Origin of the sequence: Tannerella forsythia (assembly GCF_003860135.1) — a bacterium.
GTDB classification, from domain to species: Bacteria; Bacteroidota; Bacteroidia; order Bacteroidales; family Tannerellaceae; genus Tannerella; species Tannerella forsythia_A.
In genome coordinates this window covers 1-43,400 of the sequence record NZ_RQYN01000024.1, presented here as the reverse complement: position 1 = coordinate 43,400, position 43,400 = coordinate 1, and the positions used below count along the sequence as shown (strand labels likewise).

Annotated in this window: 35 protein-coding genes; 22 read left to right on the top strand and 13 right to left on the bottom strand. The window is 49.1% G+C overall.

Annotated features, from left to right (window positions below):
- The 5 genes from EII41_RS14300 to EII41_RS07555 form a co-directional block, all read left to right on the top strand.
- Window positions 1-205 (top strand): hypothetical protein (locus EII41_RS14300; protein WP_221620705.1); only part of this gene is annotated, 205 nt, incomplete at its 5' end.
- 130 nt (window positions 206-335) lie between these two features.
- Window positions 336-1,145, top strand: coding sequence for a hypothetical protein (locus EII41_RS07570; protein WP_124790089.1), 810 nt, complete (start codon window positions 336-338; stop codon window positions 1,143-1,145).
- 90 nt (window positions 1,146-1,235) lie between these two features.
- On the top strand, window positions 1,236-1,817 hold the full coding sequence (locus tag EII41_RS07565) for a hypothetical protein (RefSeq protein ID WP_124790088.1): 582 nt from the start codon (window positions 1,236-1,238) through the stop codon (window positions 1,815-1,817).
- Window positions 1,818-1,847: 30 nt separating this feature from the next.
- Window positions 1,848-2,075, top strand: a complete 228-nt coding sequence (locus EII41_RS07560) for a hypothetical protein (protein WP_046825006.1) — start codon at window positions 1,848-1,850, stop codon at window positions 2,073-2,075.
- Window positions 2,075-2,515: a nucleoside deaminase gene (locus EII41_RS07555; RefSeq protein WP_124750761.1), complete on the top strand. Its 441-nt coding sequence runs from the start codon at window positions 2,075-2,077 to the stop codon at window positions 2,513-2,515. The genes EII41_RS07560 and EII41_RS07555 overlap by 1 nt, the downstream gene beginning before the upstream one ends.
- Before the next feature lie 10 nt (window positions 2,516-2,525).
- On the opposite strand, the gene EII41_RS07550 is transcribed toward EII41_RS07555, so the two are convergent.
- The 3 genes from EII41_RS07550 to trmD form a co-directional block, all read right to left on the bottom strand.
- Entirely contained in the window at window positions 2,526-4,127 is a 1,602-nt protein-coding gene (locus EII41_RS07550) for a DUF6377 domain-containing protein (RefSeq protein ID WP_260425519.1), read from the bottom strand.
- A gap of 93 nt (window positions 4,128-4,220) precedes the next feature.
- Window positions 4,221-5,126, bottom strand: coding sequence for a CPBP family intramembrane glutamic endopeptidase (locus EII41_RS07545; protein ID WP_124790086.1), 906 nt, complete (start codon window positions 5,124-5,126; stop codon window positions 4,221-4,223).
- A gap of 33 nt (window positions 5,127-5,159) precedes the next feature.
- Window positions 5,160-5,834, bottom strand: coding sequence for a tRNA (guanosine(37)-N1)-methyltransferase TrmD (trmD, locus tag EII41_RS07540; protein ID WP_124790085.1), 675 nt, complete (start codon window positions 5,832-5,834; stop codon window positions 5,160-5,162).
- Between the two features lie 162 nt (window positions 5,835-5,996).
- Here trmD and pheT point away from each other — a divergent pair, with 162 nt between their 5' ends.
- The 5 genes from pheT (at window position 5,997) to EII41_RS07515 (ending at window position 11,932) form a co-directional block, all read left to right on the top strand.
- On the top strand, window positions 5,997-8,459 hold the full coding sequence (pheT, locus tag EII41_RS07535) for a phenylalanine--tRNA ligase subunit beta (protein ID WP_124790084.1): 2,463 nt from the start codon (window positions 5,997-5,999) through the stop codon (window positions 8,457-8,459).
- A gap of 28 nt (window positions 8,460-8,487) precedes the next feature.
- On the top strand, window positions 8,488-9,210 hold the full coding sequence (locus EII41_RS07530) for a YebC/PmpR family DNA-binding transcriptional regulator (protein WP_124750713.1): 723 nt from the start codon (window positions 8,488-8,490) through the stop codon (window positions 9,208-9,210).
- A 469-nt stretch (window positions 9,211-9,679) separates the two neighbouring features.
- Window positions 9,680-10,585 carry a nucleotidyltransferase gene (locus EII41_RS07525; RefSeq protein WP_124750714.1) on the top strand — a complete coding sequence of 302 codons (906 nt, stop codon included), beginning with the start codon at window positions 9,680-9,682 and terminating at the stop codon, window positions 10,583-10,585.
- 53 nt (window positions 10,586-10,638) lie between these two features.
- Entirely contained in the window at window positions 10,639-11,313 is a 675-nt protein-coding gene (locus EII41_RS07520; protein WP_124750715.1) for a peptidylprolyl isomerase, read from the top strand.
- 4 nt (window positions 11,314-11,317) lie between these two features.
- Entirely contained in the window at window positions 11,318-11,932 is a 615-nt protein-coding gene (locus EII41_RS07515) for a DUF4294 domain-containing protein (RefSeq protein WP_124790083.1), read from the top strand.
- Here EII41_RS07515 and EII41_RS07510 read toward each other — a convergent pair.
- Entirely contained in the window at window positions 11,909-12,451 is a 543-nt protein-coding gene (locus EII41_RS07510; RefSeq protein ID WP_124790082.1) for an RNA methyltransferase, read from the bottom strand. The two genes, EII41_RS07515 and EII41_RS07510, sit on opposite strands and share 24 nt — an antisense overlap.
- Before the next feature lie 128 nt (window positions 12,452-12,579).
- Complete coding sequence (glmM, locus tag EII41_RS07505; protein ID WP_124790081.1) at window positions 12,580-13,968, bottom strand: phosphoglucosamine mutase; 1,389 nt, start codon at window positions 13,966-13,968, stop codon at window positions 12,580-12,582.
- Between the two features lie 279 nt (window positions 13,969-14,247).
- Between glmM and rplU the strand changes: the two genes are divergently transcribed.
- The 4 genes from rplU to serS all read left to right on the top strand — a co-directional run bounded on the left by rplU (window position 14,248) and on the right by serS (window position 16,898).
- Window positions 14,248-14,565 (top strand): 50S ribosomal protein L21, encoded by a 318-nt coding sequence (gene rplU / locus EII41_RS07500; RefSeq protein ID WP_124790080.1) that lies wholly within the window; start codon window positions 14,248-14,250, stop codon window positions 14,563-14,565.
- 20 nt (window positions 14,566-14,585) lie between these two features.
- Window positions 14,586-14,864, top strand: coding sequence for a 50S ribosomal protein L27 (gene rpmA / locus EII41_RS07495; RefSeq protein WP_124750720.1), 279 nt, complete (start codon window positions 14,586-14,588; stop codon window positions 14,862-14,864).
- Between the two features lie 149 nt (window positions 14,865-15,013).
- The gene (locus EII41_RS07490; protein ID WP_124790079.1) at window positions 15,014-15,553 is read left to right on the top strand and encodes a C40 family peptidase; all 540 of its coding nucleotides are present in this window, start codon (window positions 15,014-15,016) and stop codon (window positions 15,551-15,553) included.
- Window positions 15,554-15,626: 73 nt separating this feature from the next.
- On the top strand, window positions 15,627-16,898 hold the full coding sequence (gene serS / locus EII41_RS07485; RefSeq protein WP_124790078.1) for a serine--tRNA ligase: 1,272 nt from the start codon (window positions 15,627-15,629) through the stop codon (window positions 16,896-16,898).
- 116 nt (window positions 16,899-17,014) lie between these two features.
- On the opposite strand, the gene EII41_RS07480 is transcribed toward serS, so the two are convergent.
- From EII41_RS07480 to EII41_RS14145, 3 genes are all read right to left on the bottom strand, one after another.
- Entirely contained in the window at window positions 17,015-18,142 is a 1,128-nt protein-coding gene (locus tag EII41_RS07480) for a metallophosphoesterase (protein WP_124790077.1), read from the bottom strand.
- Window positions 18,139-19,239 (bottom strand): metallophosphoesterase, encoded by a 1,101-nt coding sequence (locus tag EII41_RS07475; protein WP_124790091.1) that lies wholly within the window; start codon window positions 19,237-19,239, stop codon window positions 18,139-18,141. Before EII41_RS07475 ends, EII41_RS07480 begins: the two co-directional genes overlap by 4 nt.
- A gap of 77 nt (window positions 19,240-19,316) precedes the next feature.
- On the bottom strand, window positions 19,317-19,898 hold the full coding sequence (locus tag EII41_RS14145) for a hypothetical protein (RefSeq protein ID WP_185711865.1): 582 nt from the start codon (window positions 19,896-19,898) through the stop codon (window positions 19,317-19,319).
- Between the two features lie 617 nt (window positions 19,899-20,515).
- Between EII41_RS14145 and EII41_RS07465 the strand changes: the two genes are divergently transcribed.
- The gene (locus tag EII41_RS07465) at window positions 20,516-21,550 is read left to right on the top strand and encodes a FecCD family ABC transporter permease (RefSeq protein ID WP_124790076.1); all 1,035 of its coding nucleotides are present in this window, start codon (window positions 20,516-20,518) and stop codon (window positions 21,548-21,550) included.
- Window positions 21,551-21,588: 38 nt separating this feature from the next.
- On the opposite strand, the gene EII41_RS07460 is transcribed toward EII41_RS07465, so the two are convergent.
- From EII41_RS07460 to ruvA, 4 genes are all read right to left on the bottom strand, one after another.
- Window positions 21,589-22,797 carry a hypothetical protein gene (locus EII41_RS07460; RefSeq protein WP_124790075.1) on the bottom strand — a complete coding sequence of 403 codons (1,209 nt, stop codon included), beginning with the start codon at window positions 22,795-22,797 and terminating at the stop codon, window positions 21,589-21,591.
- The gene (locus tag EII41_RS07455) at window positions 22,781-24,757 is read right to left on the bottom strand and encodes a DUF349 domain-containing protein (protein ID WP_260425518.1); all 1,977 of its coding nucleotides are present in this window, start codon (window positions 24,755-24,757) and stop codon (window positions 22,781-22,783) included. The genes EII41_RS07460 and EII41_RS07455 overlap by 17 nt, the downstream gene beginning before the upstream one ends.
- 133 nt (window positions 24,758-24,890) lie before the next feature.
- The gene (gene sprA, locus EII41_RS07450; RefSeq protein WP_124790074.1) at window positions 24,891-32,339 is read right to left on the bottom strand and encodes a cell surface protein SprA; all 7,449 of its coding nucleotides are present in this window, start codon (window positions 32,337-32,339) and stop codon (window positions 24,891-24,893) included.
- Window positions 32,339-32,929: a Holliday junction branch migration protein RuvA gene (gene ruvA, locus EII41_RS07445; protein WP_124750728.1), complete on the bottom strand. Its 591-nt coding sequence runs from the start codon at window positions 32,927-32,929 to the stop codon at window positions 32,339-32,341. The genes sprA and ruvA overlap by 1 nt, the downstream gene beginning before the upstream one ends.
- A gap of 329 nt (window positions 32,930-33,258) precedes the next feature.
- On the opposite strand from ruvA, the gene EII41_RS07440 reads away from it, so the two are divergent.
- The 7 genes from EII41_RS07440 to EII41_RS07410 all read left to right on the top strand — a co-directional run bounded on the left by EII41_RS07440 (window position 33,259) and on the right by EII41_RS07410 (window position 42,594).
- Window positions 33,259-33,594, top strand: a complete 336-nt coding sequence (locus EII41_RS07440; protein WP_124750764.1) for a translation initiation factor — start codon at window positions 33,259-33,261, stop codon at window positions 33,592-33,594.
- Window positions 33,588-36,812: a UvrD-helicase domain-containing protein gene (locus tag EII41_RS07435; protein WP_124790073.1), complete on the top strand. Its 3,225-nt coding sequence runs from the start codon at window positions 33,588-33,590 to the stop codon at window positions 36,810-36,812. Before EII41_RS07440 ends, EII41_RS07435 begins: the two co-directional genes overlap by 7 nt.
- Window positions 36,813-36,866: 54 nt before the next feature.
- Window positions 36,867-37,541 carry a phosphatidylserine decarboxylase family protein gene (locus tag EII41_RS07430; protein ID WP_124750730.1) on the top strand — a complete coding sequence of 225 codons (675 nt, stop codon included), beginning with the start codon at window positions 36,867-36,869 and terminating at the stop codon, window positions 37,539-37,541.
- 4 nt (window positions 37,542-37,545) lie between these two features.
- The gene (locus tag EII41_RS07425) at window positions 37,546-38,289 is read left to right on the top strand and encodes a CDP-alcohol phosphatidyltransferase family protein (protein ID WP_124790072.1); all 744 of its coding nucleotides are present in this window, start codon (window positions 37,546-37,548) and stop codon (window positions 38,287-38,289) included.
- A 112-nt stretch (window positions 38,290-38,401) separates the two neighbouring features.
- Window positions 38,402-39,283: a helix-turn-helix domain-containing protein gene (locus tag EII41_RS07420; protein ID WP_124790071.1), complete on the top strand. Its 882-nt coding sequence runs from the start codon at window positions 38,402-38,404 to the stop codon at window positions 39,281-39,283.
- A gap of 42 nt (window positions 39,284-39,325) precedes the next feature.
- Window positions 39,326-40,552 (top strand): GTPase HflX, encoded by a 1,227-nt coding sequence (hflX, locus tag EII41_RS07415; RefSeq protein WP_124790070.1) that lies wholly within the window; start codon window positions 39,326-39,328, stop codon window positions 40,550-40,552.
- Window positions 40,553-40,812: 260 nt separating this feature from the next.
- Entirely contained in the window at window positions 40,813-42,594 is a 1,782-nt protein-coding gene (locus EII41_RS07410; protein WP_124790069.1) for a S41 family peptidase, read from the top strand.
- Between the two features lie 334 nt (window positions 42,595-42,928).
- On the opposite strand, the gene EII41_RS07405 is transcribed toward EII41_RS07410, so the two are convergent.
- The coding region (locus tag EII41_RS07405; RefSeq protein ID WP_148091743.1) for a T9SS type A sorting domain-containing protein at window positions 42,929-43,400 on the bottom strand (472 nt) is incomplete at its 5' end.

Here is a 43,400-nt window from a genome sequence, read left to right as displayed (position 1 = left end):
TGTAGTAACAAAGATGCTTCGATATTCAAAAAGAGAAGACGGTAATATCTTGACTGAAAGAAATGCGTTTTTATGCTATAACAGTGAGAATTTTATCCGTAGGGGAAAACAAATACCAGACTATATTTATAAAATGATTTCCTCGTCTTTTTTGGAAATGACTAATAAGGAACGATTGAATGTGTTAAATGAACTTTCAATGTAAAATAGCAGGTGTAGACTCTGAAAATTTATACCTTTGTAGTCTCAACTAATGAATGCAACTTTTTTTAAATTTGCATTCAAGTATTGCATTTGTGCGTTGAAACGATACATTTTTATTTATCCGTTTTAATATGAAAGCGATAAGATTATATATTGGTTTGTGCATGTTTTTAGGCTTTAATGCACTTGTATCATCACAGAGTGTAAGTATTGAATTATCGGCAAAATGGGTCAAAGGATACGATATTTTCAAAAAAGATTCGATCATATACTTTCCTGAACTAATGATCACGTATAGAAATATATCGGATACGAGTTTTTATTTTCAGAAAGTCTCAGATGGTCGTTATGGATTACCCTTTTTGCCCGCAGCTGGGTTATTACAATACCCAATTGAAGAATTTTTGAATCCTAATTATTTCAAAAGGGTAAAAATGCATGGTGATTATACAGGTAAACATTACAAAGTAGCAATTGGAGATAATTTATTTTCTAAAGGTTGGATTGCTATAAATGACACATGTAATATAGAAGTTGAACACGAAATTGACATGATAAACTCTGCATTGCAGAATATTTATGAATATATCTATCGAGAGAATTACAAGCCAATGGATACTCGCGACGAGTTCAAATTGTATTACACGATATCGGATATGGTACCGGAGGTCATATTAACTAAGTACAAAGACAAATTTGTTTTTTTAAAACCGGGAGAGAGCTGTACGGATACGTATAACCTTATCGGATTTAAATTGTTAAAAGGCTCCTTTACTTTCTATATACGTCCACATTTGCTGCCTTATGTCTATACTGCTCCGATTTGGGACAGTCATCAATCTCAATACGCTGAAAGAAAGGTTTTATTACCTCAAATCGTGGGAGGGTATACATTATATTCCGGCAATTTTTACTCTAATAAAATAACAATGACCTTTTAAACATAGTCGATTGATAAAGATTGTTTTGTACTCAGTATCCGTTTGAGCAATTTATTCCTATTTTTGTATCATCAAAAAAAGACGGATAAGATGTATTTGCTTGTATTGATTCAGAATAACGACGAGACGCCGTTGGCATTGTTTGAACGGATAGATGACGGGCGAAAATTTGTGCAATCCATCCCCGGTTATCGGAGGTGGGAAGAAGTTTCGGACGATGCGCGATGGGAATACGAGACTTTTAGTCCCGCGGGATTGCCTGATTATATGGAACTTTCGTATAACGGAAACCGTGTGCCGATTACAAAGTTTATGTTCCGCGACGAAGACGATGTGGAAATTATCTGGCGCGAGATTCCTTCTCTCGATCAACCCGGTCAGGGACTTGTAGACAGTCAGACGCTTGTCGACGCGTACGTCGTAGGAAATCATGAGCTGAAAGCGTATATCACCAAAAGGGAAGACACGTACCGGCGGGTGAAAACGCTTCTTGAAAAGCGAGGCTATCGGGTAGACCGTTCGTTTCATGGCTCGCAAGACGGCGAAGCGATCGTCTACCAAAATAACGAAGGCGGCGACTGGCATTTCCTGATGCACATGGACCCGTCTTTTGTCGATGAGGCTCCTGCTGAGGAAGAAGCCTTCGAGAAATGGCTCGACGCCTCTTTGTGATAATGCCCGATTCTTCCTATCTTTGCCCGAATGAAAACGCGTCGTAAAGAAACAGAAACGCACGAAAAGAATCATCGGACACACCGTATTTCGTTTTTACTCAACGAAGACGAGTATAAGGCCGTGGAGCGTCATCTGTCGAAATACAAGATCACGAACAAATCGAACTGGTATCGGAAGACGATTCTGAGCCATGTCCTCCGTGTGATGGAAGAAGATTATCCGACGCTCTTCAACGAAAACGAAATGCGCCGGTGATGAATCCGTTCGATGACGTATATTTCATGAAGCAGGCGTTGCTCGAAGCGCGCGAGGCGGCCTCGGAAGGAGAGGTGCCCGTGGGAGCCGTGATTGTTTGCGGCGACCGGATCATCGCGCGTGCCCACAATCAGACGGAACGACTGAATGATCCGACGGCGCATGCCGAGATGCTTGCCGTAACGTCGGCAACGTCGGCGTTAGGCGCGAAGTACCTGACGGATTGCCGGCTGTATGTAACCGTCGAGCCGTGTGTGATGTGCGCGGGAGCCATCGGGTGGGCGCAACTGGCCGTAGTCGTTTACGGTGCGCCGGACGAGAAACGCGGTTTCTCACGTTATGCTCCGCAGGCTTTCCATCCCAAAACGGAAGTGCGCGGCGGGATTCTTCAAGAAGAGTGCGCGGCCGAGATGCAAGCTTTCTTCCGTAAACGCCGATAACGTTCCTTCTTCAACCGATCCGCATCACGGCGGCTTCGAACTCGTTTTTATCTCCGACGGCTTTGTTGCGTACCTTACTGCGATAATTGTAAATCGTTGTCACCGAGTATTGCAGAAACTCGGCGATGCGCGTGCTGTCCGTAATGCCGAGGCGGATCAGGGCGAAAATACGCAGCTCGGTATTGAGCAGCTCGCCCGGTTTGGGAGTGATGCGGTCTTTCTCGTTCAGCAGCTTGTTGAAGTCGTTCACGAAATGCGGGAAGAGACCAAGGAACGTATGATCGAATTCGTTGTAAAACTCTTTGCGCTCGGCTTCGATAAACTCGTCCGATTTGATGGCTCTGAAAAGTTCTTCGAGCTTCGAGGTCGAAGCCAGCTTCGTCAGCCGGCGGCGGTATTGGTCGAGCTTGTCGATATACGCCGAGCAGCGGTTGATGTATTGCGCGATATACTCTTCCTTAATCAGGTTGGTTTCTTTGAGGGTGTCGTTGATGGCTTGCAGTTGCCGGTTCGCATCGGCCAGCGCCTGCCGCGCCACGGCGAGTTTCTTCATCTGCCGATAGACGTAGATAATGGCGGCGATCAGACAGAGAGCCAGCAGGCTGACACTGATAAGCAACAGAGTGATGGTGCGTTGTTTGCGTTCGCTTCTGAGGCGGTACGCCTTGTCGATGACGGGGAAGATTTCGGCCACTTCGATGGTGCGCGAGCGGGCGTTGCACGACTGCGCGTCTTCGAGCGAACATTTCATGTACTCGTAAGCGCGGTCGATGTCGCCGTCCTCATACAGCAGGAAAGCGAGTTTGCGCAGCGAGATGTATTCTTTCACCGACGATTGCAGATCGGCAATGGCCGAGCGTGTCAGGTAATATTTCTGGTTCTCGCGGTCGCCTTTCTGAGCGTACGCTTCGGAGAGCGTGTAAGCCAAAAAGCGTAGTTTTTGTTTGTCGTCGCATTCATCGGCCGGAGTTTTCAGCAGTTCGATGGCGGCGTCGTACTGTCCGTGAGCGTTAAGGCGGTCGGCCTCGACGATCAGGTAGTTGATATCGCTTCGTGGCATGATAGCCAGCAACGAGTCCCGATAACGGTCGACCGTCCGGAGATAGTCGTTCTTCTCTTCGTTCGTCAGCGCATAGTCTGCCATGTGTCCGTAGAGTGTGCGGCAATGGTGAAAATATCCTTGCCGCAGACTGTCGGGAACTCCCCGATGCGGAAGATGTGCCAATACATCGAGCGCCTCTTTATACATCCCCGTGACGGTCATGACTCCGATGAGATTCATCTGGGTGTCGTATCGAAACCGGCTGTCGGCCAGTAGCGGGAGAAGTTTTTCTTTTTCACGGATGTATTTCAATGCCGAATCCGTCTGATAGGCGATGTACATTTCGTACAGCCGACTGCACAGCCCGAATCGTTCTTCGTCCGAAACGGCTTGACGAAGCCTGTGTTTCAGACTGTCGATTTCTTTTTCCTTCGCGATATGATAGCGACCTCGATGGCTGATGATGCGGTCTAAATGTTTCAACCGACCGCTATGCTCGGCCAAAGAACCTGCTGCTTGCAGAGAGATCAGGCAGCATAAGGACAGGATGAGTTGTAAAAAACGTCTCATGTGAATCAGGATCAGTCTAATTTACCCGTAAAAATAAGCGTTTTTTTTGATATATGCCCGAAAGGCAGTGAAAAAAGAGCGTTCGTCCTTTTCCTATCCTTCGGAAGAATGTCCTCCGAGCAGCAGAGTCAGCATGATGGCCACAATGGTGACGGCGCTTGTGATCACGCCCCCTTCCGGCCCGAACGATCCGCCGCTAAGCAGTTCTTTCCCTTCGACGAGGCTCGAAGAGAAGAGACTTGTTTCCATGATGTTCATTCCGCTCACCGACATGCCGTACAGATTGCCCTGACTAAAGTTCCAAATCGAATGGATGGCGCATGCGCCCCATATATTGCCGGTTCTGAGCATATATACGGCAAGGAAAATACCATATAGCGTGAGATTGACGAAAGCTAAAAGATCAAAGCCCCCGTTAAAGATATGCAGCACGGAGAAGGTGAAGGAGCTGATCACGATCGCGGCGATGACAGGCAGCCGTGTCGACAGGCTCATCATAAAGTAACCGCGTGTGAGGATTTCTTCCTGAGCCCCTTGAATCACAAATCCGAAGAAGAAAAGAAGAAGCATGGCGATGCTTGCTGTGCTGTTCAGTCCGTCGAACGTGACGGAGCCGGTGGCGACAAGCGCGAAGTAGACCGTGCTGAAAAATACGAATCCGACGGCCATTCCTTTCACATAATGCATCCACGCGTCTTTACGGACAAACCCCATCGAGTACAAACTGCGTCCTTCGGCAAAACGACAGTAGAGCACAACGACAAGCGCGCTAAGGGCACAACTGAACAGGATGACCAATTTTTCGGCATCCATCGCCGAATCGCCGAGAACGTTGGCATCTTTCAGCAGGAAGAAAAGAACGTATGGGAAAATCGTAGGGAGCAGTGAGCCGATGTAAATACCGATAAAAATAAGGATCTGCAACAACGGGTGCGGTTTGAACCGGCTTTCCCGGGCTGCCGCGACGAGCGAATGATGGTTTAGATGGAATCGAATCATGCTATGCTTATGAGTTGTACGTAACACTTTTGTTTATTTGAGGAGGTCGGGGCGCAGCTGTTCCGTGCGTTCCTGAGCTTGTTGGAGACGCCATTCGGCGATTTTGCGTTCGTGTCCTGAGAGTAAGATGTCGGGCACCTTCCAGCCTTTGTATTCCGCCGGCCGTGTATAGACGGGGGGCGCAAGCAACCCGTCCTGAAACGAATCGGAGAGCGCGCTCTGTTCGTCGCCGATGACTCCCGGGATGAGCCGGATCGTCGCGTCGGCGATGATGGCTGCCGCCAGCTCGCCCCCTGTCAGCACGTAGTCTCCGACCGAGATTTCCAGGGTGATCAGGTGTTCGCGGATGCGGTAATCGATCCCCTTGTAATGCCCGCAAAGAATGATGATGTTTTGCAGTAGCGACAAGCGGTTGGCCATCGGCTGATCAAACATTTGTCCGTCGGGCGAAGTATAAATCACTTCGTCGTAATCGCGCTCGGCTTTGAGGGCTGTGATCGCACGGTCGACCGGTTCGATCTGCATCACCATGCCGGCCTCGCCGCCGAAAGGGTAATCGTCTACCCGTCGCCATTTGTTCGTCGTGTAGTCGCGCAGGTTATGCAGGTGTATCTCTGCGAGCCGCTTATCCTGCGCCCTTTTCAGAATGGAGCAGTTCACGCATCCGTCAATCATCTCGGGAAGTACGGTCAGAATATCTATTCGCATCGTAAAAACAAGTTTTAGTACAGGCGTTTCCTGAAGCCGGCGAGCATGTTCGGCTACCGGCGTGAAAGCGGCAAAGGTAGGAAAAAATGGCGGTTGGCGGTTGGCGGTTGCCTATTAATTTTTATCTTTGCACATCTTTTTTGAGAAAAACTCATACGTAGAATGAATATATCATATAATTGGTTAAAAGAATATTTGCCGTTTGATCTGACACCCGACGAGGTGTCGGAGGCATTGACCTCGATCGGTCTTGAGACAGGCAGTGTGGAAGAGGTACAGTCGATCAAAGGAGGACTGGCCGGATTGGTGATCGGTGAAGTGCTGACATGTACGGAGCATCCCAACTCGGATCATCTGCATCTGACGACCGTCGATGTCGGTGCCGGTGAGCCTTTGCCCATCGTCTGCGGCGCTCCGAATGTGGCCGCAGGGCAGAAGGTGGTGGTAGCCACTGTCGGTACGAAGCTGTATCACGGCGACGAAGAGTTTGTCATCAAAAAAAGTAAAATACGCGGTGAGGTTTCGTTGGGTATGATTTGTGCCGAGGACGAGATCGGCATCGGTAACGATCATGCGGGAATCATTGTCCTTCCGCCCGACGCCCGGGTAGGGATGCCTGCCGCAGAGTATTATCACGTCGAGAGCGATTACGTGCTCGAGGTGGATATTACTCCCAACCGCGTAGATGCGACGTCGCATTACGGCGTGGCACGCGACCTCGCGGCTTATCTCAAGCATCAGGGACAGGCTGCCGAATTAAGACTCCCTTCGGTCGAAGCGTTTCAGGTTGACGATCCGTCGCCGGCTATTACTGTCGAGGTGGCTAATACGGAGGCCTGCCCGCGTTATTCGGGACTGACGATCCGCGGGGTGACCGTCGGAGAAAGTCCGGACTGGTTGAAGAACCGTCTGTCCGCCATCGGTCTGCGTCCGATCAATAATGTGGTAGACGTAACGAATTACGTGCTGCACGAAACGGGGCAGCCGCTTCATTCGTTCGACGCCTCTAAAATCAAAGGTAATAAAATCGTTGTGCGTACGGAACCGGAAGGCACCAAATTCGTGACGCTCGATGGCATAGAACGTACGTTGACCGGAGAAGATTTGATGATCTGTGACACGGAAAAGGCGATGTGTATCGGCGGCGTATTCGGGGGGCTGGACTCCGGAGTGACGGAGCAAACGACCGATGTGTTCCTTGAATCAGCATGTTTTCATCCGACATGGATCCGCAGAACGGCGCGGCGTTTCGGCCTGAATACGGACGCTTCGTTCCGTTTCGAACGCGGTTTAGACCCGAACCGGACGCTCTATGTGCTTAAACGTGCCGCATTGCTGATTCAGGAAGTGGCCGGCGGAAAAATCGTCGGAGAGGTACAGGACGTCTATCCGACGAAAGCAGAACCGTATCCGGTCGATATTACGTACCGGAAGATCAACACGGTAATCGGGAAGGAAATTCCCGTGGAAACGGTGAAAAGTATTTTGTCGTCGCTCGAAATGGAGATTGTCTCCGAGACGGCTGAAGGATTGTCGTTGCGTGTGCCGGTATACCGTATTGATGTACGCCGCGATGTCGATGTGATCGAAGATATTCTTCGTATTTACGGATATAATCATGTGGGATTCAGTGAACATCTGCAATCGACGTTGAGCTATCAGGCTCCGGCCGATCGCAGCTATCGCATGGAGACGTTGATTTCGGAGCAGCTCTGCGGGGCCGGTTTCCATGAGATCATGAATAACTCCCTGACGCGACGCGGGTATTATGAAGAACTGACCTCGTTGCCCGCCGACGGATGTGTGGCCTTGATGAATCCGCTCAGCGTCGACCTGAACGTGATGCGCCGGACACTGTTGTTCGGTGGTTTGCAAAGTATCGCGTACAATTTGAATCACAAACAAAAGCAGATTCGCTTTTTCGAGTTCGGCAATTGTTATGCGTATCAGCCCGCCGAGAAAAAAGAAGGCGAGGCATTGTCGGGATTGAGTGAAGAATACCGGTTGGGTTTATGGCTGAGCGGTCTCAGAGTGGAAAACAGCTGGATGCATGCAGACGAGAAGACTTCGGTCTACGAGTTGAAGGCGCATGTCGAGAATATCTTGCGACGTCTGGGCGTGAACATGAAAAAGCTCACGTGGAGCACTTTCTCGAATGATATCTACACGTCAGGTATGACCATCGGTTCGGCTTCGGGACGCACGCTCGGTACGTTCGGCGTAATCGGCCGGAAGATATTGAAAAAGATGGACATCGACGAAGAGGTGTATTTCGCGGAGTTGTCGTGGTCGACTCTGATGAAGGAAACACGCAAGGCCGAAACGACGTTTGCCGAGATTCCTAAATTCCCGGAAGTAAAGCGTGATCTGGCTCTGCTCGTCGATCGGTCGGTGACGTTTGCCGATGTAGAACGGATAGCCGTCGAAACGGAGCGCAAGTTGCTGAAAAAAGTTACCTTGTTCGATGTGTACGAAGGGTCGAACTTGTTGCCGGGAAAAAAATCGTATGCCGTCAGTTTCTATTTGCAGGACGCGGAAAAAACGCTTAACGACAAGCAAATCGACAACATCATGACGCGGTTGCAAAAGAATCTGGAAGAGAAATTGGGAGCGCAGTTAAGATAAAAACAAGTCAAAAAAAAGAATATAACCTATGGGAAGAGCATTTGAGTTCCGCAAGGCGCGGAAATTTAAACGTTGGGGAAATATGGCCCGCGTGTTCACGAAGCTGGGAAAAGAAATCACCATCGCTGTTAAGGCCGGTGGCCCTGAGCCGGAAAATAACCCGCGTCTTCGTGTGCTGATACAGACGGCGAAGAAGGAAAATATGCCGAAAGAAAATGTCGATCGTGCCATTAAAAAAGCCAGCTCGAAAGACTATACCGATTATAAGGAGATGAACTATGAAGGCTACGGCCCTTTCGGAATCGCGATATTCGTAGAAACGGCAACTGACAATACGACGCGAACCGTGGCCAATGTCCGCAGCTATTTCAACAAGGCCGGTGGTTCGCTCGGTACAAGCGGATCGTTGGAGTTTCTGTTCGATCACAAATGTGTGTTTCATATCACCAAGAAGGAAGGAATGTCGCTGGATGAGTTGGAATTGGAACTGATCGATTTTGGAGTGGACGAAGTCTATGAAGAGGAAGACGAAATTGTGCTTTACGGCGACTTTTCGCAAAATTCGGCTATTCAGAAATACCTCGAAGAGAATGGCTACGAGATTACAACGAGCGAATTCCTTCGTATTCCGAACGACGTGAAAGAAGTCACCCCCGAACAGCGTGAGAGTATCGAAAAGCTGATCGAGAGACTGGAAGAAGACGAAGACGTCCAGAATGTTTTTCATAACATGAAAGAAAGCGACGAATAAGCACATTGAGTCCACACGCAGACAGCCCGTGATATGATGCGGGAGACAAATCTTCGTGCAGATTTATTACAAACAATTTGCGGGAGACAAATCTGTTTAGGAATTTTAATCAATCAATTTGTGGGAAACAAATCTGTTCAGGAATTTTAATCAATCAATTTGCGGGAGATAAATCTGTTCAGGAATTTTAATCAATCAATTTGTGGGAAACAAATCTGTTTAGGAATTTTAATCAATCAATTTGTGGGAGACAAATCTGTTCAGGAATTTTAATCAATCAATTTGTGGGAGATAAATCTGTTCAGGAATTTTAACCAAACAACGATGCGGGAGATAAATCTTCACGCAGATTGATTATAAACCTTGATGCGGGAGACGAATCAAGTCCGCAGGGCTTGATTTTTTATTGCGCCGGCATAAAAAATGAAGTTTTTTATGTAAGTTTGCCACTAAAAAACAAAAGAATAATATGAAACCAACTTTATTTGTGCTGGCGGCCGGCATGGGAAGCCGCTACGGAGGATTGAAACAGTTAGACGGTGTAGGGCCTCATGGCGAAACGATTATGGATTATTCGATATTCGATGCGATTCGTGGCGGATTCGGCAAAGTGGTCTTCGTGATACGGAAAGATTTTGAGGCCGATTTCCGCTCGAAAATTTTGTCCAAATACGAAAATCATATTCCGGTGGAAGTTGTTTTCCAGTCGTCCGACAAATTGCCGGAAGGTTTCACCTGCCCTCCGGAACGTACCAAGCCGTGGGGTACGAATCACGCCGTCATGATGGGCAAGGAGGTTATTCACGAGCCGTTTGCGGTGATTAATGCCGACGATTTTTACGGACGCGACAGTTTTGCGGTCATCGGTGAGGAATTGTCGAAATCGGAAGGAAAAGAGAATACGTATTGCATGGTTGGTTTTCGTGTAGGCAACACCCTGAGCGAGAGTGGTTCGGTGGCGCGTGGCGTTTGCGAAACGAACGAGGAAGGCTATCTCACGTCGGTCGTGGAACGCACAGCGATCGAGCGCATTGACGGTAAGATTCAGTTCACGGACGAGCACGGGCAGATCATCACGTTGGAAGAAAACACCCCGGTATCGATGAATATGTGGGGCTTTACCCCCGATTATTTTGCGTATTCGGAAGCGTTCTTCAAAGAATTTCTGAAAGAAAATATTAATAACCCGAAAGCCGAATATTTTATTCCGTTGATGGTTAACGAGCTGATCACAAATGGAAAGGCGCGTGTAAAAGTGTTGGATACGACATCGAAATGGTTTGGTGTGACGTATGCGGCCGATCGTCAGGGGGTGGTTGATAAGATTCAAGCGCTCATCGATGCGGGCGAATATCCCGCTCCGCTTTTCGGTTGAACCGGATGCATTCCGGAATGGTTATATCAGTGGAATATCGTAGAAGAATCGGAATGAAAAAAATAATCCATATCGCTTGGGTATGCGGCTTGTGCTTGCTTGGCTCGACGCGCCTTCAGGCACAGGAAAAGGAAACCATGGTGTTGATTGACACCGATAAGGGTAAAATCACCGTCAGATTATACAACGAGACGCCGCAACATCGCGACAATTTTATCAAGCTGGTAAACGAACATCAGTACGACGGTCTGTTGTTCCATCGGGTGATTAAGCAGTTTATGATTCAGGCGGGGGATGTAACTTCGAAAGATGCGCCGCCGGAGAAGAAACTTGGCGACGGCGATCTGGGATATACCATTCCGGCCGAGATCGTCTATCCGAAATATTTTCACAAACGCGGCCAACTGGCGGCAGCACGTACGGCCGACGATGTCAATCCCGAACGTGCCTCGTCGGCCTCGCAGTTTTATATCGTGACGGGTAAGTTCTTTACATCGATGGAGCTGGATAAGATGGAGCGCGAAAAAAACATCCGGCTCACCCCCGAACAGCGCGAGGCTTACATGACGGAAGGAGGCGCTCCGCATCTCGATGGGGCCTATACCGTTTTCGGCGAGGTCGTAAAAGGCATGAAAGTGGTCGATAAGATTCAGTTCGTACCGACTGACACGAACGACCGTCCGCTGAAAAACATCGCCATACGGTCTATGAAAATTCTGGAGAAATAAGACGATGAAACGGTACGGATGTCTGATTGCCGGTTTGCTTCTTTGGAATTGTGCGAGCGGGCTCGCGCAAGCTCCGGCCACGTCCGATATCCGTCTGACTGTTCCCGATGGGTATGTGAGAGGAGTCTTAGACGGCAAAGATACGATTCCGTTTGTTCGCCTGCCGCATGTGTATGTCTTCCCCGAACTGAAATTCCGCAACGAAAAGGAGCGGCAGAAATACAATAAACTTGTGCGCGACGTCAAACGCACGCTGCCTTACGCCAAACTGATCTACGAGACGTTAATCGAAACGTACGAATACATCGAAACCCTTCCGGACGAGAAGACCAAGAAGGCGCATCTCAAGCGGATGGAAAAAGAATTATTCAACGAGTACAAACCCGAACTGAAAAAGATGAGCCTCTCGCAGGGCAAGCTGTTGATCCGGCTTGTCGACCGCGAGTGCAATCAGACGAGCTATGAGTTGGCCAAGGCTTTTCTCGGCGGTTTTCGTGCCGGCTTTTGGAATATTTTTGCCGGTATGTTTGGGGCCAGCCTGAAATCGGAGTACGATCCCCAAGGCAAAGACGCCATGACCGAACGTGTGGTTTTGTTAGTGGAGTGCGGGGCGATCTAACTGCTTGAAAACTTCCCAAAGCACTATCCCCGTCGCGACGGACACATTCAGCGAGTGCTTCGTGCCGCATTGAGGAATTTCGATACACATATCGCAGGCGTCGACCACCGCTTGCCGCACGCCTTTCACTTCATGCCCTACGATAATCGCATATTTCCGTCCGGAGTCGAGCGAGAGCTTTTCGAGTGAAACGCTTCCTTCCGCCTGTTCCACGGCGCAGAGCACATATCCTTGTCGCTTAAGCTCGGCAACGGCATCGGCCGTATCCTTATAGTAACGCCACTCGACGGTTTCTTCAGCACCCAGCGCCGTCTTATGAATCTCCGCATTCGGTGGCGTTGCCGTGATGCCGCATAGGTAAACGGCCTCCATACGAAATGCGTCGGCTGTGCGGAATACCGAGCCTACATTGTTCAGGCTCCTTACTTCATCGAGTACTACCACTACCGGGAGTTTGGCGACGGTTTTATATTCGTCGGCCGTCAGACGGTTCAGTTCGGTTATTTTTAATTTGCGCATACGTCGAATATTTGAAAGACAAAGAAAATCGCTGTTTTAGGAACGAAAAAGAGAGGCTGTTTCCCAATGATCTTGTGTCCAGCCTCTCCGGTATATTCAGAAACGGATGAGATGCAAGTGTCTCCCGTTTATGACGCACATTCTTTGATAATGTTTATCAGCTCACGGCCTAACGCATCGGCTTCCTCCATCGTGTGTGCCTCGGCATAGATACGGATAATCGGCTCCGTATTGCTCTTGCGCAGATGTACCCATTTATCGGGGAAGTCGATCTTTACTCCGTCGATATCGGTAAGGTCGTGCTGCGAGAATTTTTCTTTTACCTTAGCCAGTATGGTATCTACATCGATCGAAGGATTCAGGTCGACACGTTGCTTCGAAATGAAATAGTTGGGGTATGTAGCTCGCAATTCGCTTGCTTTCATCTTTTTCTTGGCCAGATGAGTAAGGAACAAGGCAATCCCGACGAGCGCGTCGCGCCCGTAATGACTGGCAGGATAAATTACGCCGCCGTTGCCCTCTCCGCCGATCACGGCGTTTGTCTCTTTCATTTTCGATACGACATTCACTTCGCCAACGGCTGCCGCATGATACTCCATGCCGTGTTTGCGGGTGACATCGCGCAGCGCTCGGCTCGAGCTCAGGTTGCTCACCGTATTGCCGGGCGTGTGTGAAAGCACATAGTCGCTGACGGCGACCAGCGTGTATTCTTCGCCAAACATCTCGCCGTTTTCGCAGACAATCGCCAGACGATCTACATCGGGGTCGACGGCGAAGCCGACATCGGCCTTAGCCTGCTTCGTCAGTTGCGAAAGTTCGGTGAGATGTTCCGGGATCGGTTCGGGATTATGTGAAAAGTTCCCGTGCGGGTTGCAGTGCAATTTGCAAATTTCCTTGATCCCCAACGCATACAGCAGTTCGGGGATTACAATGCCGCCGACCGAATTGACACAGTCGATGGCAACGCGGAAATTGGCTGCACGGATCGCTTCGACATCGACTAATTCAAGTCCGAGTACATGCTTAATGTGGCGTTCCTTGTAGCGATTGTCCGTAATTACTTTACCCAACGTATCGACCGGAACGAATGTAAAATCTTCGGTTTCGGCGATCCGCAGAATCTCCCCGCCTTCTTCGGCATTGAGAAATTCTCCTCTTTCATTCAGCAGTTTCAAGGCGTTCCATTGCTTGGGATTATGACTGGCTGTCAGGATGATCCCGCCACAAGCCTGTTCCATGGGTACAGCCAGTTCGGTGGTCGGTGTCGTAGCCAGATCGATATCGACCACATCGAAGCCCATTCCCGTCAAAGTTCCAATCACGATGTTTTTTACCATCAGCCCCGACATACGGGCATCCCGTCCTACGACGATCCGGTTCGTCGTTACCGATGTGTTTCTACGAATAAACGTGGCATAAGCTGCTACAAATTTTACGATAGCCAACGGATTAAGTCCGTCGTCCGGTGCACCGCCGATCGTCCCGCGGATGCCGGAAATCGATTTAATCAATGTCATTGTGTTCAAATTTTTATTAAGTCGCAAAGGTAGCATAAAATCAGCAATTATGCATATCCGAATCAAATTATCGAGATCGAAATCCGCATCGTTTCTACCTGTTTTTATCCGTGAGTTGTGCGTACCATTCGGAAAATACAGCAGTTGAAAAAGCAGATAATTTGTCCGGTTCGAAAAAAATGCGTATTTTTGCACCCTAAAAATCCGCAGAGGGTAGAACAAGCGGCGTAAAAAGGCGTCCACCCCCGGGAAATAACCTGTTAATAATTAAGAAAACAGATGTACGTAATTGTAGAAATTAACGGTCAGCAATTTAAGGCTGAGGAAGGAAAAAAATTATTTGTTCACCACCTGCGTCATGCGGAAAGTGGGGCAACGGTAGAGTTCGACAAGGTATTATTGGTCGATACCGACGGTCAAGTTCAGGTAGGTACGCCTACGATTGAAGGAGCCAAGGTTGTATGCGAAGTTGTTTCTCCGTTGGTAAAAGGAGATAAAGTCTTGGTATTCCACAAGAAGAGAAGAAAAGGGTATCGCAAGTTGAACGGTCATCGTCAACAGTTTACCGAGTTGAATATCAAACAAATTATTGCTTAACGTTTAAAAAGTAGAAGAAAATGGCACATAAAAAAGGAGTCGGAAGTTCGAAGAACGGTCGCGAATCGGAAAGCAAACGATTAGGTATTAAGCTGTTCGGTGGCGAGATGGCGAAAGCCGGAAATATTATCGCACGCCAACGCGGTACGGAGTTTCATCCGGGTAAGAACGTAGGCATGGGCAAAGATCATACGATCTACGCGTTAATCGACGGCATCGTCGTTTTCAGTAAAGGCAAGGAAAATCGTTCGTATATCTCTGTCAAGAGCGCATCGGAAGCCGTAGCCGGAAATTCGTAAGTAGCGAAAAGAGGCTGATGAATTGCAGTAAGCCAGAAGAATAAACAAATTCTTCCGGATAAAAATGAAAACATCGGGGCTGCCCAGAAGAGTCATCGACTCAGAAGGACAGCCTCTGCTGTTTATGGATGTTTCAAACAGATCGTTCAATGAATTGCAGGTATATTGGAAAGAAGAGGGGCGTATGGCTTGTCGTGTGCATGATGAGTTTGATGGTTTTGTCGTGCGCGGCACATAAAGGTACGGGAGCGCTTCCTGTATCGGAGGCGACCGAAACGCTTTCGCATCGGCTGGGAATACCTTTAACGGACGAGGATAATCTGGAGCTTTACCGGATGGTTGCGCAATGGATCGGTACTCCGCATCGCATGGGAAGAAGCACGAAGAAAGGAACCGACTGTTCGGGTTTCGTTACGAATGTTTACAAGAAAATCTACGGCAAAACTTTGGCGCGGTCTTCGGCCGCTATGTTGGCTACGAATTGTGATCGCATCGATAAAAAGAGCTTGCGTGAGGGGGATTTGGTTTTTTTCTATACCCGCCGAAAATCGAAACGTCCGTCGCATGTCGGTATTTATTTGAAAGACGGTAAATTTGCTCATTCAAGTACTTCAAAAGGGGTTATCATTAGCCGTCTGGAGGAACCTTATTACAAGAAACGCTGGATTACCGGAGGAGTGGTGCGGTAGTTTTTTCGGTCAGGCGGATCAACATTCCGCAAACTTATGTATCTTTGTTGTCTCTAAAAAAACGAGAAGGAACATGTTGACAGTAAAAGTTATCACAGAAAATCAGGAGGAAGTCATTCGCCGATTGGCCGTCAAGCATTACGATGCCAAGGAAATCACCGATAAGATCATCGCTACGGATAAAGTGCGGCGCAATGCACAAACAACTTTAGACGCGAACCTGACCGAGGTCAACCGGATTTCGAAAACGATCGGTTTGCTGATGAAGGAAGGAAAAAAGGCTGAGGCCGAAGAAGCTAAGAGTGAAGTGTCTCGGTTGAAGGAGGCCAATAAAGAGCTGGAAGCAACGAAGAAACGGGCCGAGGATGACATCCATGAATATTTAGTTTCGATTCCCAACATGCCGCATGAATCTGTGCCCGAGGGTAAAGGCGCCGAAGACAACGTATGCGAAAAGCAGGGAGGCATGATTCCCGAACTTCCTGCCGATGCTCTCCCTCACTGGGAATTGGCAAAAAAATACGATATCATTGATTTCGAACTTGGCGTTAAAATTACCGGTTCGGGCTTTCCAGTGTATAAGGGAAAGGGAGCACGGTTGCAGCGTTCACTCATTAATTTCTTCTTAGACAATGCGCGTGATGCCGGTTATCTTGAAATTGAACCGCCTTACGTCGTAAATACGGAATCAGGCTACGGAACGGGTCAATTGCCAGACAAAGAAGGTCAGATGTATCATGTCGGTTTGGACGATTTATATCTGATCCCGACCGCAGAGGTTCCGGTTACGAACATCTACAGAGATGTGATTTTGAATGAAGCGGATCTTCCCGTCAAAAATACGGCTTACTCCGCTTGTTTCCGTCGCGAGGCCGGTTCGTACGGAAAAGACGTGCGAGGATTGAATCGCCTGCATCAATTCGACAAGGTCGAAATCATCCGTATCGATAAGCCCGAACATTCGTATCAATCTTTGCAAGAGATGCTCGATTATGTTCAGACGCTCGTTGAGAAGTTAGCACTCCCGTGGCGCATCCTTCGGTTGTGTGGTGGTGATCTCAGTTTCACGTCATCGCTGACGTTTGATTTCGAAGTGTATTCCGCCGCGCAGAAACGTTGGCTCGAAGTCAGCTCGGTGTCTAACTTCGAGAGCTATCAGGCCAACCGTCTGAAATGTCGCTATCGCGGTGCCGACAAAAAGGTGCAGCTCTGTCATACGCTCAACGGAAGCGCTTTGGCTTTACCTCGTATTGTCGCGGCTCTGCTCGAAAATAATCAGACACCGAACGGCATCCGAATCCCTCAAGCTCTTGTTCCTTATACGGGGTTTGAACTGATTGACTGATACGGGTTCGACCGTGTTTTTCCACGAAGAGTTTTTAGAAAGAGACGATTTTAATCCCGATCTAAATAGAAGAGACGGTGTGTCAAAACGCAATGTTTGGCACACCGTTTTCATGTTTAGTTGCGATGAAAGGTTACGCGAATCATCGCCAATTCTGATTTTGTGCCAATGCGGTAGGGAGGGCCGGCAAATCCGATGCCGGACGAGATATAAAACTGTGATCCCCCTTCTTTGTAATACCCGTACGAGCAACGGTAGACCAGTTTGATAATCCAACTGTAAGGCCAGAACTGTCCGTTGTGTGTATGACCATGAAGCCCAAGGTCGCAACGGTTCATTACGATCTCGTTGAAACGGGGCTGATGATCGGCTACAATCACAGGCTTCCTCTTGTCGACGCCATCGAGTAGACGGCTTAACGGCTTTCGTCCTTTATTCGTGGCATCGTCGCGGCCGACGAGGTAGAACGTGCTGTCGGGCATGACGACCGAATCGACGAGCAGTACCCCGCCCGTTTTCTGCAACCAGCGCAGTTTGGCAAAGCGGTTCGCCCGGTATTCGTGATTGCCTAACGTGATATAAACGCCCAACGGCGCATGGAGCTTTCGCAGGTCGTCTTCGATATGTGCACGTTCGGCAAAACGCGATTCGTAATCCATGATATCTCCGTTAATGATTATGATGTCAGGTTGTTGCGCGTTGCAGAGGGCCACGAAGCGCTCGGCACTCTTTTTACCGATCATTTCGCCGAAATGAGTATCGCTTATCAGAGCGATGGTCAGGCTGTCGCGTCCTTCCACGTTTTTCGGGATGTGTATGTCCTGATAGGTCACTACGGGATGCGTTACATGATAATATCCGCGTATCATCAATCCGGCGGTGACGAGAAGCAGGAACACGTAGTAAAAGCGCTTCAGACGAAGGCTTCGGGCGGTGATAGATGCGGGAATCCAGGGTCTGATCCGGTTCGTCAGCCGGAGGAGGTCGGCGGCCAGCAGTCCGAGCATCAGGTAGATGGATGCAACGTACCATGTACCGCAGAAGTACAGGATCGGAATCATGACATGATCCGGCAGATCTTTGTGAAAGAAGAATCCGTAAAAATACGTCGTCCATTCGATCAGGAAAAAGAGCACGAAAGGTACACGCCACTTTTTTTGTGGCGGCAGAGCCTGTTTACCCCGGTAAAAAAGATAGAGGTTGAAGAGGATCTGTCCGACGATGGCTTGCAGAAACACTTTCATGGCCGATGGAATGAAAGGTGAAAGACTACCAGCTCACCGCGTGTTCCGATACGGAAAGGCGGGCCCCAGAGCGAGAGGCCGGACGAGACGTAGAGGTGCATCGTTCCGCGCTGCTCGTAGCCGTAACTGCGTTCGAACAGTCGATCGGTAAACCAAGTGAGCGGCCATACTTGTCCGCGGTGCGTATGTCCGCAGAAGAGCAGGTCGGCGCCGGCCTGCTGCGCTTGCAGCAGCTCGACAGGCTGATGATCCAGCACGATGACCGGTCGGCGCGGGTCGATAGAGCGCATCAGCTCTCCGGCGGGAAGGCGTTGTCGGTTGCTGCGGTCGTCACGCCCGACGAGCTGTATCCCATTAGAGAGAGTCGCTACCGAGTCGCGCAGCAAACGTATGGGCGTCTGCCTGATATATTTGATACATGCGTCGATACCGCTGATGTATTCGTGATTGCCCGGCGCCAGATAAACACCAAGGGGGGCTTTGATTTGTTTCAACTCCTCCTCCATGCGTGCCTCGCGTAGAGGGTGTATGCTATGGTCGATCAGGTCGCCACTGATGATCACGAGGTCCGGCTGTTGGGCATTAATTCCGGCGACGTAATCTTGCAAACGCGCTTTAGGAGTACCGAGCCCGAGATGGACGTCGCTGACGGCAACGACCTTGAGGGAAGTAGCCGTCGAGTCGGTCAACGTCTTGGGAATCTCGATATGCAGGTGGCGGACGATGGGATTGCGGTAACAGATATATCCGTAGACAAGCATTCCGGCCGTCAGGAGTAGGGAGAGGCTAAAACCATGTGCAAACGAGCGGTTAAAGAGCCGGTAAAAATCGAAACACAGCAAAGCCATCGTCATGTAGAGCGTGAAGACGAGCCATCCGGTGGCATATTGGAAGAAAGCATGTCCCCATACATCTGCTTTTTCGCGGTTGCGAAGTGCGAAGAGCAGGAGGATGGAGAGGGCAGACAACCAGTAGAATACACCGAACACCCATTTGAAGACAGTCGGAAAAGACGATATGGCTTGCAACCCACGGATGAAAATATAACTATTGGCACCTACGTAGGCGCATAACATCAAAATGAAAACAACGAACATGTAAGGTCTGCGGATTAAAATTTGTCGCAAAGGTAAATCTTTTTTCCGGAGTGAAAATTTGCCTCCTGTTTCTCTCGTTAAAAAATAAGCTCCAAGCATGCGACCGCCAATTTTCCGTAGATGTGAACTAACAGTCCGTTGGCAGATATGACTTCCATCGCTCTTTGAAGCGTTGTTTTTTCATTCGGCCAATTGAAAACGGCCTTTGGTTGGTTGTCTGACTTCTGAAACAGCCGGCCTCGAACCGCCTTTTTTGCATTTGTATTATTTAAGAAGGATATCTTTAGGTGCAACTGCCTTTCCACGAGAAAGGACGTTGGAGCGCGCAATCGTTTCGTTGCATCGCCCCGAAGATTCGTACGATCTGACACCCCGCCGGTTGAAAACAACGCGGCATGGGCCGGATGCCAAAAAACACCGGGTGAAACGCGGGCGATTTCCGCTCCTTCTATCCGGCGTTGCGTGGCCGTCCACCGGTCTTCCGTTCTTTCCAACCGAAGTTCGGTTGAACGCAACGAAACTTTTTTACGATCCAACACAACTTCTGTTCCTTCCCCTGATGTTTCGGGGAGATTGCCCCGAAGAGCCGGAATATCGCCCCGAAGTTCGGGGGAAACCAACGAAACTTGTGTTGGAAAGAACGAATCTTTTTCAAGCATCCACCGGTCACGCGTTGAATCGCCCCGAAGTTCGGTTGAACGCAACGAGACGCGCGTAAGATCTTACCGACGCGGCGTTGGTGAGAACGAACCTTCCGTTCCTCGCACGGCCTTGGCACCGGAACGCGTCTTTTTATTTTCTAAACTTGCTGTTTTACAGATGGATAACATTGGTCGTGCAGGCATAAAAACATGTATATGATGGCAGATTATCGACTTTGCTCAAAAGATATTTGCCTTTATGAACAAACAATTTCGCCTGATCCGGAATTCCCATGTTCTACAAAGTAAAGAAAATTGTCTTTTTAAGGTTGAGGGTTGACGGTTTAGATATATCTTATGCTTTTATGCTTATTTCTAAGAAAATAGACTTGCTTTTGTTTTGCAACATCGCTGAAAAAATTCCATTACCACAAATAAAAACGGAAAAATAATTTTTTTTAACAATTTTGATTAAGGGTTTTGGAGATGCTATACGTCATATATGTAAAGTGTGGTTGATAGGGTTTAAATACTTAGGTTAATCTCTCAATGGAAAGGCGAAGTCGTGATGACTTCGCCTTTTCGCTTTTTCGGCTATAAGGTTTCTTTTGCGTGAAAAACCGTACATTTGTCGGATGAACGGAAAAAGCAGATTATTTTATCCGGTACTTTTGCTGCTGCTTGTTTTGTTATGGGCGGGCAATTTGGTGTATGGTACCGTACCGATTCCACTCGGTGAAGTGATTCGCATCTTGTCGGGCGAGCCTGTCGAGCAGGCGGCATGGCAACATATCGTGCTGCAATCGCGGTTGCCGCAGGCGGTGACGGCGTTGCTTGTGGGAGCGTCTTTGGCTGTCAGCGGTTTGTTGTTGCAGACGCTGTTCAGGAATCCGTTGGCCGGTCCTTCGATTTTAGGGATCAGTGACGGGGCCAATCTCGGAGTCGCTCTCGTGATGCTTTTAGGAGGCGGGGCGGTCGGTTTATCATCGATTTTTTCGGTCGGCGGATCGCTGGCTTTGATCGTGGCCGCTTTTGCAGGAGCCTGTTCCGTCTTAGGGTTGATTATTTACTTTTCGACAAAAGTCAGAAGCAATGTCATGTTGTTGATCATCGGGATTATGGTCGGGTATATCGCTTCATCGTTGATTTCGATGTTGAACTACTACGCCTCGTCCGACCGTATTCATGCCTACGTGATGTGGGGCATGGGCGACTTTTCGAGCGTTTCGAACGAGCGCCTGCCTTTCTTTATTCTCTGTACGCTTATCGGACTGACATGCGCTCTGTTGCTGATCAAGCCGCTCAACGCTTTGCTGCTCGGAGAGCGTTATGCTGCCAATCTCGGCGTGAAGATCAAGCGCACACGTATCCTGATTTTGCTTTGTACGGGGTTATTGACCGCTACGGCGACAGCTTTTTGCGGACCTATTTCGTTTATCGGGTTGGCTGTTCCCCATATCGCCCGACTGACTTTGGGGATGGAGAATCATCGTATGCTGTTGCCGGTAACGATGTTGATCGGCTCGTGTATGGCGCTGCTCTGCAACCTGCTCACGGTGGTTCCCGGTATGGGGACGGTCTTTCCTCTCAACGCCGTCACTCCGGTGCTTGGCGCTCCCGTTATCATATACGTTATTTTGAACCGGAAAAATATCCAATCTCTCAACTAACCGCTTTTGCGGTATTCATAGAAGTCGTCCGGCAGGTTTTATTCCGCATGGATTAGCACACCGGCACGATAGGTTGTCTCGGCGGTGACGGGACAGAGTGAGAAATAGCCGGAGCGGATTCGTCCGTCGGCAAGTTGCAAAGGATATTGCTGTCTGAAAAGCATGTCGGTGCGTAAGGTGGCTCCCTTCTTCTCGTAGGAGATCATGAACCGTCCCTGCGATGCAGGATGGAGCAGACGACGACTTAGCTCGCAGGCCACTAATCCCATCGTATAACGCAGATTCATTTCGATAAAAGGATGAACGGCATATTCTCCGTTGTGTTTGAATATAAGCATATCGATGCCGAGATAGCCCCGGTAGACATTGCCGAGAATCTCTTTCAGCGTTAGCGTAATCGCTTCCCGTACTGCTGTTAAGGTTTCTTCCGGGATATATGTAGTCAAATACTTTTGTAAGACCTCGGACTGTCCGAGACGTCCGCCGGAAAAAGCACCTTTTGTTTGAGTTTCAAATACCGACAACCCCTTGTAGGTGATTCCATCCGCGCCATCCATGTAAAATTCCATCGCAAAATCGCAGACTTTTTCCAGCATCGGTTCGATGCTGACAGCCCCTTGTCTTCTCAAAGCCCCTTCGATCCATTGCATGGCTTTCGTATCGGCCGTTGCGCCCATGATCGGATAAACCCCTTGTCCGGAGCAGGAGAAGGGCGTTTTCAGCAAGAAGGGTGGGGGATAGGTTTCGATATGTGTTTTGACGGCCGCAGCGGTTTCGTAGAAACAGGGAATCGAGACGGAAGGTAGTCCGGGCAGTCGTTGTAATGTTTCCCGAAGACCGTCTGCCGCCGCGCGGCGATGTGTCAACGTGCGGTATATCTCTTTCCAGGCAGGGATGGAAAGAGGAGCTCCTCGTTTTTGAAGTTTTTCAAAAAGGCGGAGGCTGTGCGGGGAGAGTCCCCACGGAGAAGCGTCAAGAGGGGCGGTCAGCCGGCAGATTTCTTTGTCGGAGACGGGATATAGGGACGGTTGTAAATCCGGAGGTAGTGATTCGATGAAGCGTCTGGCGGTTTCTGCTTCGGAAGTAAGAACATAATCTCCCTCATTACCATACCATAACGGGAGAAGGGAGAGATCGGACATCATTTTTTGAACGACTGCGTCGGGAGTATAGTGACGTACCCCCGACGCAATAGCCGTTTCATGTCCCGGATTAAAAAGATGGAGCGCCTTATTCGAGGTTTTCATCGATCGCGTCGATTTTCTTAACGATCAATGCCATTTCGTCTTTTAAACGTTCGATTTTACGTTCCATTTCTTTCAGCAGACCGCTTCCGCCTTTGGAGGATACGTTCAGGAAGCCGATGTTGTTCTCGTACGTTTGCACTTCGTTCTTCATGCGTTCATAGATGCGCATCAGTTTGTCCCGTTCGTCGTGCAGTTTGTTATCGCCTTGGCCGCTCATTTCGGTCAGTGTGGAGCGGAATTGTTGCATGCGGCGGTCGGCCTGAGCTACATTTAGACGGTCGAACTGTTGATCTACAGCTTCACGGAATGCCTTGTAGATTTTATCTTTACTCTTGAACGGAACATGGCCTATCGTATTCCACTCGGCAATCAGTGATTTTAATGTGGATACGGCTTCCGATTCCTGCAAATTTTCGTCCAGCGCCTTGATTCGCTCGATCAGCGCTTTCTTTGCTTCAAGGTTGGTTGTTTCTTCGCCTTTTTGCGAAGCGAAAACTTTAGTTTTCTGTTCAAAGAAATAATCGCATGCTCCGATAAAACGTTTCCAGATCGCATCGGATTGTTTGCGGCTGACCGGCCCGATTTTCCTCCATTCTTCCTGAAGCTTAATCATGGCTTTCGTCGTTTCTTTCCAGTCCGTGCTTTCTTTCAGTTCCTCGGCTTTTTCGGCCAACTCCTTTTTCAACTGGTAGTTGGCTTCCATCTCTTTCTTGGTACTTTTGAGGAATTCGCTCCTTCTGTGGAAATATTCATCGCAGGCACCGCGGAAACGTTCGAAAATCTTCGCGTTTTTCTTCTTCGAGGCGAAGCCGATGGTGCGCCATTTCTGTTGAAGGGCCAGTACTTCCTGTGTCTTTTTTTCCCAATCTTTGAATGATTTTAAATCGTCATAAACGATGGCTTCGACGATTTCGCAGAGGCTTGTCTTTTCTTTCAGATTCAGCTCTTCCTGCTCCTTCATAATTTCAAAATGCCCGTGATGACGTTTATTGATCACGGTAGAGGCCGCTTTGAAGCGTGCCCATAATTCTTCACGGAATTCACGCGATACAGGCCCGATTTCCCGCCATTGCTGGAACAGCGTCTGCATCTGATGATAGGCCGAAACAATATCCGGCTCATTGATCAGATTCTCTGCCGCTTCGCAGAGTGCCGTTTTCATCTCCAGATTCTTCTTGAAATCGTAGTCTCGAAGCTGGTTGTTGATTTTTACCAAATCGTAGAAACGCTCGCTCTGGAGCTGGAAATTACGCCATAAATCCCTCGCGTATTCCTGCGGCACGGGATTGTGCTCCTTCCATTCTTGCTGGATTTCCTTGAATTCTTTATATCGTTGGTTGAAGTCGTCGTTACTGTCGACCAAGGCTCCCATCCGGTCGATGAGCTGTAACTTCTTGACATAGTTTTCTTCTTTGACACGCGTCTGCTCTTTTTGCATGGCCATTCTCTTTTCCTTATATTGATTGAGCAGATCCCTGTATGTGGCTGCCGTATCGTCTTCGGGCGTCTCAAAGTCTTTTTCTTCTCCGCCGTTTTCAATGAAGATACGTTTCAGCTCATCGGCTTCAGCTTTTACCGTGCGGAAGTATGCTTCTTTCAGCTTTTCCAGTTGTTCACGCGGTGTTTCTTCGGCATGTTCTACCAATTTCTTCAACCTTTCCAAAATGTCGTGCTTGTCGATCATACCGACGGCGCCTACTTCGATGGCTTCCTGTAGTTCACCGCAGAAATCGTCCGGAGTTGTCGGTAACTCTTTCATTTCGGGTTCTTTTTGTACCGATGCTTCATCAATGGTGATGTCATGCATAGATTCTGCCGGTTTTTCTTCCGTGGCATTTGCTTGTTCTTGCATGGATGCGGCGCTCTCTGCGACGTTTTCAGACGGCTGGGCAGAAAGGGCATCAGGCGTTTGGTTCGTTTCCGGCTGGCCTGTTTCGTTTGTGTCTTTTGTCAATTCCATTACACTATTTTTTTACGGGACTTTTCCCATACATTATCCTCCAATGGTACAAAGTAAACGATTTTTTTTGACTTTAGGCTTTGTTTGAAGGAAAAAATAACAAAAAAAGACAAGCTTTTTTCCTTATTGGATTTTATTGATTCAGCGACAGACGGATGCTGATGCCATAATCCGAGTTCGATGTCGGGTAGGACGCGCTGGAAACGAGGGGAGTATTGATTTGCAAATCATAGTAAGCGCGCAAGGTAATCGATTTGCTGAATGCATAGTCGGCAGAGAATTGTAGGCTTTGTGTCATCGCCCCGCTTGTCATCTGCGTATATCCGTCTGCTATTTTGCGAATCAAGGCTTGCGTTTTTCGCCGCGCATAATCGAAGCGTACGGTCAAATCGTTATTGAAATCGTTCTTTTTTCGTATTTTTAATATTTTGTTGAAGTCGGCATATTTATATCCCAGACTTACCATCAGTTCGTTGGAATGCGCCTCGACAATTTGATAAGACGATACGTTCAGGTTCAGGTTGCGGGTTTTCTGATATTTCAGTCCGGCTGTGACGTTATTCAGAAAGGTGGCATCGATACCGAGCAACGGATTGAATCCTTCGGTAATGCTCACCGAGGTGATTTCGTATGCCGAAGAAGGTATCGGGGCTTCGGTTCGTGTATCCGGGATATAACCGAGATGATCGTTACCGGCGCTTACCCATTTCGGATAGGACTGATAGGCACCGACACTGTACACACATCGGTATTGATGGCTAAGCACCATGCTTTTGAAGTGCTTTTTTATCAGCGGAATCTGAATCAGTCCGTCGTACGATATTCGCCAGTTCGGCAGGAGGCTCGTAAGCGCTTTGGGAAAAGCCGTCAGTTCGATTTTTTTTGGATTTTTTCCGGTGTATGCCGCAAGGAATGCGGGAATCAGCACATCCGACGAGTTGGGGCTGACATTGCCTTTCTCGGGGTTGTATGGTTGGTTGGCTAATGGGTTATTGGTCAGGAAACCGGTATTAGGATACGTCGTCGCCGCATATTCTTTCTCCAGTCTTGATGCGATCACTTCGCGATGATTCAGGAATTCGCGGAAAGTTTTCGATTCATATCCGTTCGATGCGTTTCCGATATGGGTAAAGGCATTGCCGAGGGCGACGGTCGTCATGGTAAACGTACCGCCGTAAAGTGTCGGCATGCCCTCGAACATGTAGCTTATTTCCGTATCGCGCGAGTCGACACGGGTGGCATTCAGGTCAATCTTGAGGCCGGTAGCCGGTTCGAGCGTGGCGTTGGCTGTCAGAGTTTTACTGCTGTTAATCCGGGCCGGTCTGATATTGTTCGCATCCATAACCAGCCAATTGTTATTCGCTGCCTCCCGGATGTAGCTTTCGCGTACGTCGCCGAAGGCAAATCCCCATCCCGGCGCATTTCCGAAAGCCGTATTCGCCTGCCCGATCCAGTCTCCGATCATGGGACTGAAACCGGGAATATGCATGCCGTCACTCAAGCCGTACTGAACATTGACGCGTCGTGTCATCATCAGGAAGCGTGTCGTATATTCTAAGGCTTTGTATGCGGGCGTTTCCTCTCTCGGAGGCGCCGGATACATGGTCAGTTGCAGCTCGACGGAGTCGCGGTTGTTGATACGGATACGCCCGTAGTCGATCGGTTTATAGTCTATTTTATACAAGGTACTGTCATCGGTACGTCGTGCCACGATGCGGGTAAATTTCCGGATCATCAGGCCGTGACTAACGATCGTTCCGCTATCGGGATTGAGCTGCACCGTCGTTTCGAATTTTCTCTTCTGTTTTCTCTGGCTTCTGCTTTCCTGTGCGCGACGACTGCTTTCTGTTGCCGAACCGTACTTTTGATTGATTCTTCTCAGCTGCCTGTTCTTGTTGTAGAACGACAGGAAGTTCATGCTTCCCTGCAAATTCATCTGCCGCTGATTTTTGATGCTGTTGCCGGTTTTGATATTACGGCCTACAAATGGTCCGCGTTCCCAATTGTACGTCGCATTATACGAGATGCTTCCTCCCATCCAATCGAGTACGGGAATATACTGAAGCGGTAGGGAATAAGTGACATTGAATGTCTGATCGTAAAGGAGTGGCGTACCTAATTCGGCAATACTCTTTTTAACACTGTCTTTCCATATTTCATAAGCACGGGGATTCAACTTTCTGTTGACTTGTACATGCGGTTCTTCGATTCTTGCGTTCGTACCTGCGCTGAAATCGATATTCAAATTGTTGAGCGGATTCAGTCGGATATTGAACGAGCGATCCCAGTAAAATTGCTGGCTGAATGATACGGGGATGTTGCCGGAACTGAGCGGATCGAGGTTGCGCAACTGAATCTCGTAATAATTTCGCAGCATTGAGGTCTGCAAACTGATGTTAGACGGCAAATAGTTGAGCGCAAACTGCTTGAAGTACCGGGTGAATCCGTTATCTTTCTCAATGTTGCTAAAAGGCTGGAAGGGTTTGGCATACGGCGTATAGATATAACTCAGATTACCTTGATAATTCTTTGTCGTTTCGTAGACGGTCTCCGGATCGGTGCGCTTGCTTTCGTTATAGGCATAGCCCATCGAAAAGTTAGCCGGATCGTAAGGCATCGGCGTCTTACTGCGAATATTTACCTGCACGTTATTCAATGCAATACTTTTGGTCGTGACTTGTTGCTGAGACAAGCTTTTCAGTGAGTCTTTTTCCGCTTTTGAATCCATGAGATCGAGTGCATCGTTGAGCTTGACGTCCTGATCGAGCGGATTATATTGAGGCGACACCGTTTCACGCGAATATGCATAATGAAGCGGTAGATTAACTTGTGCCTTTTCGGGGAAGAATTTGCCCAGCTGCATGGAAGCGGAGACGGCGTACTGCGTGTAATCGTCCATGTTTCGTTCGCCAATGGATTGATCGATGCGTCCGAAGCCGGCCGTTTCGATGCGTCCGGTGGCGTTGAATGTTCCGAAATCCGATAAGGCTACACTCAAGGCTCCGTTGGCCGCCCAACCTCCCTGCTCGTCGAAGTCCGTCATGCGTAATTCGTTCACCCATATTTCGCCGCTCTTGATGTCTTTGGAATTGTTACGCACCCCGATCATGATCGTTTTCACTTCGGCGAGGCTCGGGTTACCGATCACACTGATTTTATTCAATTGGCGCTTGGGATCGTATTCGGAGTAGAGCGTTGTGAAGCTCACGTCGCTCTGTCCTTCTCGGCGGGCACGGTTACGTCTCATCTTCAGGTTCGTCAACACTTCCATCTCGAAGTCGATCATATTTTCCGCAGGCCAGACGGTTTGACGGTCGTTCTCGCTGTTGTTGTTATAGTGTCCCGCCGGCGTCAGATTCAATGGCACTTCGTATTCGTAATAGTTGTTTTTGTAGTCCGAGCCGAGGCGCAGGAAGACCGAGAGTTCTCCGTTGCTCAAGGCAGTGACGTCGTTGATGAATTTTTCGGCATGAACGAAGAGTTGCATCCGTTTATAACGACGCATATCATACTTCGTTTTCTTATAAATGGCGCGTGCGTCTTGCGAGGCGAGGTTCGTGACCTTCAACGAGAGCGCCTGTTCGTTTTGCTGACGTAGCTGAGGCTGGCTCGGGTCGGTCATTCGGGTGATGCCCGGCGGTAAGATATAGTTGACCGGCTGGCGGTCTCCGTTTTCTTCGATATTGACCGATGTGATGTCTAACGTTCCGTTGATGGAAGGCGGTGCGTTGGGGTTCGACAAATCTTGCAGGTAAGTGCGCCATTCGCCGCGAACCAACTCGAATGTGCCGAGACGCAGAATGGTCTGCTCCTGAAAACCGGTCATGTACACGCGCATGAAGCGGATGCTCCTGAAATCTTGAATCGAACCGATCTTGCGTTGGTATTCCTTGACCGGAATCTTAAATTGATACCAAGTGACTGACGTAGAGGTCGTATCTGATCTTCCATTCGGCAATTTCACCTTGACTTTGCGCTGGTTGACAATGTAATTGCTGCCTACGACCATATCTTTCGGACGAATCGATACCTTATATTCATAGTACTTTTCGTTCTGATCGTTCAGGGTATTGTCGTTATTCAGGTCTTCTACGTCGGGGGTCGTTTTAGACGATATGTCGTATCGCTCCGGTGAATCTTCTGCGGCAGTTGAGTTGCCTTCCGTGCCGTTATAACGTTTGTAACGTGTGAGGATGTCCACCTCATCGCGGTCGTAGTCCGAGCCCCGGTAGTAGTGATAATTATCGCCGGCGGGGTCGTTGAGGGGGGAGAACGGGTTCTTTTCCCACGAGAGCAACGTTTCGGCAGAGACTTTGCGCTTTAACTGCTCAACATAGTTCCGATAAGTCGGGAATGTTTTTTCTTCTTCGCTCGTCAGACCGTTCAGACCGACGTCCTGTAGTTTTCGTGCTCCGGCGGTGTTGTCGAACGCATAGACCGTGCTTTGTTGAATGGGAATCTTTCCCCAGACGGTCGTATCGACCTGCGATCGGTCACCGGTGATCGGCAAACCGTTTTCAAAGAATTTCTTTTCGTCCTTGAGGATGTCTTCAGACAGCTCTCCGAGGTTGAAATAGAGATCGCCTCCGTTAGCCGTTTCTCGGTTATAAATAAACGGGTCCATGAGCCAGAATTCAATGTATTCGATATTATTCATCTCGAAGTCGGTCTGATCGAGTTTTCGCATCATACCGCCCCATCGCTTCTGCGGGTTAGCCAATGTACCGTCCGGGTTGATACCCTCGGCATCGAGGTTGTATGGACCACGTTCGTTCGGGTAGTAGGCGAGGTTCAGGGCGTATAGTGTGCTGTTTTCGTTGTAGGCCAGCTCTTTGTTCGGATAGATTTCCGAGTAGCTGATGGCGCGGACATAATGGTTGGAGATGTCGTCATCGCTGATGTGGCGCGGGCGCAAGGAGGAACTTGGTCGTGTAAAGATACCGTCGATATAGTACCATGCAAAGAGCGCACGGTTTTTACCGTATTCGATGTTATTGACTAACGACGCTTCGGGGAAGAGCGCGTTAGCCGTATGATCGTAGGGTACACTGGCCAATGCCCATGGGTAGGGGCTGAGCAGGTCGAAGCTGCTTTGTGTCGATTCGAAATCGTCGAGATAAGAATGTTTGCCCGTGTTTTGGTTTTCGTAATGTCCGGCGATCAAATGTGCAAATTCTCCGTTGAACGAGATTTGGCTGGGCTTGGTCAGGTTCAGTAGCGGCAGTTTGTCGACGATGTTGGTGAGCCACTGGCTTTCGCCTTTATAAGCGAGATTTGCTCCCCACAAGGTATTTTTGATGGATTCGTCGCCGATTGCTGTTTTCGTGGTCAGCGGCATCTCGGAGAGGTGCATCAAGGTAGCTCCCATAGTAAAGTTTTTGGAAAACTCGTAACTCAGATCGACTCCCATCATTGTTTTCCGCTGCATGTTATAGACGGACTGATTCTCGAGCGAAACACTGATGGAGCTATTGCTGGCAATGACACTTTCGTTCAGAATCATTACCGTACCCGAGGCATAATCGACGGTGTAATCTACATTTTCGGTGAGTTTGACACCGCCGGCCGTGACCGTCACGGATCCGCGTGCTACATTCGTTGCGCCGAGGTTGATCTCGGAGGAGGAAGATGCACGGTACTTACCCCGCAATTTGAATTTATTTTTTTCGGCGATCTGCTGTGCAGCCGTTTTCGTCGAGGAGTACAGTTCCTGAAAAACATATTTGTCGGCGATGGCATTGTTGCCGATCGCCTTTCGCAGGTGTGAACCGAACGGTTCGACAACGGGGAAAAAGATGCGGCCGTTGAACGAGTTGATCGTATAGCCTTCGACGAAATCGAAATATCCGTTTCCACTTCCGCTTTCGTTGGGTTCGTTGTTGGCATCGAGCCGGTCGAGATTCATCACTTGCAGCAGGGTTTTATCCGCGATGTTACCCTCCTGAATACTGTATACATAGGTTCCGGCCGTATCGCTTTGATAGACGATATCTAACTTGAATTTGTCTTTTTGTATGGCCGAAGCGTTGAGCCAGTAAACGTTTCGCATCATCAGGTTCCAGAACGGCATGTTGGGCGACATATTTACGCCTCTCAGCAGCTTGACGAAGAGGCACTGGCCTGTATTTTCCTTGTCGTCGGTCGACATTTCGCCGACTTGATAAGACGTGCCGCCGTACATGTATTCGAAAGCTACGGCAAGGCATTCGTCCTGTTGTAATTGCGATTGCAATGAGATGTACCCTAACTGTTCGTTCAGTCTGTATTCCGACGGATTGAGTTTACGGGCGCTTTCCATTTTCACGAAGTCCGTTCCGCCTTCGAGGAATCCTTCGAGCGTTTGCCCTACTTTATTGATGTTTCGGGCATCCTTATAATTCTCGACCAGATCGCTATAAAGCGTGTTCGCTTTGTTGTGCGGAGCGGAGATGGAACCTGACGGCTGCACTTTGGAATTGAAGATATGTTTGTGCTCGCCTAAGTCGGAAAAAGCCACGATATTGCGAGCGTCGTTGTAATTGCTGCGTTTGTTGAGCACCCATACTTCGATACGTTTGATGCTGACATTCGAGGAGATATACGGCAGTTGTGCCATGGCCTCGTCGTATTGGTCACGGAAATAATGGGCAAGGAAGAAGTGGCGGTTTTCGTCGTAGTCGTCGACATTGATTTCGAAGTCGGTCATTTGAACGCCTCCTTTCGACGAGATCGTTCTCGATTCGGAATTCTGCTGTGCCAGCAGCGCATTGACACGCAGTTTGCCGAATTGCAGTTCGGCCTTGATACCGAACAGCGCCGCGCCGCCGCGTATGAGCGAGTTTCCGGTGTTGAGGCTGACGTTTCCGGCTTCGATGTTCTTGATGATCTCATCTTCATCCCCGGCATAGGCGAGGTTCAGGCGGGAAGCGTCGAAATCGAACGATGATTGGGTGTTATAGTTCAGGCCGAAATTGACTTTCGTCCCTACCGTAGCTTGCATATTAAGCTGCACGTTGTTGTCGAAGTTAAAGAAAGTACGGTTGCGGGAACGCTCGGGCAGTGACGGGTTTTTCGTGCCACTCGACTTGAGGCCTAATTTCAGTTCGGCCGTTCCTTGCGACCGTACGCGGACGCCACCCGGCCCGAAAATCTTGTCGGCGGCTCCGATATTGAACTGCATATCCATGAAGTTAAACTGTCCGTTGGCCGACTGCCGGAACGATTCCTCGTTTTTCTGCCGGTAGTAGGCACGCATGGACTCCTGCATGCTGTAATCCTGATATTCTTCGGGTGTCAGGGTTATGGGGGTTCCCAATTCCATGTCACCTACTTTCGTACGGATAATATACATGCCGGTATGCAGATCGTATTCGACCGAGGTTTTCAGGTTTTCGGGATCGCGCAGATCGGCCGGCAGTTGCCGTGTTAAATCGTTGTATTCCTGTGGGACGGTTTTTGAGATCGGGTACCGGCTTTTCGGCAGCGTATCGTTCGGTGCTGCCTGTGTCGTTGTCTGCTGTGCAAGGCCCTGTGCAAGTGTACAGATACTCATGCCGAGCCATACGTAAAACAACCGGATAGTATGTCTCAAACCTTTTTTCATTAAAGCATTTTAAGGGAAGTCTTGATCAGTTGTTCCACCGTCATGTCCGGTGTTCCTTTCAGCAGGGAATCTACTGCTTTTTGCGAAGCCGCTTTCTGGAAACCGAGCATCACAAGGGCCGCCACGGCTTCTTCGGCCGTATCGGAGCGTCCCGTTCTTGCGGCGGCTTTCCGTTCGTCAAGGCCTTCAACGGGTCTGACTTTATTTTTCAGATCGACCACGATGCGCTGTGCCGTTTTGCTTCCGATACCTTTGATGGCCGTCAGGCTCACATCATCGCCCGAAGCGATGACATCGATCAGATCGGAGGGTTTGAGGGACGAGAGAATCATGCGCGCCGTATTTGGACCTACGCCCGAAACGGATGTCAGGAGCAAGAACAATTCACGTTCTTCGCGACTGGCAAAGCCGAACAGCAGGTGCGCATCTTCCCGAATCACTTCGTGCACGTACACTTTTCCTTCGCGACGTTTGTCAAACGCGCTGTACGTCGTGAGCGAGATATTCAGTCCGTAGCCAATCCCTGCGCATTCGATGACCATTTGTGCGGGAGACAGTTCAACGATTTCGCCTCTTATATATTCGATCATTCCCTAACCCGTTTAGATATCTATACCCAAGTATAACGAAGAAAAAGGCAAAAGCGTATATTTTGACGGCGGTTTTTTTTCTGAATGCGTATCGGTCGAGGGGAGGCAAAACGCCATGTTTGGGCACACCCTTTTTAGGTGCGTAAGAATGGGTGAAATGCAAGGCGCTAAGGATGAGAGTGAGGGAGCATACGAATGTATGTGACCGAGCTCGCATTCCGTAAGCAACGAAGCAGTTCGCTTGTTATGACACACCGCCTTTTTTCATGTAGAAAGAAATATCCTGCCCGAAAACTCCTACCTTTGCCCCGGAGAAAAGCAGAATAATGATGAAACAGAACGATTGGAAGAGCCGTCTCGGGGTGATGTATTCGACTAATCCCGATTATGAGTATCAGACTGACGAGGAAACGGAAGAAGAGACGTTGCCGAAGGATAAACAACGGCTACGTATCACGCTCGACAAGCGGAATCGTGGAGGCAAAGTTGTCACACTGGTCAGCGGTTTTCGCGGTACGGGCAATGATCTGGCCGCGCTCGGCAAGCTGCTCAAGACGCGTTGCGGCGTGGGCGGCTCGGCCAAAAACGGTGAAATCATCATCCAAGGTGATTGGCGACAGAAGGTGGCCGACATTCTTACGAAAGAGGGATATAAAGTATGCTGACTATTTACCGCGCTTCGGCCGGAACAGGTAAGACACACACGCTCACGGGCGATTACCTGCACATGCTCTTTTCCGCTCCTGACGCATACCGTCATATCCTCGCCGTGACATTTACCAACAAAGCCACGGAGGAAATGAAAAACCGTATATTAAGCGAGTTATATCTGCTGGCTTCGGGGCAATCGTCCGATTATACCGGCAGGCTTACTGAGGTTCACCGTCTGACGGAAGAACAACTGCGCAGTCGTGCACGTACCGCTTTGATCCGCATTCTCCACGATTATTCGGCATTTAACATCAGCACCATCGATCATTTTTTTCAGCAGACGATGCGTGCATTCGTCCGCGAGATCGGGTTGCAAGGAAATTACCGTATCGAGATGGATCGAGACCTCGTACTCTCCGAAGCCATTGATGGTCTGCTCTCCGACCTCGATAAAGACGAACACAAAGACTTACTCGAATGGCTGCTCCGTTTCAGTGAAGAAAAAGTGGAGAAAGGCGAGACTTGGGACTTGCGTACCGAAATCCGTAAGCTCAGCAACGAATTGTTCAAAGAGAGTTACAAGGCTTTTCGCTCCGAAGTGAACCGCGATATTGCAGACCGGACAGCGTTGGCGGAGTACAAAAATATGCTCTATGCCATCATACGCAGCACGGAAAGTCAGGCTGTACAGATAGGGGAGAAGGGACAGCGCGTCATGGAACAGCATGGTTTACAGCCGTCGGACTTTAAAGGCGGGGCACGTTCGCCTTTTTTCCTGTTCGATCGTCTGGCAAAGGGGAGCATGAAAGAGCCGTCCGCCACGTTCAAAGCACTGTCTGACCATGTGGAGAGCTGGTACACCAAAACGACGCCGCCCGAACGTCGGCAGACCATTGAACAGGCTTACGACGGCGGACTGAACGAATGTGTGCATGACGTCTGCCGTTTCTTCGACGCTCTGACGAATTACTATACGGCATTGGCCATCAGTCGTAACCTGTATACGTTAGGGATATTAAACGATATCGAACAACAGATCCGGAAGTGGCGCGAAGAAAAAAATCGCATGCTGATTGCCGATACGACCGAGTTGTTGAACAAGATTATCGACGGCAGCGATATTCCGTTTGTCTACGAAAAGACGGGAACACGCATCGAACATTATATGATCGACGAATTTCAGGACACCAGTGCCATGCAATGGCGTAACTTCCGGCCGTTGCTGAAAGAAAGTCTTGCTTATCGACGCGCCAACCTGATCGTGGGCGATATCAAGCAAAGTATCTACCGCTTTCGCAACTCCGACTGGACGCTGCTCGACGAGCAGATTGGGCGTGACTTTCCCGCGTCTCAGCTCACGGAGAAAACATTGTCTGAAAACTGGCGAAGCTGTCGGAATATTGTTGAATTCAATAATGCTCTGTTTACCGTTGTACCTCAGCTGCTTCAAATATTATATAATGATGGGATCGATCAGGCCACGCTCTCGCAGGAGAGTCGCGAACAGTATGCCGGCAAGATCGTATCGGCTTACAGTCGGAGCTATCAGGATGTCGCTCCGCCCTTTCGGGCAAAGGAGGGACATGTTCGCATCGAGCTGTTACCCGATGAGGACGAACATTCGTGGAAAGACGAAGCCATGCAACGGTTGCCGATGGTTATTGAGCGCTTGCAGAAGAACGGATACGCTTTGCGAGATATGGCCGTGCTCGTGCGTACCCGCAACGAAGGTATTCAAGTAGCCGATACATTGCTTAATTATAAGGAGACGCATACTGATACGTCATTTCGATATGATATTATTTCTGAAGATGCCCTGCTGATCGGACAAGCGTCGTCCGTCCGTTTCATGATCGGCATGCTTCAATACCTGAACCGTCCGGACGATGTGACGGCCGCCCGTACGGCCGAGGCGGTACACGCCGTGATGCAAATGAAAACGTCGGCAGAAGCATCCGTACAAACGATTCGCAAGGAGGTTGAAACGGTGTTTGCGCCGGAGATACTTGCCGAGCTTCAACGACTTTCACATCGTTCGTTTTATGAAACAGTCGAGGGACTTTACCGTCTTTTCAAAGCCGATTTTCCGGAGAACGAACAAGTCTTTATACAGGCATTTCTTGATCTGACGGCCGAGTACGGGGAGCGTGAAACGGCCGATATCGACCGTTTTCTGAAGTGGTGGAAAGAAACCGGATGTCAGTCGAAAATTGCTACGCCCGACACGCAGAATGCGATTCGGATTCTGACGATACATAAGTCGAAAGGCCTTGGTTTCAAGGCAGTCATTCTTCCTTTCGGCGACTGGGAGGTGGACTCGAAAAGCAGCACCATGCTGTGGTGTCATCCGTCATCTCCGCCGTTCAATCGTTTACAGGTCGTGCCGGTGAACTATACGAAAGACCTTTGTCGCACGTTGTTTGCCGAGGCGTATTATCATGAAAAGCTGCATGCTTACATCGATGGCCTGAATACTTTGTATGTCGCTTTGACCCGCGCAAAAGAAGAACTGATTATCTTTGCTCCTGACGATAAGGCGCCCAGAACGCAGGTGATCTCGCACTTGCTTCGTGCGGCCTTGACTTCCGACTGCCATGCGACAGCGGAAGGCAACCCGTTGCGTCCGCTTGCCGAAGGATTCAGGCCGGATGAGGGCCTCTTCGAATGGGGGGACGCGTGGCAACCGGACAGTGTTCCGGCATCCGGCACGGAAGAGCTTCCGATGAAACGTATCCCGTCCGTCAAGCCCGACGAACGGATGTTCCTTCATCTACATCGTCAAGGCGACTTTTTCGACGATACGGCGCGACGCTACGGTATCCTGATGCACGACTTGCTGAGTCGTATCCGCACAACGGCCGATATTTCCATAGCCGTCGCTGCCAAAGAAGCGGCCGGTGAAATCAGTCGGGAGGAGGCACCCGGCCTGATCGAAAAAATGCAAGCCTTGTTAAACGAACCCTCCGTACGGCCGTGGTTTGATGGCTCCATGCAAATCTTGAATGAGACGGATATCCTCGTCGGGAACGGACATTCGAGTCGTCCCGACCGTATCATGCTCGACGGAGACCGGGCAGTCGTCATCGATTATAAGTTCGGCACGCAAAAAGACAGACGTTATGTCTATCAAATGAACACGTATGTCAGGCTGCTCCGAGAGATGGGAATCTCCGAAGTAAAAGGTTATCTCTGGTATGTCGAACTCGGAGAAATGGACGCAGTTTCCGATTGACGTTTTTAATATTCAATAAAAAAAACTACTTTTGCCACGTTTATTGAAGAAAGAATGAAGGTTCACAGAGAAGGAACAGGACTGTTGTTATCACTATTTACTTTTTTATTTATCGTCAATGTAGGCATATACTACGCGATAAACAAGGGAGTTGTCTTCTATGCTGTATTATCCCTTTCTACCGTTCTTTTCCTGTTGGTACTGAATTTTTTTCGCAGTCCCAACCGCCATTTCCCGTATGACTCCGAGGGACTCGTGATCGCTCCGGCCGACGGTACGGTCGTCGCGATCGAAGAGGTGATGGAAAACGAATATTTTCACGAAAAACGCTTACAGGTTTCTATTTTCATGTCTGTGTTTAACGTGCATGCCAACTGGTTTCCGGTGAACGGAACCGTGAAACATGTTTCTCATCAGCCCGGACGTTTTCAGGCGGCTTATTTGCCAAAGAGCAGTACGGACAATGAACGATCGACCATCGTGATTACGACGGGTTACGGAGTAGATATCCTGACGCGACAAGTGGCGGGTGCATTGGCACGTCGTATCGTGACGTACGCGCAGGAAGGTGAATCATGCAGTGTGGATGATCAGATGGGGTTCATCAAATTCGGGTCGCGGGTCGACACGTATCTTCCGCTGAATGCGGATGTCCTCGTTCGGCTGGGACAAAAAGTGACCGCTAATCAGACGCCTGTTGCCCGGTTAGGTAAAATCATCTATCCGTAGACCAATGAATCGCATCGGCAAATATATTCCCAATACATTGACGTGTTGCAATCTGGTATTCGGGTGCATGGCATGTATCGCGGCACTCGAAGGACAAAGTCTCCATGCGATGACGTATATCTTTGTCGCCGTCGCGTTCGATTTTGCCGATGGACTGGCTGCTCGTTTGCTAAAGGCTTATTCTCCAATCGGAAAAGATCTGGATTCGTTGGCCGATATGGTCAGTTTCGGGGTTGCTCCGGGGTTGATGCTTTTTCGGTTTATTGACGAACGGATCGCCTCACAGTGGGTTAACGTTTATTCGTGTCTTCCTTACCTGTTTTACATCGGGGCGTTGGCAATTCCTGTTTGCTCGGCTCTGCGGCTGGCAAAGTTCAACAACGATACCCGGCAAACGACTACATTTATCGGTCTGCCCGTGCCGGCGCATGCCATCTTCTGGTCATCGTTGATCTGCACGCTTCTCTCCGGTTCCGGCTCGATGCTTTCCGGTATGTCTATGGAGATTGAACCACTTATCCTGCTGACCGTCATCACGGTTATAGCGATTGCTACTTCGTTGCTCCTCGTGTCTGAGATTCCGATGTTCTCACTAAAGGTCAAATCGCTGGCATGGAAAGGAAACGAGCTGCGTTATCTGCTGATTCTTGGCGCTGTTGCTCTTACGGTGTGGCTCGGTATTATCGGTATTGCCATGACGATTCTGCTTTATATCTTGTTGTCCTTTGTAGGACTTCGTTCGAAATAAGGACGGTGAGTATAGTCGTGTAAGATACTTGTCCGAAAAGGATATTTTTTTACTCCATTCTAACCGTTTTATCTGTTAATCGTTATTTTTGTATCCGGATTCTTTTTAAACGATGAAAACAAATAATTTGAATATAAGATACTTTGTCAATGATCCCGAAGCGATGGAACGGGAGCTGTTGCTGAAATTCTTCCGGTTTGAAGGGAGTCGGGATAATGCATTGAATCTTGAGCATATTCCCGCTGTTGTAAGCGCCGGCTGTGTGGCTCTTTGCCTCAGAGGAACATTAAGCCTCAAACTGAATGAACAGATGCATTCGATGAAAGCCGATGATTTATGCGTGATTTTTCCCAATACCATCGTGCAGACCGTAGCACGCAGTGCAGACATGGATTGCATCGTGCTGGCCAGCGATCTCGAATTTATCCGTAACTTTCCGGCGACACATGCCTCGATGCTCTACCTGATGATCTCCAAAATGCCTTGCATATCGCTTTCGGACAAGGAGAGAGAAATCATGCTGGCACATTTCGATTATATCCGCATGAATTACGAGCGCAAAGATTTTCCTTATCGGATCGACGTTACCCGGCAGTTGTTGCTTGTGCTCTGTCATGAGATTGCGGCGATTTATCAGAACGGACAGCAGGCAGCGATTCCTTCGGACACGTATCAGGAGAAGCTGTTTCGGACGTTTATCCGTCTGGTCGCTGAGCATTACGATCGGGAAAGGCGTGTCGATTTTTACGCGGAGCAATTGTGTATTACGCCCAAGTATTTGTCGCAGGTAATCAAAAAGCTATCGCAGAAAACCGCGGCACAGTGGATCGATGATTTTGTGCTCCGACGAGCCAAGCTGATGCTGTTATCCTCACCACTGACCGTTCAGCAAGTCTCCGATCGGCTGAACTTTCCGAATCCGTCGTTCTTTTCGCAATATTTCAGGCGGAAGACCGGCAAGACACCGAAAGAATTTCGCTTGACCGTGCAATAAGGCCATCTGCAGGTAGCGGAAATTAACTATCTTTGCATACGTATGAAAGAATTTATCATTACGCAGGAACAAACGGAAAAAGCGGTGCTGGTAGGGCTCGTTACTCCCGATCAGAACGAGCGTCAGGTGAAGGAATATCTCGACGAACTCGATTTTTTGGCCGATACGGCCGGTATCCGTCCCGTCAAACGGTTTACGCAGAAGCTGGACATGCCCCATTCCGTGACGTTCGTCGGTGCGGGCAAGCTGCAACAGATTAAAGAATACGTCGTTGAGCACGAAATCGGCATCGTGGTTTTCGACGACGAGCTGTCGGCCAAACAGCTTCGGAACATCGAAAAAGCGTTGCAGGTGCGTATCCTCGACCGTACGAATCTGATCCTCGATATCTTTGCCAAACGGGCGCAGACGGCACATGCCAAAACGCAAGTCGAACTGGCGCAATACCGGTACATGTTGCCCCGTCTGACAAGGCTCTGGACACACCTCGAACGGCAACGTGGAGGCGTGGGTATGCGTGGCCCGGGAGAAACGCAGTTGGAGACCGACAAGCGAATCATTCTGGATAAAATATCGAAGCTGAAACGTGAACTGGCGGAGATCGACAAACAGAAATCGTCGCAACGCAAGAACCGTGGCAAGATGGTGCGAGTGGCGCTTGTCGGTTATACGAACGTGGGTAAATCGACCTTGATGAACCTGCTGAGCAAAAGCGAGGTGTTTGCCGAGAATAAACTTTTTGCCACACTCGATACGACGGTACGCAAGGTGATCATTGAGAACCTTCCGTTTCTGCTGTCCGACACGGTCGGCTTTATCCGCAAGTTGCCGGTCGAACTCGTCGAGTCGTTCAAATCGACGCTTGATGAAGTGCGCGAAGCCGACCTGCTGCTGCACATGGTCGATGTTTCGCATCCGACGTTCGAAGAGCAGATCGAAGTCGTCGACAGAACACTAGCCGAAATCGGTTGTGAATCGAAACCGGTGATTATGATTTTCAACAAGGTCGATGCGTTTTCGTTCGTTCCGAAGGACGAGGACGACCTGACGCCGCGCCAACGCGAGAACATTCCCCTCAGCGAACTGAAAGAGACATGGATGAATAAACTGCCGGGCAATGCGATCTTCATCTCGGCCAAAGGCCGTACGAATATCGATGCTCTGAAAGCGATCCTTTACGAGCGGGTCAAGGCCATTCACATCACCCGTTTCCCGTATAACGATTTTCTTTTCCAGCATTACGAAACGGACGAGGAAGAGATGCTTTAAAGCAAGGGCAATGGTTAGCCCTTCGGGCGTTTAGTTGTTGAATTGTTGAGTTGTTTGCCGTGTAGGGGCGAACCTTGTGTTCGCCCGCGATGACAACCCAGCGCGGATGATAAAGACGCAATTCATTGCGTCTTTATGGTGCATGCACCGGGCGTATGTGTTCCGGTATTTGTTAAACATCCGGACATGCGACAATAAAACGCAATCGTTTCACGTTGGGTTTTTCAGCAAGTAAGAAATGTACCTAAAGCTGAATCATCATGTTTGAGAAAATTCAACACGTTCTGATTGTTTTGTTTGCGATCGCGTCGTTTAACGCGTGTGATAGGATCGAGAGAATGTACTTGATGTATTCTCTCCGAAACGACACCTCCGTAGAAGAAGATTCCATTTTCAGGATGCGGGCCGACTCGTCTTTTCTTCCTGATACCTTCGATCGGAGGGGAAGGCTTTTCTATCTGTGCAAGGTCTGGGGATTCGTCAAGTATTACAGTGAGAACACCCGGCCGACATCTTCGATCGATGTCGATCAGATACTGATGGATGCGATTGCGCAATCTAACAGGTGCGATAATAAAGAAGCCTTCGGATCCATTCTACGGAACGTGATTGCTTCTATTCAGACCGACCCGATCTCGGAAAGAAACCCGTATAAAAATACTGAGGAGTATGCGCTGGTCGATTTCCGATGGATGAACGATACCGTCTTTCTGGATGCAACAATCAGTGAACAACTCCGTCATATATTTCTGAATCATTCGGGAGAGTCGTATTTTATCGATTATTTGAGGTCGAGAAATATCAAGCAGATCAATGAAAAGGAATATCCGGATGTGGCTCCGGACTATCCTGTTCGACTGTTGGGATTATTTCGGTACTGGAATGTTATCCAGTATTTTTACTCCAATAAGTATTACACGGATAGCTGTTGGGATCGGGTATTGTATGAAGCGATTCCATCTTTTGAAACAGCCGATACGGAGAGAGAGTACCGTTTGTGCATCTACCGGCTTATCCGTCGACTGCGCGATACCCATAGTGATTATAACTTTCTGAACGATTCGATCATTTCGGGGCAATACCGTCCGAATTTCAGTATGTTGAAAATAAACGGCGATTTCTTCATCAACACATTCTCTATTCCGGGCGAGGAAGGTTCGTTTCGAATGGGAGATCGGATCATGCAGATCAATGGCCGCGATGTTCGGCAGCTCTATGACAGTCTGCGGATGTATGTGGGGGGAGGAAACGATCGGGTAGAGCAGTTGTTCGTTTGTGCAGCGATGATTTCCGATTTCGATTCGGTTTCAACCTATACGATTGAGCGAAGAGGTGATACCTTAACGCTTGTTTCGGCTAACAGAAAACGTACGGAATACTCACAGTACAGACAGAATGAACGAGAGCGGGAAGTCAAAAAGGACCAATACGAATGGTTGAACGATAGTGTCGCATATCTGAATCTGAAATACGTTACGCGTCAAAATTTTTCCCACAATTATAATGCGATACAAGATGCCAAAGTCATGATCCTCGACTTACGGTGTTATCCCGATAATATGATTTTCTTCAACTGCATCTCTACGTTTGTTCCTCCGACACCGGTGTTTGCTTATATTGTTTATCCCGATATCCGCTTTCCGGGCATGCTTCGATATGCTAAAGCATCAAAGAAAATCGGTAAAAAGAAAGGTTATCAGGGGCGGATTATGTTGCTTGTCGACGAATGGACTGCAAGTTTTTCGGAACATCTGACCATGGCGCTTCAGGCTAATCCTCGCACCGTTACCATTGGATCTTCGTCGTCCGGTGCCAATGGAGATATCAGTCCGTCAATCTTTCCCGGAAATGTCCGCACTATTTACACCTGTCTTAGTGTTTACTATCCCGATTTTGCCCCTATTCAGCGATGCGGAGTAAAGATCGATTATTTTGTGGAACCTACGGTCGAAGCCCTGAAGCAGGGGAAAGATTGGATATTGGAAGAGGCCTTGCGAAGGATCGAGGTACAAGATTTTAGGAGGGCTGAAAGCCTGAATTAATTGTGAATGGTTAGCCCTTCGGGCGTTGAGTTGTTGAGGTGTTGAGTTGTTGATTTGTTGAGCTGTTTGCTGGTGAACATCCCCCCTGCCCCCCCTTCAAAGGGGGGAAGAGCGAAGCGAAGGGGGGAATCCGTGGTACCCGCCGAACCATGTACCCGGTATAACCATTGACAATTAACAATCAAATTCGCGTTCATTTGCGCCCATTCGCGTCATTTGCGCGTTCTGATAACCTGCCAACACGACACAAAAAATAAGGGCGGACACAAGGCCCGCCCCTACATTGACTACTCTTGACTACATTGACTACTTTTCACTTTTCACTTTTCGTTTTTCACTTTACAAGGATTTTCGTTACCCTTTCTCCTACGCGCACCAGATATACACCCGACGGCAACGGCTGAACGTGGTCGCCGGCGGGAAGCGTAAGCGTCTTCACGAGGGAACCTTCTACATTATATATATGTACCGTCGCGGTGTTGGGCAGGGTGAGATGCAGCGCGCTGCCGGCGGCGAAGACGCGCAGGCCGTCGATCGTTTGATTGCCGACGGTGTACGTAAACGTGAACGGCACCGTGACGTTCCGCAAGGCGTATCCGGCCGTGGGCGTGAAGGCGAGGTTGCGCAGCGCGCCTTTGTAGCTGCCGTTCGACGTGCCGGGTACGGCTTTGCAGGCGAGCGTCAGCAGATCGCGTTTCTCGATTGTGCCGCCGGCGCGCAGTCCGCCGGGTTTCATCTCTACGCGGTTGCCGGTCACGGTGACGGTATAGCCGTCGGCCAGCGACGCATCGGGCGCGGTCTTCTTG

Bases quoted from the DNA above. Each gene is read 5' to 3' on its own strand.
- EII41_RS07515 (WP_124790083.1), top strand. From the start codon at position 11,318: ATGAAACGGTACGGATGTCTGATTGCCGGTTTGCTTCTTTGGAATTGT.
- EII41_RS14145 (WP_185711865.1), bottom strand. From the start codon at position 19,898: ATGCTTGAAAAAGATTCGTTCTTTCCAACACAAGTTTCGTTGGTTTCC.
- EII41_RS07435 (WP_124790073.1), top strand. From the start codon at position 33,588: ATGCTGACTATTTACCGCGCTTCGGCCGGAACAGGTAAGACACACACG.
- trmD (WP_124790085.1), bottom strand. From the start codon at position 5,834: ATGCGAATAGATATTCTGACCGTACTTCCCGAGATGATTGACGGATGC.
- EII41_RS07570 (WP_124790089.1), top strand. From the start codon at position 336: ATGAAAGCGATAAGATTATATATTGGTTTGTGCATGTTTTTAGGCTTT.
- EII41_RS07560 (WP_046825006.1), top strand. From the start codon at position 1,848: ATGAAAACGCGTCGTAAAGAAACAGAAACGCACGAAAAGAATCATCGG.
- EII41_RS07565 (WP_124790088.1), top strand. From the start codon at position 1,236: ATGTATTTGCTTGTATTGATTCAGAATAACGACGAGACGCCGTTGGCA.
- rpmA (WP_124750720.1), top strand. From the start codon at position 14,586: ATGGCACATAAAAAAGGAGTCGGAAGTTCGAAGAACGGTCGCGAATCG.
- serS (WP_124790078.1), top strand. From the start codon at position 15,627: ATGTTGACAGTAAAAGTTATCACAGAAAATCAGGAGGAAGTCATTCGC.
- EII41_RS07455 (WP_260425518.1), bottom strand. From the start codon at position 24,757: ATGGAATTGACAAAAGACACAAACGAAACAGGCCAGCCGGAAACGAAC.
- EII41_RS07550 (WP_260425519.1), bottom strand. From the start codon at position 4,127: ATGAGACGTTTTTTACAACTCATCCTGTCCTTATGCTGCCTGATCTCT.
- EII41_RS07510 (WP_124790082.1), bottom strand. From the start codon at position 12,451: ATGCGCAAATTAAAAATAACCGAACTGAACCGTCTGACGGCCGACGAA.
- EII41_RS07420 (WP_124790071.1), top strand. From the start codon at position 38,402: ATGAAAACAAATAATTTGAATATAAGATACTTTGTCAATGATCCCGAA.
- sprA (WP_124790074.1), bottom strand. From the start codon at position 32,339: ATGAAAAAAGGTTTGAGACATACTATCCGGTTGTTTTACGTATGGCTC.
- EII41_RS07490 (WP_124790079.1), top strand. From the start codon at position 15,014: ATGAATTGCAGGTATATTGGAAAGAAGAGGGGCGTATGGCTTGTCGTG.
- ruvA (WP_124750728.1), bottom strand. From the start codon at position 32,929: ATGATCGAATATATAAGAGGCGAAATCGTTGAACTGTCTCCCGCACAA.
- EII41_RS07440 (WP_124750764.1), top strand. From the start codon at position 33,259: ATGAAACAGAACGATTGGAAGAGCCGTCTCGGGGTGATGTATTCGACT.
- EII41_RS07475 (WP_124790091.1), bottom strand. From the start codon at position 19,239: ATGTTCGTTGTTTTCATTTTGATGTTATGCGCCTACGTAGGTGCCAAT.
- EII41_RS07430 (WP_124750730.1), top strand. From the start codon at position 36,867: ATGAAGGTTCACAGAGAAGGAACAGGACTGTTGTTATCACTATTTACT.
- rplU (WP_124790080.1), top strand. From the start codon at position 14,248: ATGTACGTAATTGTAGAAATTAACGGTCAGCAATTTAAGGCTGAGGAA.
- EII41_RS07410 (WP_124790069.1), top strand. From the start codon at position 40,813: ATGTTTGAGAAAATTCAACACGTTCTGATTGTTTTGTTTGCGATCGCG.
- EII41_RS07530 (WP_124750713.1), top strand. From the start codon at position 8,488: ATGGGAAGAGCATTTGAGTTCCGCAAGGCGCGGAAATTTAAACGTTGG.
- EII41_RS07480 (WP_124790077.1), bottom strand. From the start codon at position 18,142: ATGAAAGTGTTTCTGCAAGCCATCGTCGGACAGATCCTCTTCAACCTC.
- EII41_RS07525 (WP_124750714.1), top strand. From the start codon at position 9,680: ATGAAACCAACTTTATTTGTGCTGGCGGCCGGCATGGGAAGCCGCTAC.
- pheT (WP_124790084.1), top strand. From the start codon at position 5,997: ATGAATATATCATATAATTGGTTAAAAGAATATTTGCCGTTTGATCTG.
- EII41_RS07545 (WP_124790086.1), bottom strand. From the start codon at position 5,126: ATGATTCGATTCCATCTAAACCATCATTCGCTCGTCGCGGCAGCCCGG.
- EII41_RS07460 (WP_124790075.1), bottom strand. From the start codon at position 22,797: ATGAAAACCTCGAATAAGGCGCTCCATCTTTTTAATCCGGGACATGAA.
- EII41_RS07425 (WP_124790072.1), top strand. From the start codon at position 37,546: ATGAATCGCATCGGCAAATATATTCCCAATACATTGACGTGTTGCAAT.
- hflX (WP_124790070.1), top strand. From the start codon at position 39,326: ATGAAAGAATTTATCATTACGCAGGAACAAACGGAAAAAGCGGTGCTG.
- EII41_RS07465 (WP_124790076.1), top strand. From the start codon at position 20,516: ATGAACGGAAAAAGCAGATTATTTTATCCGGTACTTTTGCTGCTGCTT.
- EII41_RS07555 (WP_124750761.1), top strand. From the start codon at position 2,075: ATGAATCCGTTCGATGACGTATATTTCATGAAGCAGGCGTTGCTCGAA.
- glmM (WP_124790081.1), bottom strand. From the start codon at position 13,968: ATGACATTGATTAAATCGATTTCCGGCATCCGCGGGACGATCGGCGGT.
- EII41_RS07520 (WP_124750715.1), top strand. From the start codon at position 10,639: ATGAAAAAAATAATCCATATCGCTTGGGTATGCGGCTTGTGCTTGCTT.